The 56202-nt window shown below is 68.0% G+C and carries 54 protein-coding genes and 1 other RNA gene (1 of these 55 only partly in view); 19 read left to right on the forward strand and 36 right to left on the reverse strand.

From position 1 onward, the window contains the following. The 8 genes from AC11WY_RS11865 to AC11WY_RS11900 form a co-directional block, all read right to left on the reverse strand. The coding region (locus tag AC11WY_RS11865) for a S1C family serine protease (protein WP_482925681.1) at window positions 1–1302 on the reverse strand (1302 nt) is incomplete at its 3' end. Window positions 1303–1382: 80 nt separating this feature from the next. Further along, window positions 1383–2387 (reverse strand): inositol 2-dehydrogenase, encoded by a 1005-nt coding sequence (gene iolG / locus AC11WY_RS11870; protein ID WP_482925683.1) that lies wholly within the window; start codon window positions 2385–2387, stop codon window positions 1383–1385. Between the two features lie 55 nt (window positions 2388–2442). Beyond that, window positions 2443–3240, reverse strand: a complete 798-nt coding sequence (locus AC11WY_RS11875; RefSeq protein WP_482925685.1) for an SDR family oxidoreductase — start codon at window positions 3238–3240, stop codon at window positions 2443–2445. Next, window positions 3224–3991 (reverse strand): ATP-binding cassette domain-containing protein, encoded by a 768-nt coding sequence (locus AC11WY_RS11880; RefSeq protein WP_482925687.1) that lies wholly within the window; start codon window positions 3989–3991, stop codon window positions 3224–3226. The genes AC11WY_RS11875 and AC11WY_RS11880 overlap by 17 nt, the downstream gene beginning before the upstream one ends. A gap of 10 nt (window positions 3992–4001) precedes the next feature. After that, window positions 4002–5024, reverse strand: coding sequence for an ABC transporter permease (locus tag AC11WY_RS11885; protein ID WP_482925689.1), 1023 nt, complete (start codon window positions 5022–5024; stop codon window positions 4002–4004). Window positions 5025–5120: 96 nt separating this feature from the next. Then, a complete protein-coding gene (locus tag AC11WY_RS11890; RefSeq protein ID WP_482925691.1) occupies window positions 5121–6065 on the reverse strand; it encodes a sugar ABC transporter substrate-binding protein in 945 nt (314 codons plus the stop codon). Between the two features lie 85 nt (window positions 6066–6150). Then, window positions 6151–6972, reverse strand: coding sequence for a TIM barrel protein (locus AC11WY_RS11895; protein ID WP_482925693.1), 822 nt, complete (start codon window positions 6970–6972; stop codon window positions 6151–6153). A 199-nt stretch (window positions 6973–7171) separates the two neighbouring features. After that, complete coding sequence (locus AC11WY_RS11900) at window positions 7172–8200, reverse strand: LacI family DNA-binding transcriptional regulator (protein ID WP_482925695.1); 1029 nt, start codon at window positions 8198–8200, stop codon at window positions 7172–7174. A gap of 148 nt (window positions 8201–8348) precedes the next feature. On the opposite strand from AC11WY_RS11900, the gene AC11WY_RS11905 reads away from it, so the two are divergent. The 3 genes from AC11WY_RS11905 to AC11WY_RS11915 are packed head-to-tail and all read left to right on the forward strand — an operon-like array spanning window position 8349 to window position 10589. After that, window positions 8349–9428: a fatty acid desaturase family protein gene (locus AC11WY_RS11905; protein WP_482925697.1), complete on the forward strand. Its 1080-nt coding sequence runs from the start codon at window positions 8349–8351 to the stop codon at window positions 9426–9428. Window positions 9429–9474: 46 nt separating this feature from the next. Continuing rightward, complete coding sequence (locus AC11WY_RS11910) at window positions 9475–9789, forward strand: MocE family 2Fe-2S type ferredoxin (protein ID WP_482925699.1); 315 nt, start codon at window positions 9475–9477, stop codon at window positions 9787–9789. Then, window positions 9789–10589 (forward strand): 3-methyl-2-oxobutanoate hydroxymethyltransferase, encoded by an 801-nt coding sequence (locus AC11WY_RS11915; RefSeq protein WP_482925701.1) that lies wholly within the window; start codon window positions 9789–9791, stop codon window positions 10587–10589. The genes AC11WY_RS11910 and AC11WY_RS11915 overlap by 1 nt, the downstream gene beginning before the upstream one ends. Before the next feature lie 73 nt (window positions 10590–10662). Here AC11WY_RS11915 and AC11WY_RS11920 read toward each other — a convergent pair whose 3' ends face one another. Together AC11WY_RS11920 and AC11WY_RS11925 are read right to left on the reverse strand one after the other, a co-directional pair. Continuing rightward, complete coding sequence (locus AC11WY_RS11920) at window positions 10663–13194, reverse strand: ABC transporter permease (protein ID WP_482925703.1); 2532 nt, start codon at window positions 13192–13194, stop codon at window positions 10663–10665. Then, window positions 13191–13886, reverse strand: coding sequence for an ABC transporter ATP-binding protein (locus tag AC11WY_RS11925; protein WP_482925705.1), 696 nt, complete (start codon window positions 13884–13886; stop codon window positions 13191–13193). The genes AC11WY_RS11920 and AC11WY_RS11925 overlap by 4 nt, the downstream gene beginning before the upstream one ends. 70 nt (window positions 13887–13956) lie before the next feature. On the opposite strand from AC11WY_RS11925, the gene AC11WY_RS11930 reads away from it, so the two are divergent. The 5 genes from AC11WY_RS11930 to AC11WY_RS11950 all read left to right on the forward strand — a co-directional run bounded on the left by AC11WY_RS11930 (window position 13957) and on the right by AC11WY_RS11950 (window position 19123). Then, the gene (locus AC11WY_RS11930; protein WP_482925800.1) at window positions 13957–14589 is read left to right on the forward strand and encodes an arylesterase; all 633 of its coding nucleotides are present in this window, start codon (window positions 13957–13959) and stop codon (window positions 14587–14589) included. A gap of 59 nt (window positions 14590–14648) precedes the next feature. Next, the gene (locus AC11WY_RS11935; protein WP_482925707.1) at window positions 14649–16055 is read left to right on the forward strand and encodes an FAD-binding oxidoreductase; all 1407 of its coding nucleotides are present in this window, start codon (window positions 14649–14651) and stop codon (window positions 16053–16055) included. Between the two features lie 27 nt (window positions 16056–16082). Next, window positions 16083–17306: an MFS transporter gene (locus AC11WY_RS11940; RefSeq protein WP_482925709.1), complete on the forward strand. Its 1224-nt coding sequence runs from the start codon at window positions 16083–16085 to the stop codon at window positions 17304–17306. Then, window positions 17306–18331 (forward strand): NADP-dependent oxidoreductase, encoded by a 1026-nt coding sequence (locus AC11WY_RS11945; RefSeq protein WP_482925711.1) that lies wholly within the window; start codon window positions 17306–17308, stop codon window positions 18329–18331. The genes AC11WY_RS11940 and AC11WY_RS11945 overlap by 1 nt, the downstream gene beginning before the upstream one ends. A gap of 72 nt (window positions 18332–18403) precedes the next feature. Continuing rightward, window positions 18404–19123, forward strand: coding sequence for an SDR family oxidoreductase (locus tag AC11WY_RS11950; RefSeq protein WP_482925713.1), 720 nt, complete (start codon window positions 18404–18406; stop codon window positions 19121–19123). Here the strand turns inward: AC11WY_RS11950 and hemC are convergent, their stop codons facing one another. Next, window positions 19124–20071 carry a hydroxymethylbilane synthase gene (gene hemC, locus AC11WY_RS11955; RefSeq protein ID WP_482925715.1) on the reverse strand — a complete coding sequence of 316 codons (948 nt, stop codon included), beginning with the start codon at window positions 20069–20071 and terminating at the stop codon, window positions 19124–19126. A gap of 52 nt (window positions 20072–20123) precedes the next feature. Continuing rightward, the gene (locus tag AC11WY_RS11960; protein ID WP_482925717.1) at window positions 20124–20714 is read right to left on the reverse strand and encodes a LysE family translocator; all 591 of its coding nucleotides are present in this window, start codon (window positions 20712–20714) and stop codon (window positions 20124–20126) included. 43 nt (window positions 20715–20757) lie between these two features. Between AC11WY_RS11960 and AC11WY_RS11965 the strand changes: the two genes are divergently transcribed. Beyond that, complete coding sequence (locus AC11WY_RS11965) at window positions 20758–21240, forward strand: Lrp/AsnC family transcriptional regulator (protein WP_482925719.1); 483 nt, start codon at window positions 20758–20760, stop codon at window positions 21238–21240. A gap of 35 nt (window positions 21241–21275) precedes the next feature. Here the strand turns inward: AC11WY_RS11965 and AC11WY_RS11970 are convergent, their stop codons facing one another. Further along, window positions 21276–21731, reverse strand: a complete 456-nt coding sequence (locus tag AC11WY_RS11970; RefSeq protein WP_482925721.1) for an outer membrane lipoprotein — start codon at window positions 21729–21731, stop codon at window positions 21276–21278. Between the two features lie 360 nt (window positions 21732–22091). Continuing rightward, window positions 22092–22982, reverse strand: a complete 891-nt coding sequence (gene hemF, locus AC11WY_RS11975; protein ID WP_482925723.1) for an oxygen-dependent coproporphyrinogen oxidase — start codon at window positions 22980–22982, stop codon at window positions 22092–22094. Window positions 22983–23098: 116 nt separating this feature from the next. On the opposite strand from hemF, the gene AC11WY_RS11980 reads away from it, so the two are divergent. Continuing rightward, window positions 23099–23578, forward strand: a complete 480-nt coding sequence (locus AC11WY_RS11980; RefSeq protein WP_482925725.1) for a hypothetical protein — start codon at window positions 23099–23101, stop codon at window positions 23576–23578. A gap of 3 nt (window positions 23579–23581) precedes the next feature. Here AC11WY_RS11980 and AC11WY_RS11985 read toward each other — a convergent pair whose 3' ends face one another. After that, on the reverse strand, window positions 23582–24580 hold the full coding sequence (locus AC11WY_RS11985; protein WP_482925727.1) for a class I SAM-dependent methyltransferase: 999 nt from the start codon (window positions 24578–24580) through the stop codon (window positions 23582–23584). An 18-nt stretch (window positions 24581–24598) separates the two neighbouring features. Then, window positions 24599–24919 (reverse strand): ATP-dependent Clp protease adapter ClpS, encoded by a 321-nt coding sequence (gene clpS / locus AC11WY_RS11990; RefSeq protein WP_482925802.1) that lies wholly within the window; start codon window positions 24917–24919, stop codon window positions 24599–24601. Window positions 24920–25065: 146 nt separating this feature from the next. Here clpS and AC11WY_RS11995 point away from each other — a divergent pair, with 146 nt between their 5' ends. From AC11WY_RS11995 to AC11WY_RS12005, 3 genes are all read left to right on the forward strand, one after another. Further along, window positions 25066–25788, forward strand: a complete 723-nt coding sequence (locus AC11WY_RS11995; RefSeq protein WP_482925729.1) for an HAD family hydrolase — start codon at window positions 25066–25068, stop codon at window positions 25786–25788. Window positions 25789–25938: 150 nt separating this feature from the next. Further along, window positions 25939–27615 carry a D-alanyl-D-alanine carboxypeptidase family protein gene (locus AC11WY_RS12000; protein ID WP_482925731.1) on the forward strand — a complete coding sequence of 559 codons (1677 nt, stop codon included), beginning with the start codon at window positions 25939–25941 and terminating at the stop codon, window positions 27613–27615. A gap of 57 nt (window positions 27616–27672) precedes the next feature. Further along, a complete protein-coding gene (locus AC11WY_RS12005) occupies window positions 27673–28362 on the forward strand; it encodes a fumarylacetoacetate hydrolase family protein (protein ID WP_482925733.1) in 690 nt (229 codons plus the stop codon). 8 nt (window positions 28363–28370) lie between these two features. Here the strand turns inward: AC11WY_RS12005 and ccoS are convergent, their stop codons facing one another. The 9 genes from ccoS to ccoN form a co-directional block, all read right to left on the reverse strand. Further along, window positions 28371–28529 carry a cbb3-type cytochrome oxidase assembly protein CcoS gene (gene ccoS / locus AC11WY_RS12010; RefSeq protein WP_482925735.1) on the reverse strand — a complete coding sequence of 53 codons (159 nt, stop codon included), beginning with the start codon at window positions 28527–28529 and terminating at the stop codon, window positions 28371–28373. A gap of 4 nt (window positions 28530–28533) precedes the next feature. After that, entirely contained in the window at window positions 28534–30720 is a 2187-nt protein-coding gene (locus AC11WY_RS12015) for a heavy metal translocating P-type ATPase (RefSeq protein WP_482925737.1), read from the reverse strand. 4 nt (window positions 30721–30724) lie between these two features. Further along, window positions 30725–31183 carry a FixH family protein gene (locus tag AC11WY_RS12020; RefSeq protein ID WP_482925739.1) on the reverse strand — a complete coding sequence of 153 codons (459 nt, stop codon included), beginning with the start codon at window positions 31181–31183 and terminating at the stop codon, window positions 30725–30727. Between the two features lies 1 nt (window position 31184). Continuing rightward, window positions 31185–32618, reverse strand: a complete 1434-nt coding sequence (gene ccoG / locus AC11WY_RS12025; protein ID WP_482925741.1) for a cytochrome c oxidase accessory protein CcoG — start codon at window positions 32616–32618, stop codon at window positions 31185–31187. 266 nt (window positions 32619–32884) lie between these two features. Next, the gene (locus tag AC11WY_RS12030) at window positions 32885–33775 is read right to left on the reverse strand and encodes a LysR family transcriptional regulator (protein ID WP_482925743.1); all 891 of its coding nucleotides are present in this window, start codon (window positions 33773–33775) and stop codon (window positions 32885–32887) included. Between the two features lie 331 nt (window positions 33776–34106). Continuing rightward, the gene (ccoP, locus tag AC11WY_RS12035) at window positions 34107–34979 is read right to left on the reverse strand and encodes a cytochrome-c oxidase, cbb3-type subunit III (protein WP_482925745.1); all 873 of its coding nucleotides are present in this window, start codon (window positions 34977–34979) and stop codon (window positions 34107–34109) included. Between the two features lie 2 nt (window positions 34980–34981). Continuing rightward, window positions 34982–35173, reverse strand: a complete 192-nt coding sequence (locus AC11WY_RS12040) for a CcoQ/FixQ family Cbb3-type cytochrome c oxidase assembly chaperone (protein ID WP_482925747.1) — start codon at window positions 35171–35173, stop codon at window positions 34982–34984. An 11-nt stretch (window positions 35174–35184) separates the two neighbouring features. After that, complete coding sequence (gene ccoO, locus AC11WY_RS12045) at window positions 35185–35910, reverse strand: cytochrome-c oxidase, cbb3-type subunit II (protein WP_482925749.1); 726 nt, start codon at window positions 35908–35910, stop codon at window positions 35185–35187. Between the two features lie 12 nt (window positions 35911–35922). Beyond that, window positions 35923–37521, reverse strand: coding sequence for a cytochrome-c oxidase, cbb3-type subunit I (ccoN, locus tag AC11WY_RS12050; protein ID WP_482925751.1), 1599 nt, complete (start codon window positions 37519–37521; stop codon window positions 35923–35925). A gap of 196 nt (window positions 37522–37717) precedes the next feature. Between ccoN and AC11WY_RS12055 the strand changes: the two genes are divergently transcribed. Then, window positions 37718–38557: a universal stress protein gene (locus AC11WY_RS12055; protein WP_482925753.1), complete on the forward strand. Its 840-nt coding sequence runs from the start codon at window positions 37718–37720 to the stop codon at window positions 38555–38557. A gap of 20 nt (window positions 38558–38577) precedes the next feature. On the opposite strand, the gene fnrL is transcribed toward AC11WY_RS12055, so the two are convergent. Further along, window positions 38578–39324: a transcriptional regulator FnrL gene (gene fnrL, locus AC11WY_RS12060; protein WP_482925755.1), complete on the reverse strand. Its 747-nt coding sequence runs from the start codon at window positions 39322–39324 to the stop codon at window positions 38578–38580. 61 nt (window positions 39325–39385) lie between these two features. On the opposite strand from fnrL, the gene hemN reads away from it, so the two are divergent. Next, window positions 39386–40741 carry an oxygen-independent coproporphyrinogen III oxidase gene (gene hemN, locus AC11WY_RS12065; protein ID WP_482925757.1) on the forward strand — a complete coding sequence of 452 codons (1356 nt, stop codon included), beginning with the start codon at window positions 39386–39388 and terminating at the stop codon, window positions 40739–40741. Between the two features lie 87 nt (window positions 40742–40828). Here hemN and AC11WY_RS12070 read toward each other — a convergent pair whose 3' ends face one another. The 5 genes from AC11WY_RS12070 to AC11WY_RS12090 all read right to left on the reverse strand — a co-directional run bounded on the left by AC11WY_RS12070 (window position 40829) and on the right by AC11WY_RS12090 (window position 47199). Then, window positions 40829–42427 (reverse strand): ABC transporter ATP-binding protein, encoded by a 1599-nt coding sequence (locus tag AC11WY_RS12070; RefSeq protein ID WP_482925759.1) that lies wholly within the window; start codon window positions 42425–42427, stop codon window positions 40829–40831. An 8-nt stretch (window positions 42428–42435) separates the two neighbouring features. Beyond that, a complete protein-coding gene (locus AC11WY_RS12075) occupies window positions 42436–43542 on the reverse strand; it encodes an ABC transporter permease (protein WP_482925761.1) in 1107 nt (368 codons plus the stop codon). 3 nt (window positions 43543–43545) lie between these two features. Continuing rightward, window positions 43546–44637, reverse strand: a complete 1092-nt coding sequence (locus AC11WY_RS12080) for a microcin C ABC transporter permease YejB (RefSeq protein ID WP_482925762.1) — start codon at window positions 44635–44637, stop codon at window positions 43546–43548. Window positions 44638–44647: 10 nt separating this feature from the next. Continuing rightward, window positions 44648–46546, reverse strand: coding sequence for an extracellular solute-binding protein (locus AC11WY_RS12085; protein ID WP_482925763.1), 1899 nt, complete (start codon window positions 46544–46546; stop codon window positions 44648–44650). A 149-nt stretch (window positions 46547–46695) separates the two neighbouring features. Beyond that, complete coding sequence (locus AC11WY_RS12090) at window positions 46696–47199, reverse strand: c-type cytochrome (RefSeq protein WP_482925764.1); 504 nt, start codon at window positions 47197–47199, stop codon at window positions 46696–46698. 120 nt (window positions 47200–47319) lie between these two features. On the opposite strand from AC11WY_RS12090, the gene AC11WY_RS12095 reads away from it, so the two are divergent. Then, a complete protein-coding gene (locus AC11WY_RS12095; RefSeq protein ID WP_482925765.1) occupies window positions 47320–48153 on the forward strand; it encodes a prephenate dehydratase in 834 nt (277 codons plus the stop codon). A 4-nt stretch (window positions 48154–48157) separates the two neighbouring features. Here AC11WY_RS12095 and AC11WY_RS12100 read toward each other — a convergent pair whose 3' ends face one another. After that, entirely contained in the window at window positions 48158–48637 is a 480-nt protein-coding gene (locus AC11WY_RS12100) for an SRPBCC family protein (RefSeq protein WP_482925766.1), read from the reverse strand. A gap of 47 nt (window positions 48638–48684) precedes the next feature. Continuing rightward, window positions 48685–49641: an NAD(+) diphosphatase gene (gene nudC / locus AC11WY_RS12105; RefSeq protein ID WP_482925768.1), complete on the reverse strand. Its 957-nt coding sequence runs from the start codon at window positions 49639–49641 to the stop codon at window positions 48685–48687. A 152-nt stretch (window positions 49642–49793) separates the two neighbouring features. Between nudC and AC11WY_RS12110 the strand changes: the two genes are divergently transcribed. Next, window positions 49794–51704 carry a bifunctional 2',3'-cyclic-nucleotide 2'-phosphodiesterase/3'-nucleotidase gene (locus AC11WY_RS12110; protein ID WP_482925770.1) on the forward strand — a complete coding sequence of 637 codons (1911 nt, stop codon included), beginning with the start codon at window positions 49794–49796 and terminating at the stop codon, window positions 51702–51704. On the opposite strand, the gene AC11WY_RS12115 is transcribed toward AC11WY_RS12110, so the two are convergent. Both AC11WY_RS12115 and AC11WY_RS12120 read right to left on the reverse strand, forming a co-directional pair. After that, window positions 51701–52564, reverse strand: coding sequence for an SDR family NAD(P)-dependent oxidoreductase (locus AC11WY_RS12115; protein ID WP_482925772.1), 864 nt, complete (start codon window positions 52562–52564; stop codon window positions 51701–51703). The two genes, AC11WY_RS12110 and AC11WY_RS12115, sit on opposite strands and share 4 nt — an antisense overlap. 2 nt (window positions 52565–52566) lie before the next feature. After that, entirely contained in the window at window positions 52567–53940 is a 1374-nt protein-coding gene (locus AC11WY_RS12120; protein ID WP_482925774.1) for a M24 family metallopeptidase, read from the reverse strand. Between the two features lie 108 nt (window positions 53941–54048). Here AC11WY_RS12120 and ffs point away from each other — a divergent pair. Then, window positions 54049–54145: signal recognition particle sRNA small type (gene ffs / locus AC11WY_RS12125), an RNA gene on the forward strand. A gap of 57 nt (window positions 54146–54202) precedes the next feature. On the opposite strand, the gene AC11WY_RS12130 is transcribed toward ffs, so the two are convergent. Then, entirely contained in the window at window positions 54203–54685 is a 483-nt protein-coding gene (locus AC11WY_RS12130) for a phosphatase domain-containing protein (protein ID WP_482925776.1), read from the reverse strand. Between the two features lie 94 nt (window positions 54686–54779). On the opposite strand from AC11WY_RS12130, the gene AC11WY_RS12135 reads away from it, so the two are divergent. Continuing rightward, window positions 54780–56202: the 5' portion of a DNA polymerase III subunit gamma/tau gene (locus AC11WY_RS12135; protein ID WP_482925778.1), read on the forward strand. 326 nt of this gene lie beyond the right edge of the window; the window shows 1423 of its 1749 coding nt (coding positions 1–1423); the start codon lies at window positions 54780–54782; its stop codon lies beyond the right edge, outside the window.

Here is a 56202-nt window from a genome sequence, read left to right on the forward strand (position 1 = left end):
CACGTTCGGCCCGGCCCCCACCCCCATCGCGATCAGCGGGTCGAACGAGGGGTTCCAGGGGTCCAGAACGACGTGCCGGGTGATCCCGTCCTCGTCCGCCACCAAAAGCAGAAGCGGCGCCGTCACCGTCATCATGCGGAACGCGGCCACACTCGCGGCGTCGGCAAGCGGATCGCCATTCACCGCCAGCACGCGTTCGCCTTCGGTCAGCCCGGCGAGTTTGGCGACCCGGTCCGCCAGCAACCCGGTGATCCGGCCCTCGTCGTCGAGCGTCAGCCCGAGCTCGGTCGCCGCAAAACGGATCGGGCGCGCGGGCACCTCGGCCAACGGGTGACGGGTTGGCGGGCCGAGATCAAGCGTCACGGTCACGGCGCGGTGGTCGCGCAGCAGGACGGCCACGGCCTTTCCGTGCGGCGCCGCCGACTCCAGCAAGAACGCGATGTCGCCCGGCCGGGCCAGCACGCTGTGATCGATCTCGGTCACGATGTCGCCCGCCCTGAGGCCCGCCGCCGCCGCGATGCCGCCCGCTGTCACGCCGTCGACCAGTTCGCCCTGCCGCGGCACACCCAGAGCCAGCGCAATCTCACCGTCAACCGGGCGCACCCGCATGCCCAGCACCGGCACCGGTTGCAGCGTGCCCGCCATCAGACGCGGCACGATGTGCTGCAGATCCGCCACCGAGATCGCGAAGGAGAGGCCGATGAAATGGCGCGAGCCATCGACGATCTGGCTGTTCATCCCCAGCACGCGCCCCTCGGCATCCACCAGCGGCCCGCCGGAATTGCCGTTATTCACCGAGGCATCGTGCTGCACCAGCCGGATCGGCACCGATGGGTTCAACTGCCGGGGCCGGTCCGACGCCATGCCACGCGTCACGGTGAACTCGACCCCGAGCGGCGCACCCACGGCGTAGACGGTCTGCCCGAGTTCGGCAGGCCCCGGCGCGGGCGAGAGCCCGTGACCTTCGCCGCCCGGAACCTCCAGCACCGCCACATCGCGCGCCGGATCGCGGGCCAGCACGCGGGCGGTGGCCTCATGCCCGTCGGCGAAGGTCACGCTGACCTCGGCCTCGCCATAGACGACATGGGCGCAGGTCAGCGCGATGTGCCCGTCGCCCCAGAGGAAGGCCGAGCCGAGGAAGGTCTCGGTTTCGTCGGTCGAATGCACCACCAGCGTCGCGCCGATGGCGCGGGTCAGGCCGGGGATCGCGTCGGCCCGGGCCGCGTGCACCGCACCCATGCAAAGGGCGGCCGCCACCGCAACCGCCCCGATCGCGCCCCGACTGATCCGTTTGACCCGCATTGCAATTTCCCCGATGCCCCGATCCGAAAGGACACGGGTTCCGGCGAAATGGCAACGGGTGACAGCGTGTTCGGGCCGCTTCAGCCCGTCACTTCTGCGAGCTTGACGGTGCGCCCCTCGGCGACCGACATCAGCGCGGCCTCGGCCAGCGCCAGTGCGGCCAGACCATCCTCGCCCGAGGGGCTGGCCTTGCCCTTGCCCGAGGCGGCGGCGATGAAGGCGGCAATCTCGGCGGCATAGGCGTCGGTGTAGCGCGTCATGAAGAAGTCGTGCAGCGGCGGGCGGGTGTAGCCCTTGCCGGTGGCAACCTCGATCGACACCGCGCGCTGGTTCTCGGCCGACACGGCGCCCTTCGAGCCGTGCACCTCGATGCGCTGGTCGTAGCCATAGGTGGCGCGGCGCGAGTTCGAGATCATCGCCTGCTTGCCGGTCGCCGTCTTCAGCAGCACCTGCACCGAGTCGAAGTCGCCCGCCTTGCCGATGGCGGGATCGACCAGCACGGCGGCCGTCGCCGACACTTCCGTGATTTCCTCGCCCAGCAGGAACCGCGCCATGTCGAAGTCGTGGATCGTCATGTCGCGGAAGATGCCGCCGGAGCGGGCGATGTAGTCGAGCGGCGGGGCGCCGGGGTCGCGCGAGGTGATCGTCACCATCTCGACGTCGCCGATGGTGCCCGCGTCGATCTCGGCGCGGACGGCGGCGAAGTGGGGATCAAAGCGGCGGTTGAAGCCGACCATCAGCGTCGCCTTCGTCTGGCGCACGACCTTCAGGCAGTCTTTCACGCGGGCGAGCGACAGGTCGATCGGCTTTTCGCAGAAGATCGCCTTGCCCGCACGGGCAAAGCGTTCGATCAGGTCGGCGTGGGTGTCGGTCGGGGTGCAGATCACCACCGCGTCGATATCCTTATCGGCCTCGATCGCCTCGATCGTGCGGATCGCGCAGCCGTATTGGTCGGCGATCGCCTTGGCGGCGGCGGGCATGGCGTCGGCCACGGCGGCCAGCGTCGCGCCAGCGGTGCCGGTGATCGCCTTGGCATGGACCTTGCCGATGCGGCCCGCGCCCAGAAGTCCGAACCTGAGAGTCATGTCATCCTCGATGCTTGCGCCGGACGGGGCCGGCCTTTGGTGTTCCGTGTCGCGCCTATTCGGGATAGGCGCCAGCCACATTCTGGTCGAAGTCGATCAGCGCCCCGGTCATTACGCCGGATTGCGGACCGAGCAGATAGGCCGCGAGCCCCGCCACATGGTCGGGCTTCACCAGCATCCCCATCGGCTGGCGCGCCTCGGCGGCCGCCAGCCAGCCGTCCTGCGCGCCATGGTATTTGCGCTGCGTTTCATCCTCGCCGGGCGTATCCATCCAGCCGCAGTTGATGCCGTTCACCCGGATGCGGTGGCCGCGCAGGGCCTGCGCCGCGTTCTTGGTCACATTGGCCAGCGCCGCCTTCGACGCCGAATAGGGCGACAGGAACGACTGCCCGCAATGGATCACCATCGACAGGATGTTGACCGCCGCGGCCGGATGCCCGCCCGCCACCGCCAGTTGCGCGAACCGTTGCAGCGCGAAATAGGGGCCGCGCGCGTTCACCGCCATCACCCGGTCCCAGGCTTCGGGCGTGGTGTCCAGCACCGAGCCGCGATCCGTCGCCGCCGCCGCGTTGACCAGCGCCGTTACCGGCCCCATCCGCGCGGCGGTGCGGTCGATCAGCGCCGCGGCCTCTTCGGCGTTCGCCATGTCGGCGGGCAGGAAGCGCACATCGGCGCCGCTGTCGCGCAACGCTTTCGCCGCCTCCTCGCCCTTTGCCACTGCCCGGCCGGAAATCACCAGCCGCCCGCAGCCCTGCGCGATCAGCGCCTGCGCGATGGCAAGGCCCAGCCCCTGCGAGCCGCCGGTGATGACCGCAACCGTATCGGCGTGCGGCCGGTCAGGCGTAGGCGCCATTCTCGGCCCCTTTCACCCCGGTGATATAGGCCACGATGTCGTTGCCGTCGGTCTCGTCGCGGCGCAGCGACGCCACGATCCGGCCACGGCGGAACACCACGATGCGGTCGACCAGATCGAACACCTGGCGCAGGTTGTGGCTGATCAGGATCAGCGGCACGCCGCGCGCCTTCAGCCCCTTGATGATGTTTTCCACCTGTGCGGTTTCCTGCACGCCCAGCGCCGCCGTCGGTTCATCCATGATGATCAGCTTCGAGGCAAAGCTGGCCGCCCGCGCGATCGCCACGCATTGGCGCTGACCGCCCGACATGTTGCGGATGGTGTTGGACAGGTTCGGAATGCGCACCGCGGTCTTGTCGAGCGCCTCTTGCGTGCGTTCGCGCATCCGGCGCCGGTCGAGGATCGAGAACGGCCCGAGGTTCAGCTTGATTAGCTCGCGCCCGAGGAACAGGTTCGACGGCACGTCGAGGTCGTCGGCCAGCGCGAGGTTCTGGAACACCGTCTCGATGCCCGCCTCGCGCGCGGCGATCGGGTTGGCGAAGCTGACCTCCTTGCCGCCGAACCAGACCTTGCCGCCGGTGCGCTGTTCCACCCCGGTGATCTGGCGCACGAAGGTGGACTTGCCCGCCCCGTTGTCGCCCACCACCGCGATGTGCTCGCCATCGCGCAGGGTGAAGTTCGCGTCTTCCAGCGCGTGCACCCCGCCATAGCGTTTGGTCAGGCCGCGCGTTTCCAGGATGATGTCGCTCATGTCGCCCTCCTTACACGTCACGCGCGCGGCGCCGCTGCCGCCAGACATCGGAGACGACCGCGCCCACGATGATCACGCCCATCATCATGTCCTGATAATAGGCGTCGAGCCGGAGAAACGTGAACCCCGAGGTGATGACCCCCAGGATCAGCATCCCGAAGAACATCCCCACGATCGACCCGCGCCCGCCCGACAGCGAGACGCCGCCGATGACCGCCATGGTGATCGCCTTCAGTTCATACATCACGCCCATGCTGGCCTGCGCCGATTGCCCGCGCGACGACAGCACCACGCCGGCCAGTCCGGCCAGCGTGCCCGCGATCGCATAGACCAGCATCAGATGGCGTTCCACCTTGATGCCGGAAATGCGCGCCGCCTCGGCGTTCGAGCCGATCGCATAGGTGTGGTTGCCGTAAACAGTGAACTTCAGCGCCAGGTGGAACAGCACGGCGACGAACAGGAAGATGTAGACGGGCACCATCCCCGCGCCGAGGGCGATGTAGCCATGGGTCGGAAACGACACCGGCTGCCCCATGGTATACCAGTTCGCCACGCCGCGCGCGCTGACCATCATGCCCAGCGTCGCGATGAAGGGCGGTATTTTCGTGTAGGCGATCAGCGCGCCGTTGATCAGCCCGGCGCCCAGCCCGCAGGCCAGCCCGACCATCAGCGGCAGGATCACCGGCATGTCGGTCAGCGCGGGGTAGACCGCGCGCGCATAGGTCGAGACCTGCGCGAAGCTCATCGCGATCATCGCGGTGGCGCCGACGATCGAGCCAGAGGACAGGTCGATCCCGCCGGTGATGATCACCTGCGTCACGCCGACCGCGATGATCCCGATCACCGAGACCTGAAGGATCATGATCTGGAGCCGCTGATCGTTGATCAGAAAGCTTTGGCCCTGGAATATCCACCCCAGCGCCTCGAAGATCAGCGCGATGCCGACCAGCCCCAGAAAGACGTTGAATTCGGCCGGGCGCGCGCGGCGTTTTGGCCCTGCCGCCTGCGTCGCGGCTGATGTCGTGCTGGTCATTGCCAAAAACTCCTGGTCCGTTGCCCGGCCCGCCGGGCATCGGGGGAGCGGCTTGGCGCCGCTCCCCCTGGTTCCGTCTCCGTCAGGACGCGGAGATCAGTTCTTCGCCATGAACTTGGCCATGTTGTCCGGCGTCACCAGCTGGAACGGGATGTAGACCTTCTGGGCCACATCGCCGCCCTTGGCGAGCGTCAGCGCCGCATCGAGCGCGCCTTTGCCCTGCCCGGCGGCATCCTGGAACACCGTCACCTTCAGATCGCCCGCCTTCATCGAGGCCAGCGCGTCCTGCGTGGCATCGACGCCGCCGATGATCGTCTTCGACGTGTCCACGCCCGCCGCCTTCAGCGCCAGCAGCGCGCCGATCGCCATCTCGTCGTTGTTGGCGACGATCGCGTCATACTTGACGCCCGACGACAGCCAGTTGGTCATCAGGTCCTGCGCCTCGGTGCGCGACCAGTTCGCGGTCTGCTCCTGCACGATCTTGATGAACTTGCAGTCGTCGGTCGCGATCACTTCGTGGATGTCCTTGGTGCGCTGCACGGCGGCCTGGTTCGACAACTCGCCCATCATCACCAGGATGTTCGCGCCCGAGCCTTTGCCCGCGTCCTTCAAGAGCTTGCAGACCTGCTTGGTCTCCAGCGTGCCCGAGTCGGCTTCGTTCGAGGCGACGAAGGCCTGGCCCTTCGGCAGCGTGTCGACGTTCACCGGCTGGCGGTTCACGAACACCAGCGGGATCTTCGCCGCGGCGGCCGCGTCGGTCATCGCCTGGGTCGCCGAGGTGTCGACCGGGTTCACGATGATCGCATCGACCTTCGAGGCGATGAAGTTCTGCACCTGGCTCAGCTGCTTGCCGGTGTCGTTGCCGGCATCCTCGATCTGCACGGTCGTGCCGGGCAGGGTCTTGGCGTAGTCCGACATGCCGTTGCGCAGCACGGTCAGGAAGTTGTCATCGAACTTCGCCATCGACACGCCGACATTGGCGGCCATGGCCGAGGTCGACATCAGCGCGGCAAAGCCGGCAATCATCAGGGTCTTTTTCATCAGTTTCTCCTCCACTGTCGGTGTCCGGCCCACCGTTCTCTCCCGCCGGAGCGCCCATTTTCGGGCGGCTGTTCCGTATCCGCCGTCAGGCTGCCACTTGGACAACCTGGCTGCGGATGAACTCCATCGACCGCGCCAGCGCCGGTGTCGCGTCTTCGAGCGCATGCACCGAGGCCGCGAACGGCTCATAGCTGATCGGGCCGGTGTAGCCCGCGTCCAGCAGCGCGCGGATCTGGGCGATGTTGCCCAATCGGTCATCTTCGTCGACCAGCACCCGGTGACCGTCGCGCATATCCGCCACGGCAACCGAGGGGTCGGTCACGCCCGAGACATGGACAATGCCGGTGTGTTCGGGGAACAGCCTGCCGCCGCCCGCAAGGTGGTGGTGGAACGTGTCGTGCACCAGCCGGTAGGTATCGGCCCCGCCGACCGCCTCGATCGCCTCCACCGCCTCTGCCTTGGACCGCAGCGAGCAGATCTCGAAGCCCAGCGGTTCGACCATCGCCTTCAGACTATGCGCACGCAGCATCGGCAGCAACTCGCCCAGCGCCAGCTTCAGCGCCTTCTGCCGCACGCCGTTTTCGGTGCCCACGTTGTCGTTGCGCGGGATCAGGCTGACCGCCTCGGCGCCGCTGGCCACCGCGATCTTCATCAGCGCCTCGGCTTCGGCCCGCTTGGTCTCGGACCAGTCGTTGAACATCTTCACCTCGGCCAGCGCCAGGATGCGCAGCCCCTTCGCCGCCGCCGCCGCCTTCACGGCCGCCGGATCGGCGCCCTCGTAAAGCGGGCGGCCAAGGTCGTTGCGGAATTCCACCCCGACGCAGCCCAAGGCCGCCGCCAGATCAAGGAACGCCCCGAAGGACAGGCGCGGCGCGGTCATGTGGTTCAGCGCGAAAGGCAGGGTCAACGCAGTCTCCCAAGGGTTCGACACCGTGATCCGGCGCCATGTGGAATTGATATTCTATTTTTGAACGCTTTCAACTGAAAAATTCCAAAATCAATCGGGGCGCTGAATTCCTTGAGAGATTTCCATCAGGCACCCCAAGGCTGGATGCGACTCGCTCGGTCAGGAAGGATATTCGCCCATCCTGCGATTCGCGCGGCACTCAAACTGACTCCTGCACGTGAATATCCGGCGGCAGGAAGTGCTGCGCCGGGGCCGCCCCCGGCCCCTCGGTAGCCGCCCGCACCATCAGCGCCACCAGATCACGGCAGAGCTTTTCCAGCGGCGTGTCCACCACCATTGTCACCACCCCCTCGGCCAACCCAGCCCGCGAATCCGCGGTCAGCGCACTGACCACCAGTGCCACCTGGCGGCCCCGCCCCGATTCGCGCAGCGCCGCGATCGCGCCCTCCATCCCGCCACCGGCGACGTAGATGCCGCGCAGATCGGGATGCCGCGCCAACAGGCCCAGCGTCGCATCGTAGGTCAGTTGCCGGGTTTCCAGGTTCACCAGCGTCTCCAGCACCTGGATCTGCGGCGCGGCCTCGCGCAGATAGGCGCGGAAACCCGTCTCGCGCAGTTCGTGCCCGTGCCAGCGGTAGCCGCCGACGAAGACTGCCACCCTGCCCGGCCCGCGCGCGGCCAGCGCCGTCAGCCAGGCCGCCGTCCGCCCGACCTTGAGGTTGTTCAGCCCCAGATAGCCCGCCCGCACGCCCTGCGCGAAATCCGACAGGAGCGAGAACACCTGCACCCCCTTGCCGCGCAGATCCTCCACCGCCGCCGTGACTTCGGGGTGGTTGACCGCCGTCGCCGCCAGCACGTCGCAGCGCCCGGCCATCGCGCGCAAGAGCCCCGCCATTTCCGACGGCGCCTGACTGACCGAGAATTCCAGGATCAACCGCCCGCGCGCGCCCTCAGCCCGCGCCACCGCCCGGTGCAGTTCTTCCGCGAACGCCTTGTAGAAATCCTGCCCCTGCTTGTGCAGCACGACGCCGAACCGCACCTCGGGCAGCAGCGCCGCATCGCCCGCCAGCCGTCGTGCCGCCGGATGCCCGATCCGGGCCGCCGCCTCCACCACGCGGGCGCGCGTCGCGGGCTTCACCGCTTCGCGCCCGTTCAGCACGCGGTCCACCGTGGCAACCGACACGCCCGCCGCCGCCGCCAGTTCATTCAGTCCCGGCCGTCGCGCCATTGCCTGCTCCTGATGAGAACTCATCAAATCCGCGCTTCACCCTGACGAGATTTGATGGGAATTTCCAGTCCATCAGTTCCAGAAATGGAACGAATCTTCTACGATGCCCCCAAGCGCCGGCGATCCGGCCGGAATGGAGAAGACCGTCATGGCCAAAAGAGACTACAGCCTGCTGGGCGAAGATGCGCGCCGTGCCGTGGAAACCGGCCTGGCGGCGGCCGATTGGTATCACACCGACGTTTCCCGCAAGGACATGAAGGCGCTGATGCAGCGGTCCAACATGCCCGCGATCCGCGACACGATCATCCTTTACGGCTGCATGATCGTCTTCGCGGGCATCGGCATCGCGCTTTGGCCGTCGTGGTGGTCGGCGCCGTTCTGGCTGGCCTACGGCGTGCTTTACGGTTCGGCGTCGGACTCGCGCTGGCACGAATCCTCGCACGGCACCGCCTTCAAGACCGGCTGGATGAACGACGTGGTCTACAACATCGCCAGCTTCATGATCGTGCGCAACCCGGTGACCTGGCGCTGGAGCCATGCGCGCCACCACACCGACACCTACATCGTCGGCCGCGACCCCGAGATCGCGATCATGCGCCCGCCGGAGTTCGCCCGCCTGATCGCCAACTTCTTCGGCCTGGTCGATGCCTGGAACGGCTGGGGCCGGATGCTGCTGAACGCCTCGGGCACCATCCACCCGGAAGAGGCCACCTTCATTCCCGCCTCGGAACAGCCCAAGGTGATCCGCGTGGCCCGCATCTGGGTGGCGATTTACGCCGTGACCATCGCGCTGGCGGTCTGGATGCACTCGATCCTGCCCTTGATGGTGATCGGCCTGCCCCGCCTCTATGGCGCCTGGCACCATGTGATGACCGGCCTGCTGCAGCACGGCGGGCTGGCCGACAACGTCATCGACCACCGGCTGAACAGCCGAACCGTCTACATGAACCCGATCAGCCGGTTCATCTACTGGAACATGAACTACCATGTCGAACACCACATGTTCCCGATGGTGCCCTATCATGCGCTGCCAAAGCTGCACGCGATGATCAAGCACGACCTGCCCGCGCCGAACCGCTCGATCGCCGAGGGAATGCGCGAGATGTGGCCCGCGATCCGCCGTCAGTTGGCGAGCGAGGAGTATTTCCTCAAACGCGAGCTGCCGTCGACCGCCCGGCCCTACCGCGAGGATCTGCACGCCGCCGCCCTCGGCACCGCCGCCGCGTAACCGACCCGAACAGCCCGACCTGCCCCGATCAGAAGGACCGACGACCATGCCCCAATGGGTAGATGCCTGCGCGACCGACGATGTTGAGCCCGAAGACGTCATCCGCTTTGACCACGGCGGCAAGACCTACGCGATCTACCGCAGCCCCGACGACGCATGGTTCTGCACCGACGGGCTGTGCAGCCACGAGCAGATCCACCTCGCCGACGGGCTGGTGATGGACTATGTGATCGAGTGCCCCAAGCACAACGGCCAGTTCGACTATCGCACCGGCGCCGCCAAGCGCGCGCCGGTCTGCATCAACCTCGCGACCTACCCGGCCAGGGCCGAGGGCGGCCGCGTGCTGATCGAGGTGTCGTGATGGCCCGCCGCCCCACCATCGCCGATCTGCTGTCCCGCCGCGACGCACGCCCGCTGCCGATGCTGCGCGTCGAAACGCTCGACGAGGCCCGCGCCGCCGCCCGCGCCGGTGTTGCGATGCTCTCGGTCTCGCCGTCGATGATGCTCGATCCGCGCTTTCGCGACGCCGCGCCGGACGCCTTCGCGATCCCCGGCGAGAACTTCTACGAGATCGGCGGGCCGGGCGATTTCCTGAAATGGGCGCTGCCGCTCTATAAGGCGGGGGCCGATGCGGTCTACTGCTCGGGCAGCCTGGCCACTGTGCGTCTGCTGGCCGAACACGCGATCCCGGTTTGCGGCCATGTCGGGCTGATCCCCTCGAAATGCACCTGGACCGGCGGCTTCAAGGCGGTCGGCAAGACGCTGGAGACGGCGAAGCTGGTCTGGTCGCAGATTCGCGCGCTGGAGGAAGCGGGCGCTTTTGCCGCCGAGATCGAGGTCGTGCCGCATTCCGTCGCGGCCCTGATCGCGGAACGCACGTCGCTGTTCCTGATCTCGATGGGCGCAGGGCCGGGCATGGGGGCGCAGTACCTCTTTGCCGATGACGTGCTGGGGCAGAACACCGGCCACATTCCCCGCCACGCCAAGGTCTACCGCGACTTCGCCGCCGAATATGCGCGGTTGCAGCAAGAACGGGTCGCCGCCTTCGGCGAATTCGTGTCGGACGTGAAAGACGGCAACTATCCGGGGCCGCAGCATGTCGTGGACGGAAATGAAGAAGTCCTGGGCGCGTTCCGCGAGTGGCTGGACGCCGAGGGTTGACGGAACCGCCGGGGGGCTTTTCGCCCCCCGACCCCCCCGAGGATATTTCAGGACCGAAAGGCAGGGCGCGGGGCTATTCCTGCGCCCTCAGGATCTGTGCCGGGCGCGCAGCGAGCGGGCGCAGCGCGAAGATCAGCCCGGCGAGCAGCGTGGCCGCGATGCCCCCCGCCACGATCGAGAGCGCCGAGACCGCCTCGAACCGGTAGGGCACCTGCATCACGAAGCGCATCACCGCCCACCCGGCGAGCCCGCCCGCGACGATCGCCACCAGCCCCGCCGCCGCGCCAAGGATCGCGGCACGCAACGCGAAGCTGGCAAGGATGGTGCCGCGCGTGGCGCCCAGCGTCTTGAGCACCGCCGCCTCGTAAAGCCGGGCGCGCTCGCCTGCCGCCGCCGCGCCGATCAGCACGATGAAGCCGGTCAGCAGGGTCGCCGCCGCCGCCCAGGCGGTGGCCGAGGCGATGGCGGACAGCGCCTGCGACACCTGCGCGATGGCGTCACGGACGCGGATCGCGGTGATGTTGGGGTAGGCATTTGCGAGGTCGCGCAGGATCGCGGCCTCGGCCTCGGGGCGGCAGTAGACGGTGGCAATGTCGGTATGCGGCGCGCCCGCCAGCGCGGCGGGGTCGATCGACAGGATGAAGCCGATGCCCGCGGTCTGGAAGTTCACGTCGCGAAACGAGGTGATTGTGCCGGTGATATCGCGCCCGAGGATGTTCACCGTCAGGGTGTCGCCCAGCTTCAGCCCCATCTCGGCGCCTTCCCTGGCGGCAAAGCTGATCTGCGGCGCGCCATCGTAACCGGCGGGCCACCATTGCCCCGCCGTCACTTTCGCGTTGTCGGGGGGCGCGTCGGACATCGTCACGCCCCGATCGCCCTTCAGCACCCAATGGGCGCCCGCGACCTCTTGCGCCGGCTTGCCGTCGATCTGCGTGATGATGCCGCGCAGCATCGGCGCGGTTTCCACCCGGCTGACCCCCGGATCGGTCTGCAGCCGGGTCATGAAGCCCTGCAACTGATCGGGCTGGATGTCGACGAAGTAGTAGCTGGGCGCGCGCTCCGGCAGGTCGGTCTGGATCGCGGCGCGCAGGTTGCCGTCGATCTGCCCCACGGCCGCCAGCACCGACAACCCGAGACCGAGCGACAGGATGACCGAGGCCGCTTCCTCGCGCGGCCCGCCGATGGCGCCCAGCGCCAGCCGCAGCGCGGTGCGCCCGTGCAGCGCCCGCGACCGGGCCAGCCACCGCGCCAGCCGCCGCACCGCGACGGACGCCAGCACCAGCACCGCCAGCGCCGCCAGCACCCCCGCCGCCGACCACAGCGTGAGCCTTGCCACGCCCGAAAAGAGCGCCGCGCCGCCGATCAGCGCGACCACCAGCAGGGCCAGCGCGATCAGGTAGCGCGCGCGCGGCCAGCCCCGCCCGCCGCTGCCCTCGCGATAAAGTGCGGCCGCACGCACCTGTTCGGTGCGGGCCAGCGGCCAGAGCGTGAAGATCAGCGCGGTCAGGATGCCGTAGATCGCCGCCTCGACCAGCGGCTCGGGGTAGATGCCGAAGGCGACCGGGAAGGGCAGCGAGGCCGCGATCACCGGGGCGAGCAGGGTCACCGCCGCCGCCCCGAGGGCCACGCCCAGCGCGACGCCCAGCAATGTCAGCGCCGCGATCTGCAAAAGGTAGGTCAGGAAGATCGTGCCGCCCTCGGCGCCCAGCGTCTTCAGCGTGGCGATCGTGGCGGTCTTGCGCTCCAGATAGGCCCGCACCGCGGCCGAGACGCCAACGCCGCCCACCGCCAGCCCGGCAAGGCCGACCAGCACCAGAAACGAGCCGATCCGCTGCACGAATTCGGAAATCCCCGGCGCGGCGTTGCGCTTGTCGGTCCAGCGCAGCCCGCTGGCCTTGAACGCCGTTTCGGCCTCGCGCTTCAGGTGCGGCAGGTTTTCGCCGGGTTTCAGCAGCAGCCGGTATTTGGTGTCGAACAGCGTGCCGGGTTTCAGCAGGCCCGATGCGGCAAGGTCCGCCGTCTGGACGATCGTGCGCGGACCAAAGCCGAAGCCCGCGGTGGCACTGTCGGGTTCGCTCACCAGCACCGCCGACAGGTGGAACGCCTGCGTGCCGAGCTTGAAGCCGTCACCCGGTTTCAGCCCCAGCCGTGCGCTGAGCACGCCGTCCATCACCGCGCCGGGCAGCCCGTCCTGCGCGGCCAGCGCCGCCGCCATCGGCATCGGCGGATCCAGCGTCACCGCCCCGGTCAGCGGGTAAAGCCCGTCCACCCCCTTCACGTCGGTCAGCGCGCGCTGCGCCGTGGCGCCATCGCCCACCACGGCCATCGAGCGGAAGGTGACCGCCTCGGACACCGCCGCGGCATGGGCGTGCATGAACGCAAGCTCGGCATCGCCCGCGTGGCGATAGGTGAACTCCAGTTCGGCATCGCCGCCCAGCAGCACCGCGCCCTGATCGCTCAGCCCGCCGCTGATCGCCGCGCGCACAAGGCCCACCGCCGCGATGGCGGCCACGCCCAGCGCGAGGCAGGCGAGGAACACCCGAAACCCCGCAAGGCCACCGCGCAACTCGCGCCGCGCGATGCGGGCCGCCAGCCGCAGGGTCATTCCGCCGCGCGCCGCAGCGCCTCGCCCTCGATCCGGCCATCGGCCAGCCGCACGATCCGGTCGCAGCGTTCGGCCAGTTCCGGCGCATGGGTCACCAGCACCAGCGTCGCCCCATGCGCATCGCGCAGACCGAACAGAAGGTCCATGATCGCAGCACCATTCGCGCTGTCGAGGTTGCCGGTCGGCTCATCGGCCAGCAGGATCGCGGGCCGGGGCGCGGCCGCACGGGCCAGCGCCACGCGCTGCTGCTCGCCCCCCGATAACTGGCCGGGGTAGTGCCCGGTGCGCGCGCCAAGACCCACTGCCGCAAGTTCGGCCGCCGCCCGGTCGAACGCATCCGCCACCCCGGCCAGTTCCAGCGGCAGGGCCACATTCTCCAGCGCGGTCATCGTCGGAATCAGGTGGAAGGACTGGAACACCACCCCCATATTGCGTCTGCGGAACCGGGCCAGCGCGTCTTCGTCCATCGTCGTCAGGTCATGGCCAAGCGCCATCACGCTGCCGCCGGTGGCGCGTTCGAGCCCGCCCATGAGCATGAGGAGTGACGATTTGCCCGATCCCGACGGCCCCACCAGCCCCAGCGTTTCGCCGCGCGCCACGTTCAGCGTGATGCCCTTCAGGATCTCCACCGTCCCGGCATTGCCGCGCAGGCTCAGCCGCGCCTCGTCAAGGGACAGAACGGGGTCGGTCATCGCGCGCCTCCTGCGGGGGATACCCTTGGCATATGGGTCAATCGCCCGCCTGCGCAACCACAGTTTCGTGATGCTGCTGGCGCTTGTCGCCGCACTTCCGGCCGCCGCGGCGCCGCTGCATCTGATCGCGCTTGGCGACAGCCTGACGCAGGGGTTCGGTCTGCTGCCCGAGGATGGGCTGGTGCCGCAGTTGCAGGACTGGTTGCAGGCGCATGGCCATGATGTGACGGTGCTGAACGCGGGCGTTTCCGGCGATACCTCGGCGGGCGGGCGATCGCGCATCGACTGGACGCTGGCGGGCGGCGGCGATGCAATCATCGTGGAACTGGGCGGTAACGATCTGTTGCGCGGCATCGACCCGGCCGCCACGCGCGACAACCTTGATGCGATCCTGAAGGCCGCCAGCGCCAAGGGCCTGCCGATCCTGCTGATCGGGCTCAGCGCGCCGGGCAACTTCGGCGCCGACTATCAGACCGCGTTCGACGCGATCTACCCCGACCTTGCCGCGAAATACCACGCGATGCTGGTTGCGAATTTCTTCGCGCCGCTGACGGCGGGCACCGACCGCGCCGCCGCGATGAAGGCCGACATGCAGGAGGACGGCATCCACCCCAACGCGGCGGGCGTCAGGATCATCGTCGACGCGCTTGGCCCGCAGGTGGTGCAGCTTCTGGCCCGCGTCGGGGCGCCCGCAACCAATTGAACGCCGCTTGAAGCCCGCCGCGCCGCGTGAAAAGCTTGGGCCGACAGGGAGGGCGCAGCATGGACCTGATCGCGGAATTGCGCGCGGCACTGGGTGACGCGCAGGTGCTGACCGGCGCTGATGCCGCGCGAAAGGCGCAGGATCCGACCGGCAAATACCGCTGGCAGCCGCTGGCGCTGGTGCGCCCCGCCGATACCGTCGAGGTGGCGGCCGTGCTGCGGCTGGCGGGCGCGGCGGGGGCGGCGGTCGTGCCGGTTTCCGGCAACACCGGGCTGGCGGGCGGCACCAGGGCCGAAGGGGCGATCATGCTGTCGCTTGAACGGATGAACCGCATCCGCGAGATCCGGCCCGACGCGCGGGTGGCAGTGGTCGAGGCGGGTGTGGTGCTGTCGCGCCTCCATGAGGCGGCGGAGGCGCACGGCCTTTACTTCCCGCTCTGGTTCGGCGCGCGCGGCTCGGCGATGGTGGGGGGCGCGCTCTCGACCAACGCGGGCGGCTCGAACGTGCTGCGCTATGGCAATACCCGCGCGCTTTGCCTTGGGCTGGAGGTCGTGCTGGCCGACGGCCGGGTGATGAACCTGATGGGCGCGCTGCACAAGGACAACTCGGGCCTCGACCTGAAAGACCTGTTCATCGGGGCCGAGGGCACGCTGGGCGTGATCACCGCCGCCGTGCTGAAACTGGTGCCGAAACCCGCGGCCTATGCCACCGCGATGGTGGCCGTGCCCTCGCTGCCCGCCGCACTCGACCTGTTGAACCGGCTGCAATCGGCCACCGGGGGCGCGGTCGAGGCGTTTGAATACATGCCGCGCAGCTACATGGAGCGCTATGCGATCTGCAACCCGAAGGCCCGGCCCCCGTTTGCCGAAACCCACGAGGTCACGATCCTGGTCGAAGTCGGCGCCACCGCCCCGCGCGACGCGGTGCCTGGCCCGGATGGCACCGTGCCGGTGGTCGCCCTGCTGGAAGCGACATTGGAGGCGATGATGGCACAGGGGCTGGTGCTGGACGGGGTTGTCGCCCGCACCGGCGCGCAACGCACCGAGATGTGGGCGCGCCGCGAAGCCGCCGCCGCGATCACCTTCACACGTCAGCCGCTGGTGGACAACGACATCGCCGTGCCGCTGGACAAGGTGGAAACCTTCGTGCGCCGGATGGAACAGCGCCTGCCCGAGGTCGACCCCGGCGCCGAGTCGATCACCGTCGCCCATCTTGGCGACGGCAACCTGCATTACACCGTCTGGCCCACCTCGGGCGACGCCGCGCTGCACGACCGCCTGCGCGAGGCGGTCGAGGATATCGTGGCCGAGCTTGGCGGCAGCTTTTCCGCCGAGCATGGCGTCGGCACCTCGAAGCTGACCACGATGACGCGGCGCAAGGATCCGGTGGCGCTGGACGTGATGCGGGCGATCAAGACTGCGCTGGACCCGCAGGGGTTGCTGAACCCCGGCAAGGTCATGCCCTGACCCCTGACCAGACAAGAGCATACCAAGATGACCCTGATCGCCGGCCTGCGTGCCGTCGCCTTCGACCCGATCCTGCGGCTTGCGACCCTTGCGCTGATCTGCTGGGGCATCGTTTCGGCCTCGGTCGCCCCCTATCAGTCGCTGATCGCGATCCGGCTGCTGCATTTCTCGCCCACCGCCTATGCGGCGGTGCTGGTGGTGGCGGCGCTGGTCTCGGTCTCGTCGGCGGTGGCGGCGGGATTGCTGGCCGACCAGTATGCCAGGCGGCGCCGGGTGGCGGTGGTGCTGGCGATCAGCCTGTTGTCCGGCGTGGCGCTGATGCGGCTCTTGCCCTCGGCGCCCAGTTTCGCGCTGACCCACGGGCTGTTCCTGCCCGCCGCGGCGGGGCTCTTCGGGCAACTTTTCGCGCTGGTCCGCATCGCCACCGCGCACCGCCCGGCGGTGGAGCGCGACCGGATCGCCGCGCTGACCCGCGCCTTCGTCTCGCTGCCCTTCGTCACCGTGCTGCCGATCTGGGCGCTGGCGGTGCGCGCGGGCGTGCCGCTGCTCGATACCTATTCGCTGGGACTGGTCGCCGCGTTGCTGGGCCTCGGGCTGACCGTGACATCCTGGCCCGCCGACGATGCCCTGCCGTCAAACCGCGCCTCGGGCCTCAGCTTCCGGGCCGGGCTGGCGGAACTGGCGCACCCGTCGGTGGTGGTGCGCATCTGCGCGCTGGGGCTGACGGTTTCGGGCGTCAACCTTTACATGACGCTGCTGGGCCCGATGTTCACCGCCAGCGGGCGCAACGACGGGGTGGTGGCACTGTTCGCCGGGCTGGTGGCGGGGCTTGAAATCCCCTCGATGATGGTGGGGGCCAGCCTCGTGGCGCGCGTTCCCAAGACCTGGGTGATCGGCCTGGGTGCGCTGATCCACGCCGGGTTCATGGTCGGTTTCGCGCTGTCGTCGCACATCGGGCCGGTGCTGTGGCTGACGCTGCCGGCCGGCTTTGGCGCGGGGCTTTTGCTGACGATCCCGCTGGGCTATGCTCAGGATCTGCTCGGCCATCGGCCCGGCGCCGGGGGCGCACTGATCGCGGTGCACCAGTTCCTGAACGCGGCCTTCGGCGCGCTGGCCTTCCTGATCGGCATCAAGGCCGGGGGCTACGCGGTGGCCGCGATGGTCGGGGCGGCCTTCTGCCTTACCGGCGCCGGTGGTTTGCTGATTCTTGACCGGGCCGCCACGGCCGCCCCTTCGAAAGGACCGTTGTGATGACTGAAACGCTTCGCCGCCTCGTGCTCGCCTCCCGCCCCGAGGGCAAACCGGGGCTGGAGAACTTTCGACTGGAAACCGCTCCGCTGCCCGACCCGGCCGAGGGGCAGTTCCTTGCCCGCACGCTGTGGCTGTCGCTTGACCCCTACATGCGCGGCCGGATGAGCGCGGCGCCCAGCTACGCCAAACCCGTGGAGATCGGCGCCACGATGGAAGGGGCCTGCGTCGCCGAGGTCACCACCTCGCGCCACCCCGGTTTCGCGCCGGGTGACATCGTGCTGGCACAACTGGGCTGGGCCTCGCACGGGATCTCGGACGGCACGGGGGTGCGCAAGATCGACCCGACCATCGCGCCGGTCTCCACCGCGCTCGGCGTGCTGGGGATGCCCGGCCTGACTGCTTGGGTCGGCCTGAACGACATCGCGGGCGCCAAGGCGGGCGAGACCATCGTCGTTTCCGCCGCCACCGGCGCGGTCGGAAGCCTTGTCGGCCAACTGGCCAAACGCAAGGGGATGCGGGTGATCGGCGTCGCGGGCGGCGCCGACAAATGCGCCTATGCGGTGGAAACGCTGGGCTACGACATCTGCCTGAACCATCGCGGCGCCGACGCGCGCACGCTGCAATCGCAGATCGCCGAAGCGGCACCGAAGGGTGTCGATGTCTATTTCGAAAACGTCGGCGGCACCGTGCTGGAGGCGGTGTTGCCCACCTTCAACACCCACGCGCGCATCGCCCTGTGCGGCATGATCGCCTGGTATTCCGGCGTGGTGGAACGGCCGCTGCCCGCCCCCGTGCTGTGGGGCGCGATCCTGCGGCAGCGGCTGAAGGTGCAGGGCTTCATCATCTCGGACCACTGGAACCGCCTGCCCGCCTTCCTCGCCGAGGTGGCGCCTTTGGTGAAGGACGGCACCATCCGCTACCGCGAAACCGTGGCCGAGGGGCTGGAGGCGGCGCCCGAGGCGTTCCTGCGGCTGCTGGAAGGCGCCAACTTGGGCAAGCAACTGGTGCGTGTCGCGCAAGGGTGATTGCGCGGCACTTGCCAAACCCCGACCGGGCGGAAAGGATGCCGCCAAACCGCGTCAACCGCAGGACAGATCATGCCCGGACCCAGCGATCACATCTTCATCGTCGGGGGCACCTCGGGCCTCGGGCTTGCGCTCGCCACGGCGGCGCAGGCGCTTGGGGCCCGCGTCACCATCGCCGGGCGCGGCGCCGACCGGGTGGCCGGGATCGCGGCGCAGATCGGGCCGGGCGTGCGCGGCGTGGCGATCGACCTTGAGGACTCGGCCTCGATCGTTGCGGCACTGACGGGCGACACGCCGATCACCCATCTGGTGCTGACGCCGGTCTATCCCGGCAACCAGTCGATCCGCGCCTTCGACGCGGCCGAGGCGGCGCGGGCGGCGCAGGTCAAGATCGTGGCCTTCGCCGAAATCGTGAACGCCGCCCTGCCCCGGCTGAGGCCCGAGTCCTCGATCACCCTGTTCGGCGGGCTGGCCAAGGGGCGGCCCTATCCCGGCTCGACGATGGTCAGCGTGGTGAACGGCGGCATGATCGGGCTGGCCAACACGCTGGTGGTGGAACTGGCGCCGATCCGGGTCAACGGCATCTCGCCCGGCGTGGTGGGCGACTCGCCGCGCTGGGTCAAGCGCGCGGCCGAAGGCGCGGCGGCGGCGGTGGAGGCGATGCGGCAACGCACGCCCACCAAGCGGCTGGCGACGGTGGAAGATATCGTCCACGGCGTGTTCTTCCTGATGGACAACCGCGCCGCCAACGGCATCGACCTGCAACTGGATGGCGGCATCCAACTGGTCTGATCAGCCCTTCCAGTCGAAGAAGCCCTTGGGCGCGCGCGCCAGCAGCCGCGCCGCCAGATCGCGTCCCAGCGCCGCGCCATCGGCCACAGGGGCGCGACCTTCGTCGGTCAGGCTTTCCGAGCCATCGGGGCGCAGAATCTCGCCGCGCAGCCAGAGTGTGCCGCCCTCCAGCACCGCTAGCCCGGCGATCGGCGTTTCGCACGACCCGTCCAGCCCCGCCAGCATCGCCCGTTCCGCCGCCAGCCGCTGCCCGGTGGGGCCGTCGGCGATGGCCGCCAGCATCCCGGCGGCGCGACCGTCCGCCGTGCGCCGTTCGATCCCGATCGCGCCCTGCGCCACGGCGGGCAACATCTCCTCGGGCGCAATCGGCGACCGCGCCGCCTGCGCCATCCCCAGCCGGTTCAGCCCCGCCATTGCCAGGAAAGTGGCCACCGCCACGCCTTCGTCCAGCTTGCGCATCCGGGTCTGCACGTTGCCGCGAAACTCCACCACCTGCAAATCCGGCCGCCGCAGCTTCAGTTGCGCCCGCCGCCGCAGGCTGGACGTGCCCACCACGGCGCCCTGCGGCAGATCGACCAGCCGCGCGACAGTGGGCGAGACGAAGGCATCGCGCACATCCTCGCGCGGCAGGTAGCAATCGAGCAGCAGCCCATCCGGCTGCACCGTCGGCATGTCCTTCATCGAGTGCACCGCGATGTCGATGGAACCGTCGAGCAGCGCCTCCTCGATCTCGCGGGTAAAGAGGCCCTTGCCGCCGATCTCGCGCAGCGCCTTGTCCTGCACCATGTCGCCGGTGACCTTGATCACCACGATCTCGAACGCCGCCTCGGGCAGGCCATGCGCGGCGCTCAGCCGGTCGCGCGTCTCGTGCGCCTGCGCCAGAGCCAGCGGCGAGCCGCGGGTGCCGATGCGGAAGGGCTGGGCGGGGGAGGGGAGCGGATGCGTCATGAGGCCTAGGCTTAGCCAAAGCGACCGGGCACGACAATGCCCGTGACCGCCCTTAATGCGTCAGCAGCGGCCACAGCGTCGCGACCAGCAGCCCGGCCATCACCCAGTTGAACACTTGCAGGTGGCGCGGGTCGGTCAGCACGCGGCGCATCTGCTGGCCCAGCACGACCCAGGCGCCGCAGGACGGCAGGTTGACCGCGCCGAAGATCACCGCCACCAGCAGCACCGCCGCAATCCCCGGCCCGGCAAGGTAGGCCGTCATCGCCGTCATCCCCATCGCCCAGGCCTTGGGGTTCACCCACTGGAAGGCGCAGGCCTGCAGGAAGGTCATGGGCTTGCCCTCTTCCACCATGCCGGGCGGCGGCGAGTGCGCGATCTTCCAGGCCAGCCACAGCATGTAGACCAGGCTCGCCGCCTTCAGCACCAGCCGCAGGGGCGGCCACAGATCGAACAGCCGCGCCAGACCCAGCCCGATCAGCGCGATCATGAAAACGAAGCCGAACGTCACCCCCAGCAGGTGCGGCACCGTGCGGCGAAAGCCGAAATTGGCGCCCGAGGTCATCAGCATCAGGTTGTTCGGCCCCGGCGTGATCGAGGTGACGAAGCCGAAGCCGACAAGGGCGGTAAGGATGTCATATGTCATGCGCGCAATATTATGCGAACCTGTGCGCAATGGGGTTGCCAAGATGCGCGCCCTTGCGGCATCTCTGCAATCCATGACCGATATCGACCCCATCAACGCCCGCATATTGCGCGAGCTTTCCAGAAACGGCCGCCTCGCCAATCTGGAACTGGCCGAACGGGTGGGCCTGTCGCCCTCCGCCTGCTTGCGCCGGGTGCAGGAACTGGAGCGGCGCGGAGTGATCAAGGGCTACCGCGCCGTCATCGACCCGGCGGCCACCGGCGGCGGCTTCACCGCCTACGTCGCCGTCGGGCTAAGCGAGCACACCAAGCCCGCGCAACTGGCGTTCGAGCGCGCGATGGCGCTCAGCCCGCTGGTGCGTGAGTGTCACAACGTCACCGGGGCCATCGAGTACCTGCTGCGCGTCGAGGTGCCCGACATCGCCGCCTACAAGCTCTTTCACGCCGAAACGCTGGGCACCCTGCCGCAGGTGACCTCGATCACCTCTTATGTGGTGATGGATTCGCCCAAGGACGAACGGGCATAGAGGCCGGGGCCCGATGCGGCCCCGGCCTTGAGCAGTCAGGGGACGATATGCATCCCGTTGGAATCCTGGATCACGCGCACTTGCTGACCGACGTAGAGGTTCTGGCCGTCCTGAATGATCTGGACAACTCCGCCCTGCCGCAACCGCACCGTCCACTGCCGCGAGACGCGCACGTTCTGGCCGTTGTCGGCCAGCGCGCTGCCCGCCATTGCGCCGCCGATGGCGCCAATGCCGGTCATCGCGGTCTTGCCGCCGCCCTTGCCGAACTGGTTGCCGACGATCGCACCCGCCAGACCGCCGACGATGGCGGCACCGGTCTTGTTGTCGGAGTTGTTGGTTGCGATCTGCACCGGGCGCGACTCGATGATCGTGCCATACATCACATCCTGGTTCGCCATCGGAGCCTGAACGTAGGTCGGCCCCTGTGTGGTATCTTCGCACCCTGCGACCATCAGGACACAGAACGGCAGCACGAGGGTCAGTTTATTCATCTTCAACAGTCCTCCAAATCAGGCATCGACGCCGTTGTCGGCACAATGCCGGGGCGCCTGCCCAAACGCAAACCCGGCGGGGTCTCACCGGCGGTGTTCCGCCGGCAGGGAACGATGCGCACCCCGGTGGAATTCTGCCCCACATTCCCCGGTTGGCCAACAAGAAAGGGTGTTGCCGTCCGCCATCATCGTGACGGGGCTGCCGTCCTTGAACCGGATCATCCACGGGTGCGAGAAGCGGATGCCTTGCCCGTCCGCCAGCTTGCTGCCCGGCCCCGCGCCGCCCGCCTTCGCCCGCCTGGGCGACATCGGGGTCGGCACGGGCCGGGGCGGCAATGGCGGGGGTCAGCGCGCCGAGGGTCACGGCCACTTGGCCACCGGCGGCAGGCTCATCAGCACGGCGTTGGCGTCGTGCCCGGTCTCCAGCCCGAACCTGGTGCCGCGGTCGTAGACGAGGTTGTATTCGGCATAAAGCCCGCGGTGCACCAGTTGCGCCTCCTTGTCCGCCTCAGACCAGGGCATGTCGCGGCGCGTCTCGGTCACGCCCAGAAACGCCGGCAGAAACGCCCGGCCTACATCCTGCGTGAAGGCAAAATCGGCCTCCCAGTCGCCGGTGTTCAGGTCGTCATAGAAGATGCCGCCCACCCCGCGCGCCCTTCCCCGGTGCGGGATGAAGAAATACTCGTCGGCCCAGGCCCTGAAGCGGGGGTAGTAGTCCGGCGAATGGCGGTCGCAATGGTCCTTCAGCACCTGATGGAACGCGGCCGTATCCTCTGGATAGTCGATGCAGGGGTTCAGATCCGACCCGCCACCGAACCACCAGGCGCCGGGGGTCCAGAACATCCGCGTGTTCATGTGCACCGCCGGCGTCTGCGGGTTCTGCATATGCGCCACAAGGCTGATGCCCGCCGCCCAGAAGTGGGGATCGGCCGCCATCCCCGGCACCCCGCGCGCCACCATCGCCTTTTGCGCCCGTGGCGCCAGTTCGCCGTAGACGGTGGAGACATTGACCCCGACCTTCTCGAACACGCGCCCGCCCCGCATCACGCTCATCAACCCGCCGCCCGCGTCCGAGCCGTCCTCCGATGCGCGGCGGGTTTGGCTCACCTCGAACCGACCGGCGGGAAAATCGGCAAAGGGGCCGGTGGCCTGGCGGTCTTCCAGCGCCTCGAACGCCGCCACGATCTGGTCGCGCAAGCTGCTGAACCAGGCCGCGGCGCGCGCTTTGCGTTCGTCGAATTCGTCGGTCATTGCCGTGCCTTCCGTCCTGTCCGCCCGCGATCGGCGCCACTTTCGCGCCAAACCCGAACAGGGCGCAAGGTCGGATTTCGCTTGGCGACGCGCCCGGTTGCGGCCAGAATGGCGCCATGTCGCTGCGCACCCCCTTTGCCGTTCTTGCCCTCGGGTTGACCGTCGCCGCCTGTTCGACGCCGCGGGAACGCTGCGTCACCGACGCGACGCACGACCTGAGCGTGGTCACGACCCTGGTCAACCGGTTGCAGGCCGATCTGGCGCGCGGCTACGGGATTCAGGAAACCCAGACCGTCACGCCGATGTGGCGGCCCTGCGGCTTCCCCGGCGGCGGCTTCGGGCCGGGTGACGGCCACCATCGCCCGCATGGCGATCATGGCGGCGACAATGATGGCCATCATGATGGAGGCCACCCGCCGCGCCCCTCGGTGCCCGACATGTGCATGGCCGATGTGGTGCAGACGGTGCAGACCCCGGTGGCGATCGACCTGGTGGCGACCCAGCGCCAGCTTGACGCGCTGCGCCGCAAGCAGGCTGAGCTCAGCCGCGCCGCCGCGCCCCGGATCGCCCAGTGTCAGGCGCAATACCCCGAGTAATGCTTACGGCTTGACCTTGTTCGGCCGCGTCGCGCGGGTCAGCCGGAACCGGCTGTCGCCGCCGATCTCCTCGACGTCGCGGAACGCGGCGCGCAATGCGGGCTCATACGACAGGTGCCGGTTCGCCACCATCCAGAGTGTGCCGTTGGGGTTCAGCATCCCCGCCGCCGCCTTGATGAAGGCGACGCCCAACAGGGGTTCGGCCGTGCGCCCGGCATGGAACGGCGGGTTCATCACCACCGCGCCGACCGGGCCGGGCAGCCGGAACCGGGTTGCATCAGCCCAGTGGAACTGCGCGCGCGGGTCGGTGATGTTGCGCCGGGCGCAGTCGAGCGCGGCGGCCTCGGCCTCGACCAGATGCAGTTCTTCGACCTCGGGGTGGGCCAGCACGGCGCGGCTGAGAAACCCCCAGCCCGCGCCAAGGTCCATCACCTTGCGCGGCAGCTTTTCCGGCAGCGCGGCGGCCAGCAGCGCCGAACCGGGGTCGATGCCATCGGCCGAGAACACCCCCGGCAGGGTGCGGAACCCCTCGGGCAGGTCGACCGGCACCGCGGTCCAATCGGCAAAGGCCTGCGCACCGGGCGAGGCAAAGACGACCAGTTTGCCATGCGCCTTGGCGACGGCTTCGCCCGGATCGACGCGGCCGCGCAATTCACGCAGCGCGGAATCCACGCCGTCGGTCTTCTGTCCATCGACGATCAGCGGCGCGCCCTTCGGCAGATGTGCCGCGGCTTGCGCCACCAGCGCCCGACCCTCGGCCCGCGCGCGCGGCAGGCAGACCAGCGCCGCGGCATACTCGCCGTCAGGCGCGGTCGCCACGCTGTAGCCCGCCGCCGCGAAGGCGTCGTAATCCGGGCGAAAGCCGGTGATCACCCGCACCCGGTCACGGCCCAGCGGCGAAAGGTCATCGCCCGCCTGCGGGCGGAACACGGCAATGGGCCCGGCGTCGGGCAGACGCAGCATCCCGGCGTCGATCGCATGAAGAATTCGGGTGGCTCGCATGGGCTGGGCCGGACGGCCCTATTCCTTTTCCATCGTGCATTGCAGCGGATGCTGATGGCGGCGGGCGAAATCCATCACCTGCGCCACCTTGGTTTCCGCCACCTCGAACGAGAACACGCCCACGACGGCCAGCCCCTTCTTGTGCACTGTCAGCATGATCTCGAACGCCTGCGCATGGGTCAGGCCAAAGAACCGCTCCAGCACATGCACGACGAACTCCATCGGGGTGTAGTCATCGTTCAGCAGCATCACCTTGTAAAGCGGCGGGCGCTGGGTGCGTGTTTTGGTCTTCGTCAGGACCGAGGCATCGCCGTCACGGCCGTCCTTCTTGTCGGACATCATGAAGGGTGACAGGGTCAACGCGAAGGCTCCTTGGAGTCGGGTTTTGGGATTGCCCCATCATATAACGCCTTCGGGTCATGAGAAAAGGGCCGGTTGCTGCGATTTGCGCCAGTCGGCGAACGGAACGGACGGAACCCACCGGAATGCGCGCATCGCTGACCACCTTCGGCTTCGACGCCGACGACACGCTTTGGCAGAACGAGCGGTTCTTCCGCCTCACGCAGGAGCGATTCACCGGCCTTTTGGCGGACTACGCCGAGGCCGACCACCTGCACGACCGCCTGCTGGCCGCCGAGCGGCGCAATCTCGGGCACTACGGGTTCGGCATCAAGGGCTTCGTGCTGTCGATGATCGAAACGGCCATCGAGGTGACCGGGGCGCAGGTGCCCGCCAGCGTCATCGCCGAACTGATCGCCGCCGGGCAGGACATGCTGGCCCACCCGATCGAACTGCTGCCCGCCGCCCGCGAAACGGTCGAGGCGTTGGCCGGGCGCTACAAGGTGGTGCTGATCACCAAGGGCGACCTGCTGGATCAGGAGCGCAAGCTGGCGCAATCGGGGCTGGGCGATCTCTTCGCCGGGGTCGAGATCGTCAGCCACAAGACCGCCGCCGTCTATGCCGAAATCTTCGCCCGCCACGGGCAGGGTGCCGCGCGGGGCATGATGGTGGGCAACTCGCTGCGCTCGGACGTGATCCCGATGCTTCAGGCCGGGGGCTGGGGCGTTCATGTGCCGCATCCGCTGACCTGGGCGCTGGAGCATGACGAGACCCCGGCGACGGCGGCGCGGTTCCGTCACCTGGACACCCTTGCGGCACTGCCCGGCTTGCTTGATTGCCTCGCCGAGGAAACAAAGGACGCCGGTTGAGCAAGTGCCGCGCGGCAACAGATTAAAGTCGGCTTGAAAGTCATTGAATTGAAGGGTTTTCCCACGCGATCCCTTCTGTTATCGTCGGATTCAGCAGAACAAGCCCCGAATAACGGGGGCAACCGAGGCAGGAACAAGGAAACCCGCAACGTGGATACACGTCTGGGGCAGTGCATGCGCGGAGCGTTCGTCTCTGCATGTTTGGCGGTTCTCTGGCTGCTTGCGCCGATCGCGGCCCTCGGCGCGCCCTATGCGGCGCTGCTGATGGATGCGCGAACCGGGCAGATCATCTATTCCGAGAACGCCGACACGCGCCTGCATCCGGCCTCGTTGACGAAAATGATGACCCTTTACATCACATTCGACGCAATTCGCCGGGGCGAGGTCACGCTCGACACACCGATCACGGTCTCGGCCAATGCCGCCAATCAGGCCCCTTCACGCCTCGGGCTGCGGGCGGGCCAGGTGATCCCGCTGCGCTACCTGATCCGTGGCGCCGCGGTGAAATCGGCCAATGACGCCGCCGCCGCCATCGGCGATGCGCTCGGCGGGAACGAGGCGGGCTTTGCCGCGCGCATGAATGCCACCGCCAAGGCGCTTGGCATGACCAACTCGACCTTTCACAACGCCAACGGCCTGACGCGCCCCGGCCACCTGTCCAGCGCGCACGACATGGCGATCCTCGGGCGGCATCTGTTCTACGACTTCCCCGAGTACTACAATATCTTCTCGCGCCGCGAAACGGATGCGGGGCTGGCGACGGTCTACAGCACCAACCGCAAGTTCCTGGATGCCTATGACGGCGCCGATGGCATCAAGACCGGCTACACCGGGCCCTCGGGCTTCAACCTTGTCGCCTCGGCACAGCGCGGCAACAAGCGGCTGATCGGCGTGATTTTCGGCGAAACCTCGACCGCCGCGCGCAACCAGAAGATGGCGGAACTGCTCGACATGGGCTTCGCCAAGATCGCCGAAGACGTGCCGGTGCGCAAACCGGCGCTGCCCGACCTCGGCGGCATCGCCCCCGGCATCTTAGCACCGGCGCCGGATCCTGCGGCCGACCTCGTCGCGCAAGTCGACGGCAATCCGAACGGCCGCCCGAGCACGGGCAAGACCTTGCGCCTGAACACCGCCGTGGCCAGCAGCCCGCTGCCGCGCCCCCGACCCGACGCCGGGGCGCAGGACGCGACCGATGCCGAGGGCGATGGCCCCGAGGTCGCCGCCGCCGACACGCCCGGCGGGCCTGATGTGGCCGCCACCACGACCGAACCGCGCGCCGACAGCCTGCCGCCGCCCGCTGTCGTGGCTTCCGCCGACCCCGAGACGCCGCCGGTCGTGACCGCGGCCGATGCCCAGAGCGCAAGCAGCGACGATCCCGTGGCCGACAATGACGGCGAAGCCGTCGATCCGCCGCCGCCGGGCCCAACCCGGATGGCCAACATCCAGACCACCTCGGCCGCCGTCGAGGCCACGGCGGCCGAGGCCCCACCGCCAAAACCGCGCTCCGACATCGTCTTCGCCTCGGTCGCGCCGACCGGCCCGACCGACGCGGAACCGGAACCGGAAGTGATCAACCGCCTGTCCACCTCGGGCGCGCATGACTGGGCGATCACGCTGGGCCGCTTCAACAGCCGCGACGCCGCCGAAAAGGTTCTGCTGCGCACCGCGCTTTCGGAACCGACCACGCTTGATCAGACGCTGCGCAAGGTCATCGACCGCAAGAACGGGTTCGATGCGAACTTCGTCGGGCTGTCGCAGGGTCAGGCCGATCTTGCCTGCCGCCGCATCCAGGCGCGCGGGCAGCAGTGTTTCACGATGGCGCCCTGAGCCCCCCGCTTGCTCCCCCTGTCACAACCGGGCAGGAAGGCGCAAACGGAGGCCAAGATGACCGATTACGCGATCCCCGCCCCGCCGCAGCCGAGCGTCGGCATTCTCGGGACTGACGCCCGCTTTCCGGTGCGCCGCATCTTCTGTGTCGGGCGCAACTATGCCGAACACGCGCGGGAAATGGGCAACGACCCCGACCGCGAGCCGCCGTTCTTCTTCACCAAGCCCGCCGATGCGCTGGTGGACGATGGCGCCATGCTTGCCTACCCTCCGGCCACGCAAGACCTGCACTTCGAGGCCGAACTGGTCGTGGCGATCGGCAGCGGCGGCACCGACATCGCCGAAGGCGCCGCGCTGGCCCATGTCTGGGGCTATGCCCCCGGCAACGACCTGACCCGTCGCGACCTTCAGGCTGCGGCGAAATCGCTGCGCCGACCGTGGGACATGGCGAAGGGGTTCGACCGATCTGCGGTCTGCGGGGCGCTGGTGCCGGTGGCTGTCGCCGGGCACCCTGCAAGCGCGCGGCTGACCTGCACCGTCAACGGGGTGCTGCGCCAGTCGGGAGACATCGCCGAGATGATCTGGCCGGTGCCCGCGATCATCGCGTTTCTGTCGGCACTGGTCGAATTGCGGCCCGGTGACCTGATCTACACCGGCACCCCGGCGGGCGTCGGGGCGCTGCATCCCGGCGACATGTGCACTGTCGCGATCGAGGGTCTGGGCCAGATCACCACGTGGATCGGCTGACCGTCTGCCTACTTCTTCGGATGGTCGTCGTAGTCGGGTTTCAGAATCCGGCTCGCGTTGCCCTGCGGGTCGTCATACTGCCCGCTGTCCAGCGTCCAGATGAACGCCATCAGGCCGATGCCGCCGAGAACCAGCGAAATGGGGATCAGGTAGGCCAGCACGGACATCGGGTCACCTTAGTCTGAGGGCGTTGAGGGAAACGACGATCGACGAGCTGGACATCGCCAGCGCAGCAATCAGTGGCGTGCAGACGCCGACCATCGCCAGCGGCACGGCCAGAATGTTGTAGGCCGCCGAGATCGCGAAATTCTCGAGGATGCGGTGGGTTGCCTTCTTGGCGATGCGCGCCGCCTCGCCGATCGGCGCCAGGTCGCTGCCCAGCAGCACCATGTCCGACGCGACCCGCGCCGCATCCAGCGCCGAGGCCGGCGAGATCGAGACATGCGCGGCGGCCAGCGCGGCGGTGTCGTTCAGCCCGTCGCCGACCATCAGCACGCGGTGCCCGTCCCTGCTCAGTTCAGCGATGCGCGCGGCCTTCTCGGCGGGCAGTGCCCCCGCCGTCCAGTCGGCAATGCCAAGACGCGCGGCCAGATCGGCAACCGCCCCCGCGCTATCGCCCGAGATCAGGTGCACCGTCTTGCCCTGCGCCTTCAGCGCGGCAATCGCCGCCTCGGCACCGGGGCGCAGGTGGTCGGCGAAGGCGAAGGCACGCGGGACGCCGTCGCCCGCATCGAGATAGCTCGCCGTCCGGTCGATCGCATCGGCGCCGACCCAGGCCGCGCGGCCAAGCCGGACCCGGCGACCCTGCCAGATCCCCTCGACCCCGTAGCCCGGCACCTCGAACAGATCGCTGACAGCGGCCGCCGCAATCCCCGCCGCGGCCGCGCCTGCCGCCAGCGCGCGGGCCAGCGGGTGCGACGACGCCGCCGCCAGCCCTGCCGCCAGCGCCACATCGCCGACCGGATGGGACGCAATGTCGATCATCTCGGGCGTGCCCATCGTCAGGGTGCCGGTCTTGTCGAACACCACGGTATCGACCTCGGCCAACCGCTCAAGCGCGGTACCGTCCTTGATCAGCAGCCCTTGCCGGAACAACCGCCCCGAGGCCGCCGTAACCACGGCAGGCACGGCCAGACCCAGCGCGCAGGGGCAGGTGATGATCAGAACCGCCACGCCGATGCTCAGCGCCAGATGGACATCGCCCCGGCTGTGCCAGAGCCAGAACAGGAACGTCGCGAAGGCCAGAATATGCACCCCCGGCGCGTAGATGCGCGCGGCCCGGTCGGCCAGCGAGGTGTAGCGGTTCTTGGCGCTTTCCGCCATCGCGACCAGATCGGCCATGCGGTGCAGCGACGAATCACGCCCCGCCGCCGTCACCCGCACCAGAAGCGGCCCGGTCAGGTTTACCTCGCCCGCGCTGACCACAGCCTCCGGCCCGGCCCAGACCGGCAGGCTTTCCCCGGTCAGCAGCGAGCGGTCCAGTTCGCTGGTGCCGTCAACCACCACGCCATCGACCGGCATCCGCCCGCCGGGGCGCACGCGCACCAGATCGCCGGGGCGCAGATCGGCGATGGCCACCGTTGTCTCGACGCCGTCCACGACCCGGATCGCGCGCGGAACCTCCAGCGCGGCCAGTTCCTCGGCGGCGGACCGCGCCACCGCGCGGGTGCGGTAGTCGAGATAGCGCCCGGCCAGCAGGAAGAAGGTCAGCGACACCGCCGCGTCGAAATAGGTATGCCCGCCACCCTCGGCGGTTTCGTAAAACGACATGGCCGTCGCCAGCAGGATCGCCAGCGAGATCGGCACGTCCATTCCCAGCCGCCCGGCGCGCAGCGCGGCCACGGCGTTGCGAAAGAAGGGCTGACCCGAGAAGATCACCGTCGGCAGCGCGATCGCGGCGGAAATCCACTGGAACATCGTGCGGGTGGCATCCTCGGCGCCCGACCAGACCGCGACCGACAGCAGCATGATGTTCATCATCGCAAACCCGGCGACGCCCAGCCGCATCAGCAGGTCGCGCCCGATCCGGTCGTTCTGCGTGGCGCTGAGCGTCCCCGCGTCAAGCTCGTGCGCCTCATACCCCAGCCGCCCGAGCGCGGCGATCAGCGTCTCGGCCGTCATATCGGGATCGGCCGCCACCGCCACCCGTTTCAGCGTCAGGTTCACCCGCGCGTCATGCACGCCCGGCAGCTTTGCCAGCCCCTGCTCCACCGTCGTCATGCACAGCGCGCAATGCGCGGTGGGCAGCGACAGCATCAGGCGCGCCTCTTTCGGGGCTGCGCGCGCCGCCAGCGCCTCGGCGGAGGGGGCGACAGCGCAGGCCGGGCAGGCGGAGGGGGAGGCGTGGATCGCCGACATCGTCTTACTCCGTCACGACCAGCGACAGGCGCTGGTGGAATTCGGTCCCGTCCGTCGCGAGCGCGTTGATCTTCACCATCCACCGACCGGGAGTCAGCGTCACCGGAGCCGTGAACACCGGCCCGTTCTGCGCGAAGGCCGGGCGCTGGTCGTCGGCGGCTTCGGTCGGTCGGCCGACCAGAACGTCGATGCCGCCGACTTGGGGCACGGCGCCGTCCTTGCCCTTGAAGGTCACCGTCAGGGTCTTGTCGACGTAGCCAAGCCCGATCGACCAGCCAAGCGCCCGCTGCGCCCGCATGATCGTGTCGAAGGCCTGACTTTCGTCATAGCCGTTTCCGGTTTCCTCTTCGAGGCCGGGGAAGGTGTGCACGGCCTGATAGGCCATGCCCACATTCACCGCGATGACGACACCGAAGAACGCCACCGCGATCATCAGAACCTTGCGGCCAGTCAGCGGAGCCATGTCATTTGCCTTTCCCGAAGAAGATCGTGTCCTGTTCGGCACGGTCCGTGTTGGTGGTATCCTCAACCCAGAAGCGCAGCGGCGTGCGCTCGGAGGTGGCCGCGGGGCTGGTCGGCGCCGCGGTCACATAGACCCGTTGCAGCTTGGTCTCATCCGCGGGCACGGTCACGGTATCACCACCGACGCCTTCGAGCGATATCTTCAACTCGGCCGGGGAGGTCAGCGACAGCTTGAAGGGCCGCGCGTCGTGCTGCTGATTGTGCAGCCGGATGTCGTAGGTGTTGCGGACGGTCCCATCCGACAGGGTGACGTTGACCGGGTTGCGCACTGGGGCCACCGTCATGCTGATCGGCTGGCGCATGAAGAGCGCGACCACCAGCCCGGCGCCAACGGCGCCCCAAAGCACGGTGTAAAGCAGCGTGCGCGGCCGGAAGACGTGCTTCCAGACGTTTTTCGGATGCGCGCCGCCGCGCTCCAGCGGCTCGTCGGTCAGCGCCATGTAGCCGATCAGGCCGCGCGGCTTGCCGATCTTGTCCATGATGTCGTCGCAGGCGTCGATGCACAGCCCGCAGGTGATGCAGGCCAACTGCTGGCCGTCGCGGATGTCGATGCCCATCGGGCAGACGTTCACGCAGGCCATGCAGTCGATGCAATCGCCCAACTGGTCAGCGCCATCCGCCTTGCGGTGCTTGCCGCGCGGCTCGCCGCGCCAGTCGCGGTAGCCGATGGTCAGGGTGTCCTCGTCCATCATCGCGGCCTGGATGCGCGGCCAGGGGCAGGCGTAGATGCAGATCTGCTCGCGCGCGAAACCGCCGAAAAAGAAGGTCGTCGCGGTCAGGATGGCGATGGTCATGTAGGCGACTGGACTCGCGGTCAGCGTGAACAGCCCGCGCAGCAGCGTCGGCGCGTCGGTGAAATAGAACACCCAGGCGCCGCCAGTAGCGACCGCGATCAAGAGCCACAGCACCCATTTGGTGATCCGCAGCCGCGCCTTCTGCAGGCTCCAGTTCTGCCGATAAAGCCGCAGGCGGTTGTTGCGGTCGCCCTCGACCCAGCGCTCGACCAGGATGAACAGGTCGGTCCAGACCGTCTGCGGGCAGGCATAGCCGCACCAGACCCGGCCCAGCGCCGAGGTGAACAGAAAGAGCCCCAGCCCGGCCATCACCAGAAGCCCCGCGACGAAGTAGAACTCGTGCGGCCATATCTCGATCCAGAACATGAAGAAGCGCCGGTTTGCGAGGTCAAGCAGCACGGCCTGATCCGGCAGGCTGGGGCCCCGATCCCAGCGGATCCACGGCGTGATGTAGTAGATGCCGAGCATGATCGCCATCAGCCACCACTTCATGGTGCGGAAGCTGCCCTTCACGCGGCGCGGAAAGATCGGCTCGCGCGCGGCGTAAAGGGTTTGTTGCGGGGGGGTATCGGAAGAAGACACGGACAATCTCCGGTGGGGCCTGATCAGCTTACCTATCCCAGCCTGCCACGCAGGGTTCCTTGACATGGGTCAATAAGATGGGTGGGCGATGTATCAAAGACCGTTTCCGGCACACCAAACCGCGACGCAAAACGTCGCAGCCCCGAAATGACAGGCACCGGCCCCCGAGGAAACGCGCGAACAGGACGGGAAACCGATGCCAACCCCATCTTGCGAGGGGGTGACGTCATCTTTGCCGGTCCGGGCGGGGCGCGCCTTGATTTGGGTCAATTTTCGTGCGCCGCCTGCGGTCTTGCCTGCCCCATCACCCAGGCCGCGAAAGCCCGCACCGAGGGGCGCAACACCCCCGGCCGGGTCACCAGAAAATAGCCCCGGCGATCATCATCCTGAAACAGCAGCCGCAGCCGCCCCGCAGCGATGTCTGCCGCGATGAAGGCACGCGCGACAACCGCCACCCCCTGCCCGTCACGCACGGCGTCCAGCATCAGGTTGCCCGGCAGCGAGGTCAGGCCGCGCCGCGCGTTGTGCGCCATGCCGTGGCGTTGCAGGAACCGCGTCGCCTCGGTGGTGCCCAGTTCCTGCAGCCAGGGGAAATCGACCAGATCGGCCACGGCGGTGATCGGCCCGCGGCCCACCAGCGCCGGGGCGGCAACCACCACGACCGGCGTCGCCAGCACCAGTTTCGCCACCGTTCCCGGCCAATCGCCGTTGCCATAGCGCAGCGCGATGTCGATCCCGCCGGGGCCGAGCGGGCGCAAATCCGGCGAGGCGTCGATCATCAGGCTGACGCCGGGATGGCGGGCGCGGAAATCGGCCAGCCGCGGCATCAACCAACTGGCTGCGAAGGCCGGCGTTGCGGTGATCTGCACCGGCTGATCGGCGTCGGCGCGCGTGATCTGCGCCACCGCGCCCGCGATCGCACCGAAGCCTTCGGTCACGGCTCCGGCCAGCCGCCGCCCCTCTGCGGTCAGCACCAGCGACCGGCCCGACCGGTCGAACAGCGCCAGCCCCAGATGGGCCTCCAGCGCGCGCAGCTGCTGACTGACCGCGGCATGGCTGACGTTCAGGCGCGCCCCGGCGGCAGCCAGCGATCCGCTTTCGGCAAAAGCGGAAAGGGCGCGCAGAGCGGCCAAAGGGGGCAGGGCCCGCCGATCCATCATGTAAGCCAGGCTTTCATGTCAGCAGAATTTCCGAGTCGTATCGGGCGCCAATGCGGCCAATATGCAAGGCATCATCAAATACCTTGGGCCGCCCATGTTCAATCTGTCCTTACGCTCGATCCTGAACCTGTCCCGCATCCATCGCCTTGGGCCGGAGGAGTGCCCGCCCTGCTGTTGCGACCCCAGGCGGGGGCAGGACCGCCGCGCGGCCGACCGTTACTTCTGGCGCGGCCGCCACTGGCAGCCGCCGGAAACGGGGCCGTTCTGAACGGAAACGGCCCGGGCTCTTTCGAACCCGGGCCGTTCCCCGCACAGGATGGCGTGTGCCTTATTGGCCGCCGCCAAGGCCGTGGACATAAAGCGCAACCGAGCGGATGTCGGCTTCGCTCAGCTTGCCAGTCCACGACGGCATGACGCCGGAGCGACCACTGGTGACGGTCTCGGTGATCGTCGCCTGATCGCCGCCATAAAGCCAGATCGCGTCGGTCAGGTTGGGCGCGCCCATGTCCTTGTTGCCCTTCGCGTCATCGCCGTGGCAGGAGGTGCAGTTGTCGGTGAAGACCTTGGTGCCGGCCGCCGCCGCTGTGGCGTCGAAGGTCTGGCCCGAGATTTTCAGCACGTATTGCACCACGTTGGTGATCTCTTCCGGCTTCAGCGTCGCGCTCCAGGCCGGCATGTCCGGCGCGGCACGGGTGTCGGGGTCGGTCGGGCTGCGCACGCCATGCAGGATCGTGGTGTAGATCGCGTCGATCGTGCCGCCGTGCAGCCAGTCGTCGTCCAGAAGGTTCGGGTAGCCCTTGTTGCCCGCCGCACCGGCGCCGTGGCACTGGATGCAGTAGGTCTTGAACACCGCCCCCCCCGACGAGGTGGCGAATTGCAACAGCGCCGGGTCATCCTTCACCTTGGTCAGGTCGGCGGCGACCAGCTTGGTCTGCAGTGGCGCGTTCTGCGCCTCCCAGGCCGTCATCTCGGCCGCCTCGGCGCCCCGGGTCGAGTAGCCCAGAACGCCGGGTGTCGCCCCGTGGATCAGCGGCCAGGCGGGGTAGAGCACGGTATAGACCACCGCGAACAGGATGCAGGCATAGAAGGTGTAAAGCCACCACTTCGGCAGCGGGTTGTTCAGTTCCTCGATGCCGTCCCAGACATGCCCGGTCGTCTCGACCTGGTTCTTGCCGTGCGACTGGGGTTTATTGTCACTCATCTTCACGCCTCCTTGTGCACGGGTTTGTCTGAGGCGGGCCGGTCTTCATTGCGGAAGATCGACCGCGCCGCGTCGTCCTGTTGGCGGCTCTTGCCGGGCCAGAACGCCCAGGCAACGGCCACGACGAAGACGACGGTCAGGAACACGAGCGCCCAGCTTTGCGCGAATTCCTGCATTTGATTGAAGGTTTCCATCGCGCGCCCCCTTACCGGCTCTTGTCCGGAATGAAGGTCGTGAAGTCGACCATCGTGCCAAGCACCTGCAGATAGGCGATCAGCGCATCCATTTCAGAGACGCCCGGCTTGCCGTCAAAGTTGCGCACGTTGGCCTTGGGATAGCGTTTCAGAAAGCCGGTCGAATCGGCGTCGGGATTGTCCTGCGCGGCAAAGTCGGCACGGGCGGCGGCCAGCTCGTCGTCGGTGTAGGGCACACCCACTTCGCGGTTGGTCTTCATCAGGTCTTCGATGTACTTCCCGTCGATCATGGTGTTCGACAGGAACCCGTATTTGGGCATGATCGATTCAGGCACCACCGATTGCGGGTTGGTCAGGTGATCGACATGCCAGTGGTCAGAGTAGCGGCCACCGACGCGGGCCAGATCAGGCCCTTGCCGTTCGGACCCCCACTGGAACGGGTGGTCGTACATCGACTCGGCCGCCAGGCTGTAGTGGCCATAGCGTTCGACCTCGTCCCGCATCGGCCGGATCTGCTGGCTGTGGCACAGATAGCAGCCCTCGCGGATGTAGATCATCCGGCCCGTCAGCTCCAACGGAGTGTAAGGCCGCATGCCCTGCACCTTTTCGATCGTGTTCTGCAGGTAGAACAGCGGCACGATCTCGACCAGGCCACCGATGGCGACGACCAGGAACGACAGGACCAGAAGCAGCGTGGCGTTGGTTTCGATCTTCTTGTGTTTGTCCAGGAAAGCCATGTCTGTCTCCGATCACTCAGCCGGAACGGCCATGGCGGCAGGTGCCTTTTCAGGCATCGTCGTCACGGTTTTCCAGAGGTTGAAGGCCATGATGAGCGCCCCCGCAAGGTAGAGGCTGCCACCGGTCGCACGGGTCACCAGCATCGGGAAGCGGGCGGCCACGGTATCGGCGAACGAGTTCACCAGATAGCCCTGCGCATCGACTTCGCGCCACATCAGGCCTTCCATGATGCCCGACACCCACATCGACGAGGCGTAGAGCACGATCCCGATCGTGGCGAGCCAGAAGTGCCAGCTGACCAGACGCAGGCTGTAAAGCCGGTCCTTGTTCCACAGCCGCGGCGTCAGGAAGTACATCGCACCGAAGGTGATCATGCCGTTCCAGCCCAGCGCGCCGGAGTGGACGTGACCAATGGTCCAGTCGGTGTAGTGGCTCAGCGAGTTCACCGCCTTGATCGACATCATCGGGCCTTCGAAGGTCGACATGCCGTAGAAGCCGATCGCCACCACCATCATCCGCATGATCGGGTCGGTGCGCAGCTTGTCCCAGGCGCCCGAGAGCGTCATCAGGCCGTTGATCATCCCGCCCCACGACGGCATCCAGAGCATGATCGAGAACACCATCCCCAGCGTGCTCGCCCAGTCGGGCAGCGCGGTGTAGTGCAGGTGGTGCGGACCGGCCCAGATATAGAGGAAGATCAGCGCCCAGAAGTGGATGATCGACAGCTTGTAGCTGTAGATCGGGCGTTCGGCCTGCTTCGGCACGAAGTAGTACATCATGCCGAGGAAGCCCGCCGTCAGGAAGAAGCCCACGGCGTTGTGGCCATACCACCACTGCACCATCGCATCCTGCACGCCGCTGAACACCTGCACCGACTTCGAGCCGAAGATCGACACCGGGATCGACAGGTTGTTGAACACGTGCAGCATCGCGATGGTCACGATGAACGACAGGTAGAACCAGTTTGCCACGTAGATATGCGGCTCTTTGCGCTTGATGATCGTGCCGAGGAACACGGCCAGGTAGACCAGCCAGACGATCGTCAGCCAGATGTCCATGTACCACTCGGGTTCGGCGTATTCCTTGCCCTGGGTGATGCCCAGAACGTAGCCCGAGGCGGCCAGCACGATGAACAGGTTGTAGCCCCAGAACACGAACCACGCCGCGTTACCGCCCCACAACCGCGCGGCGCTGGTGCGCTGCACGACGTAGAACGACGTTGCCAGCAGCGCGTTGCCGCCGAAGGCGAAGATCACCCCCGAGGTATGGACCGGGCGCAGGCGGCCGAAGTTCATGTAACCCTCGGCCCACTGGAAGTTCAGCGAGGGAAACGCCAGTTGCGAGGCGATGAACACCCCGGCCAGCATCCCAACGACGCCCCAGAACATCGTCGCGATCACGCCGGCGCGAACCACCCCGTCGAGATACTCGTCGGTCGGCACCGCCTTCGGTTCGTCGATCCGGCGCAGTTGCCAGACAAACATCCCGGCCGCGACCACCGTGATGAGGATCGCATGCAATTCATATCCGAAATCGCGCGCGTAATTGGCTGCGATCGCGCCGCAAAGCGCGATCGCGCCAAGCACGACCAGTTTAGCGTAGTCCCACATTGTGCGTCCCTTCGTCCTGTCCCGGTCTGCCTCGCGGCAGCCGGGGGCTTTTTGACTCGTCCGGTTGTGGCGGGGGCGCGCTGAGGGCGCCTTGATCCATGTCAAATGTCTGTGAAGCGAAGGTTGATCAAGGTCAATGCGTTGGGCGTTTCGGCCCGCTATGGTCAACTTGTCGCATTATTCCAGGAGACGTCCGATGGCCTACAAATCCCTCATGACCGTCCTTACCAACCCGGACGCCATCGAACCGGTGCTGTCTGCCGCGGTCGATCTGGCGCGCCGGGAGGATGCGCATCTTGAAGTGCTCTGCCTCGGGATCGACCGGACCCAGGCGGGGTACTACTACGCTGGCGCCGCGATCGTTCTGCAGCAGGAAATGATCGACCGCGCCGACGAAGAGGCCCGCGGGCTGGATGCCAAGGTGCAGGAACGGCTGGGCCGCGAGGATATCCGCTGGTCGAGCGAGGCCGCCGTGGCCCAGCTTGGCGCGCTGAACGGGCTGGTGGCGATCCGCGCCCGCTTCAATGATCTGGTGATCCTGCCCAAACCCTTCGGCAAGGGCCGCGGGCAGGAAGACGAGGCGATCGTCGAGTCGGCGCTGTTCGAGGGCCAGACCCCGGTGCTGGTGCTGCCCGACACGGGGGTCGGTGCAAAGCTTGGCGGGCGTATCGTCGTGGCCTGGAACCAGAGCAGCGAGGCGCTGGCCGCCGTGCGGCTGGCAATGCCGCTGCTCGCCAGGGCCGAGATCGTGGATATCGCGGTGATCGACCCGCCGAAGCACGGGCCGGAACGGTCGGATCCCGGCGGCCCGCTCAGCCAGATGCTGGCGCGCCACGGCGTTCGGGCCGAGGTTTCGGTGCTGGCCAAGACGATGCCGAAGGTATCCGACGTGCTGCTGCGTCACGTTCGTGACATGAATGCCGACATGATCGTGATGGGGGCCTATGGTCATTCCCGCTTCCGCGAGGCGATCCTGGGTGGCGCCACGCGCGGAATGCTGGAACTGGCCGACGTGCCCGTGTTCATGGCGCACTAAGGCGGATCAGGCGGCGGGCTTCAGAACAGGAACCCGCCGTCCGAATCGTCGCCCGCTTCCTCCAGCAGGCGGTCGATGTTCGGCACCGTCACATGCCGCTTGCCTTCAAGCTCGATCACCCCGTCGCGCTTCAGCGCCGAGATCTGGCGGCTGACGGTTTCCAGCGTCAGGCCGAGGTAGTCTGCCATCGCCTCGCGCGTCAGGGGCAGATCGAAGGTCAGCGGCCCTTTTCTGCCGCGGACATGCAGCGCGGCGTCGCGCCGCCCGATGATCGCCACAAGGCTCGCGATCTTCTCGCGCGCGGTCTTGCGGCCCAGCAGCAGCATCCACTCGCGTGCCGCGTCCAGTTCATCCAGCGTCATCTGCAACAGGCGCTGGCTGATGTGCGGGGTGCGCATCATCATGTCCTCGAACGGCTTCCTGCGAAAGCAGCACATCACCAGATCGGTCGTCGCGGTCACGTCATAGGGCGCGCGATCGCGCCCCGGACGGCCGACGAAATCGGACGGCAGCAGAAGGCCTACCATCTGGCGGCGCCCGTCCTCCATCGTCTGGGTCAGGGTCGCGATCCCGGTCACGACCGAGGCCACGAATTCCATCAGGTCGCCCGACCAGATCACCGTCTGCCCGGCCTCGAAGCTGCGATAGTACTTGATCTGCTCCAGTTCGTGCAGTTCGGCCTCGTCGCAGCGGGCGCAAACGGCCCGATGGCGGATCGGGCAATTGCCGCAGTCGTGGCTATTGAACGCGGAATGCGTGAGGTCCATCGACAGCTCCCATTTGATCTGCATCAAAGCGGCGACTGGGCCACCACCTAAACGTAACCTAATGAACAGTGACTCGCAACTTGCACGGTTCGGGCTCTTCGACGCACGCGTGCCAAGATACACCAGCTACCCGACCGCGCCGCATTTCAGTGCGTCGCTGACACAGGGAATGTTTTCCGACTGGATCGCCGCGGTCCCGGCGCAGGGCGAGATTTCGCTTTATCTGCATGTCCCGTTCTGCCGCCGCCTGTGCTGGTTCTGCGCCTGCCGGACCCAGGGCACGTCAAGCGACGCCCCGGTCCGGGCCTATGCCCAGACGCTGAAAGCCGAAATCGCGCTGCTGAAGGCGCGGCTGGCGCCCGGCGTGACGCTGTCGCGCCTGCACTGGGGCGGCGGCACCCCGACGCTGATGCCCGCCGACCTGATCGCCGAGCTTGCCGGGACCATCTTTGACGCGGTGCCGATGGGGCGGCAGGCCGAATTCTCGGTCGAGATCGATCCCAACGAGATCGACGCCGCCCGCCTTGACGCGCTGGCGGCGGCAGGGATGAATCGCGCCTCGATCGGGGTGCAGGATTTCGATCTGGAGATTCAGAAGACCATCGGCCGCGACCAGACCTATGAGGTGACACGCGACGCCATCCTGGCGATCCGCGAGAAGGGGGTGAAAAGCCTCAACGCCGACATCCTTTACGGGCTGCCGCACCAGACCCCCGGACGCATCGCGGATTCGGTGCAGAAACTGCTGTCGCTCTCGCCCGACCGGGTTGCGCTTTACGGCTATGCGCATGTGCCCTGGATGGCGCGGCGGCAGGTGATGATCCCGTCGGATGTCCTGCCGACGCCGATCGAACGGCTTGAGCTGTTCGAGACGGCACGCAAGCTGTTCGTGTGGGACGGTTACCGCGAGATCGGCATCGACCATTTCGCCCGGCCCGAGGATGGGCTGGCGGTCGCGCAGGCCAACGGCACCCTGCGGCGCAACTTCCAAGGCTATACCGACGATACCTCACCGGTGCTGATCGGGCTTGGCGCCTCGTCGATCTCGCGGTTTCCGCAGGGCTTTGCGCAGAACGTCTCGGCCACCTCGGACTACACCAAGGCGATCCGCGAGGGCCGGTTCTCGACCCACCGCGGCCACATCTTCACCGACGACGACCGGTTGCGCGGCCGCATCATCGAGGCGCTGATGTGCGACTTCGCGGTATCGAGCGCCGAACTGATCCGCGACTACGGGGCCACGCAAGCGATGCTGGATGTGATGTACGGCAAGGCGCTTGCCGCCTTCCCCGGCATGCTCGGCGCGACGTCCACCGGCCTCGTGATCCCTGATCGCGCGCGCCCGCTGACCCGGATGATCGCCCGCGCCTTCGATGCCTACGATCAGACCAAGGCCCAGCATTCGGCCGCGATCTAAGGCGAATTGCGTTTTGTCGGACACGAGGACATCGCAATTCGCCCAAGTCCTGGGGCGAATTCCGAGTCAGGATCAACGCAATTCGCCTTAACCGCCCGGTTTCAGGTTCAGTGCCGCCGCCAGCAGTTCGCGCGTGTAATCCGACTGCGGCGCGGCAAAGATCGCCTCGGACTCGCCCGCCTCGACGACATCGCCCTGCTTCATCACGATCATCCGGTGCGCCAGCGCGCGCACCACGCGCAGGTCGTGGCTGATGAAGATGTAGGCCAGCCCCCATTTGCGTTGCAGATCGCGCAGCAGGTCCACGATCTGCACCTGCACCGTCATGTCGAGCGCACTGGTCGGTTCATCCAGCACCACCAGTTTCGGCCGCAGGATCATCGCCCGCGCGATGGCGATGCGCTGCCGCTGCCCGCCGGAAAACTCGTGCGGGTAGCGTTGCATCATCGCGGGGTCCAGCCCCACCTCGGCCATGATCTGCGCCACCTCGGTGCGGGCGTCGCGCCCACCGGTGCCGTGCACGGTGAAGCCTTCGGCGATGATCTGTTCCACCGTCATGCGCGGCGACAGGCTGCCGAACGGATCCTGGAACACGATCTGCATCTCGCGCCGCACCGGGCGCATCTGGCGGAACGACAGCCCCTGCAACTCGCGCCCCAGAAAGCGGATCGAGCCTTCCGACGAAATCAGCCGCAGGATCGCCAGCGCCAGCGTCGTCTTGCCTGACCCGCTTTCACCGACGATCCCCAGCGTCTCGCCCGCCCGCACCGACAAGCTCGCGGCATTCACCGCCTTCACATGCCCCACGGTCTTGCGCAGAAAGCCGCGCTGAATCGGGAACCACACCCGCAGCGCCTCGGTCCGGGCCACCTCGGGCGCGTCGGGGGCCACCGGATCGGGGCGGCCCCGCGGCTCGGCGGCCAGCAGCCCGCGGGTATAGGGGTGCTGCGGGTTGGCAAAGATCGCGGCGGTGGGCCCCTGCTCGACAATCTCGCCACCCTGCATCACGCAGACCCGGTCGGCGATGCGGCGCACGATGCCAAGGTCGTGGGTGATGAACAGCAGGCTCATCCCCTCCTGTCGCTTCAGGTCGGCCAGCAGGTCGAGAATCTGCGCCTGGATCGTCACGTCCAGCGCGGTTGTCGGCTCGTCGGCGATCAGCAGTTGCGGCCCGTTCGCCAGCGCCATCGCGATCATCACCCGCTGGCGCTGGCCGCCCGAAAGCTGATGCGGATAGGCGTCCAGCCGAGCTTCGGCATCGTGGATGCCGACCTTCAGCAGCAGCTCGATCACCCGCGCCCGCGCCCTGGCACCGGTCAGCCCCTGATGCAGCGTCAGGCTTTCGGTGATCTGCCGCTCCAGCGTGTGCAGGGGATTGAGGCTGGTCATCGGCTCCTGAAAGATGAAGCTGATCTTATTGCCGCGCACCTTCTGCAAGGCGGCGGGCGAGGCCCCCACCATCTCCTCGCCCATGAACCGGACGGACCCCGCAACCTCTGCCGCCTCTGGCAGCAGCGCCACGGTGGCAAGCGCCGTAACCGACTTGCCCGACCCGCTTTCGCCCACCAGCGCGACCGTTTCGCCCTGCCCCACGGCGAAGCTGACCCCCTTCACCGCCTCCACCCGCCGCCCGTCCTGCCGGAAGGCGATGTGGAGGTCGCGGATGTCGAGGATCGGAGCGGTCATCGGCCCGTTCATCGAAAGGTCTTTCGCGGGTCGAAGGCATCGCGGACGCCCTCGAAGACAAAGACCAGCAGCGACAGCATGATCGCGAAGGCGAAGAACGCGGTGAAGGCCAGCCACGGTGCCTGCAGGTTCTGCTTGGCCTCCAGCGTCAGCTCGCCCAGCGAGGGCAGCGAGGCGGGCAGGCCATAGCCCAGAAAATCCAGCGTCGCGAGGCCGGAGATTGCGCCGGTGACGATGAAGGGCAGGAAGGTCAGCGTGGCCACCATCGCGTTCGGCAGCACATGGCGGAACATGATGACGCCGTTCGACACCCCCAGCGCCCGCGCCGCGCGCACATACTCGAAGTTGCGCGCCCGCAGGAATTCGGCGCGCACCACATGCACCAGCGAGGTCCAGCCGAACAGCACCATCAGGCCGACCAGCAAGCCAAAGCTCATCTGGAACACCGCGCCCATGATGATGATGACGTAAAGGCTGGGGGTCGATCCCCAGATCTCGATCAGGCGCTGGAACACCAGATCCACCCAGCCGCCGAAATAGCCCTGCACCGCCCCCGCCGTGATGCCGATCAGCGAACTGATCGCGCTGACCACCAGCGCGAAGCCGACCGACAGCCGGAACCCGTAGATCACCCGCGCCAGCACATCGCGCGCGGTGTCATCGGTGCCCAGCCAATGCTTCGCGTCAGGGGCGGAAGGCGCCGTGCCCTGAATATCGTTCACCGTGTCATAGGAATAGGGGATAAGCGGCCAGAGGATGAAGCCGGTCTGCACCGGCTTGCCGTCGATTGCCCCGGTTTCCGCCGCCGCCCGCGTCTGATCGGGCGCATCAAAGCAGCCATCATTCCCCGCCGCGATGATCAGGCACTGCACCACCGGGTCGCGGTAGACGGCTTCGGTGGCGAAGTCGCCGCCGAATTCCTTTTCGGAATGGAACTGCGCCACCGGGCTGACCCACGCGCCCTTGTAGCGCAGCAGCAGCGGGTGGTCGTTGGCGATGAACTCGGCGAACAGCGACAGGCCGAACAGCAGCGAAAAGATCACCAGCGACCAATGCGCCCGCCGGTTCGCGCGAAAGTTCCGCCAGCGGCGGCGGTTCAGTTCCGACGGCGCCATGACTCAGGTTTCCCGCGTTTCGAAATCGATGCGGGGATCAACCCAGACATAGAGCAGGTCCGACGCCAACCCCATGACAAGGCCGATCACGCTGAACACGAAGAGCGTGCCGAAGATCACCGGATAATCCCGCGCCACCGCCGCCTCGTAGCCCAGTCGCCCGATGCCATCGAGCGAGAAGATCGTCTCGATGATCAAGCTGCCACCGAAGAACACGCTGATGAAGACCGAGGGAAAACTGGCGATCACGATGAGCATCGCGTTGCGGAAGACGTGGCCGTACAGCACCCGCCGTTCCGTCAGCCCCTTGGCGCGGGCGGTCATCACGTATTGCTTCTTGATCTCGTCCAGAAAGCTGTTCTTGGTCAGCAGCGTCAGCGTCGCGAAACCGGATATGGTCGAGGCGATCACCGGCAGGGTGATGTGCCAGAAGTAATCCAGCACCTTGCCGACCAGACTGAGCTGGCCCCAGTCGTCCGAGGTCAACCCGCGCAAGGGAAAGATGCGCCAGTACGACCCCCCCGCGAACAGCACCAAGAGCAGGATCGCGAACAGGAAGCCGGGGATCGCATAACCCACGATGATCGCGCCCGAGGTCCAGGTGTCGAAGGCCGATCCGTCCTTCACCGCCTTGCGGATGCCCATCGGGATCGAGACCAGATAGGCGATCAGCGTGGTCCAAAGCCCGATGGTGATCGACACCGGCAGCTTTTCCCGCACCAGTTCCACCACCGAGATCGAGCGGAAGTAGCTTTGCCCGAAGTCGAAGTGCAGGTAGTTCCACATCATGTCGGCAAACCGCTGCAACGGCGGCTTGTCGAAGCCGAACTGCTTGTTCAGGCTGGCGATGAACTCGGGCGGCAGGCCGCGCGCGCCAAGGTATTTGTCGTTCATCCCCATCGGGTTGGCCGCCGCACTGCCGGCGTCGCCGCCGCCCGCGATGTTCTGGAACACGTCGCCCTGGCCCTGCAGCCGGGCGATGATCTGTTCCACCGGGCCACCCGGCACGAACTGCGTCAGCGTGAAGTTGATCACCATGATCCCGACCAGCGTCGGGATCATCAGCAAGATCCGCCGCAGGATGTAGGCGCCCACCGGCCCGGCCCTACCGCAGCGCGCCCGACGCCTTCAGCGCCGCGGCCTTCTGCGCGTCGTACCACCAGAAATCCAGCTCGCCCAACGCATAGGGCGGCAGAGTGTCGGGGTGGTCGTACATGTCGTAATAGGCCACCGTGTGCTTGTTCTTGAACCATTGCGGCACCCAGAACCGCTCGGCCCGCAGCACCCGGTCCAGCGCATGCACGGCGGTGGTCAGGTCGTCCTGCGACCTGGCGGCCAGCACGTCCTCGATCAGCGCATCCACCGCCGGGCTTTTCAGCCCCATCTTGTTGAAGGTGGAAATGTCGGCCGTGGCCGAGCCGAAATACTGCTTCAGCCCCGAATCCGGCACGTAATCCATCGGGAACTGCGCGGTGACCACGTCGAAATCATAATTGCGAGTGCGGTCGGTTTCCTGCGCGTTGTCGACATGGGTCAGATAGGCATCCACCCCCAGCGCCTGCAGGTTCTCGACGTAGGGGTTGATCACGCGGTCGAAATCCTGACTGTCGTTGAGGAATTCCACCTTCAGTGTCTCGCCCTTGGCATTGCGCCGTTTGCCGTCGGTGCCCACCACCCAGCCCGCCGCGTCCAGCAGGTCCGACGCCTTGCGCAGGTTGGCGCGGTCCAGTTGGCGCTCGCCCGAGGCTGGCGCCATCACCGCGTCATCGGTCAGCACGCCAGGCGGCACCTGATCGGCCAAGGGCCGCAACAGCGCCAGTTCCGCGTCGGTGGGCTTGCCGGTGGCCGCCAGCAAGCTGTTTTCCCAGAACGAGTCGATGCGGGCGTAGATGCCGTAAAAGAGCTTGGCGTTCGACCAGTCGAAGTTGAACATCAGCCCGATCGCCTGCCGCACCCGCGGATCCTGGAACTGCGGGCGGCGCAGGTTGAAGATGAAGCTCTGGCCGCTGGCGATGGTGCCGTCGGGCAGTTCCACCTTCTTGATCGCGCCGCTCTGCACGGCCGGGAAATTGTACCCGGTCGCCCACTTGATCGACGACGCCTCGTTGCGAAAGGTGTAGGTGCCGCCCTTGAAGCCTTCGAAGGCGGCGTTGTAGTCGGCGTAATACTCGATCCGGATGGTGTCGAAGTTGTTGCGCCCGATGTTGATCGGCAGATCCTTGCCCCAGTAATCCGGGTTGCGGCGGTAGACGACGGTCTGCCCCACGTTCATGTGGTCGAGCACATAGGGCCCCGACCCCAGCAGCGGCTCCAGGCTCGACGCCTCGAAATCGCGGTGGTTCGCCTCGTAGAACGCCTTCGAGAAGATCGGCAACTGCCCCACCGCGGCGGGCAGGTCGCGCGTCGGGTAGCCGGGCTTGAAGGTGAACCTGATCTTGTCGGGGGCCAGCACCTCGGCGCTTTGGACCTCTTGCCCCAGCACGGCGCGAAAATCGGGCAGGCCCTTGGTCAGCAGGATGTTGTAGGAAAACGCCACGTCATCGGCGGTCAGCGGCGAGCCGTCGGAAAACTTCGCCTCGGGCCGCAGGGTGAAGATCACCCAGGACCGGTCGGGCGGATACTGGATCGTCTTGCAGACAAGGCAGTACTGCGCGCTTGGCTCGTCCGACACGCCGGTCAACAGGCTTTCAAAGAAGATCGACGCCAGCGCCGCGGCGCGGCCCTTGTCGGAATAGGGGTTCATGCTGTCGAACCCGCCTGCCGCCCATTCCGAAATCTCGCCGCCCTTCGGCGCGTCCGGGTTCACATAGTCGAGGTGCTGGAACCCGGCGGGATACTTGAGGTTGCCGAAGGGCGAAATGCCCCAGGACGAGATGACGTCACTGTCATCGGCCCGCAGCGGCCCGGCCAGCCCGGCGCAAAAGAGCGGCACCACCATCACGCCGCGAAGCCATCCGGCCGCCCGGTGCGCCGAGGTCGCTGAGCGGGGGGCGGGGCGCTGCATCGTGTTCTCCTCCGGGGCCGGTCATCGGGTCTGGTCAGGCTAAAGCGGCGGGCCCGCCGGTTTCAAGGTGAGTTTGCGTGAAGCCGGTGCCGCGCGCAAACGAAAGGCCGCCCCGACCGGGCGGCCCTCGATCCGCGCGGCGCGTCAGATCACTTCAGCGAGGCGAGGTAGGCGATCACGTCGGCACGATCCTCGACCTTGTCGAGACCGGCAAAGCCCATCTTGGTGCCCGCCGCGAAGGCCTTCGGGTTGGTCAGCCAGGCATCCAGCCGGTCCGGCGTCCAGTCGCCGCCAAGGGCCTTGACCGCGTCCGAGTAGCCGAACCCGTCGACCGAGGCCACCGCGCGACCGACGACCCCGTTCAGGTGCGGCCCGGTCGCGTTGGTGCCGTCGACCTTGTGGCAGGCCTTGCACTTGTTGAAGACGCTGGCGCCCTTGGTGGCGTCGGCCGCCGCATAAACCGTCTTGAAATCGGCCGCCGGCGCGGCCGCGGGCTGTGCCGCAGCATCGGCCGTCGCCACGCTGTAGGCCTGCTTTCCACCGGCGTCCTGCGCGGAATACAGCGCCCCACCCGCCCAATTTCCCAGAAGGAAGACCAGAAGAGCGCCGCAGAAGCCGCCCACTATCTTCGTGAAGGTCATCGTGTCGAACATGTCTCTTCCCGTCTGATGCGAAGTCTGCGCGTTATCTACCTGCTTCCCCTCGCCGGTTTCAAGGTATACTTAGCGCGACCATTCGCCCTGCCCTGGGCTTTGTTGAATGAGGCAAAGGACATGGTCGGTCGCATCGCGTTTCAGGGAGAGCCCGGAGCCTATTCGCATCAGGCGTGCCGCGAGGCGCGCCCCGCGATGGAGCCGCTGCCCTGCCCGACGTTCGAGGACGCCATCGAGGCTGTCCGCACCGGCGCGGCCGAACTTGGCATGATCGCCGTCGAGAACTCGACCTATGGCCGCGTCGCCGACGTTCACCATCTGCTGCCCGACTCCGGCCTGCACATCGTTGACGAGGCCTTCGTGCGCGTCCACGTCAACCTGCTGGCGCTGCCCGGCACCAGGATCGCGGATCTGCGCCGGGTGCGCGCGATGTCGATCCTGCTGGGTCAGGCGCGCGGCTTCATCCACGACCACGGGCTGGCGACGCTGAACTGGTCTGACAACGCCGCCGGTGCGCGCGATGTCGCGGCGCTTGGCGATCCCGCCGAGGGGGCGCTGGCCTCGGAACTGGCGGGCGAGATCTACGGGCTCGAGGTGCTGGCGCGCCACATCGAGGACCAGAAGAACAACACGACACGCTTCCTGATCATGGCGCGCGAGCCCGATTACACCCGGCGCGGCACGGCGGGCATGATGACCAGCTTCATCTTCCGCGTCCGCAACATCCCTGCCGCGCTTTACAAGGCGATGGGCGGCTTTGCGACCAATGGGGTGAACATGACCAAGCTGGAAAGCTACATGGTCGGCGGTTCCTTCTTCGCCACCCAGTTCTACGCCGAGATCGAGGGCCACCCCGAGGACGCCAACGTCAAGCTGGCGCTGGAGGAACTGGGCTACTTCACCTCGTCGCTGACGCTGCTGGGCGTCTACCCGGCCGATCCGCGCCGCAAGTGACGGCTCAGCGCGGCGCCGCCGCACTCTGGCGATAGCGTTCGGCGATGTCGGCCGCGTGCAGCGCGACGCGGCGGTGCATCCGGTCGGTGACGCGCGCCTTGGCCAGCCGCAGCGACTGCACGAACACCCGCGCCGTCAGCGACAGCGGCTTCAGCTTCACCTTCACCGTCATCCGGGTCTGGCGCCGCGACAGTTCCACCAGATCGACGATCAGTTCGCCCGCCAGGTTGTTCGCCTCGATCCCGAACCGCATGTGGCCGGGTGCGTCGTAATCCTCCAGCGTCAGCACCATCCGGCGCGGCTTGCCGCGGAACGGGAAGGTGGCACGCCACTGCATCCCGGTGCCGGGGGTCACCATGCCTTCGGTGCGCGCCACCTCGGCGCCCCGGCGCAAGGCCGTCTTCTCGAACCCGGCGAAATCGCTCAGGTCGGTGAACACGAAGGCGATCGGCGCCTCGATATCTTCTCGGGTCGTGATGTCCATTGCGCTTGCGGCTGCCCTCCGCTGACCTACGGTCTTGTTTTTCGGTCTCAATCCAACCGGTCGGCCAGCCAGTTTGCAATCAGGAAATGCGCGATGGCGCCACGCCGCGACGGTTTGATGCGCGGGTGCAACCCTGCCATGACGCCCACCATCTCCTCGCGTGTCAGCCACAGCGCATCCTCGATCTCGGCGGGGTCGATGGTGATCGCCTCGCTCTCCGCCTCGCCGTGACAGCCGAGCATCAGCGAGGCGGGAAACGGCCAGGGCTGGCTGGCCAGATAGCGCACCGCGCCCACCCTCACGCCCGCCTCTTCGACGACCTCGCGGCGCACCGCGGCCTCGATCGTCTCGCCGGGCTCCACAAAGCCCGCCAGCAGCGAATACATCCCCTCGGGCCAGCCCGGCGAGCGGCCCATCAGCACCGAATTGCCCCGCGTGATCAGCATGATCACCACCGGGTCGGTGCGCGGGAAATGATGCGCACCGCAGGCCGGGCAGTCGCGCTGCCAGCCCGCCATCGCCCAGAGGCTGCGCGCCCCGCATTTCGCGCAAAACCCGTGATGCGCGTGCCAGCCGAACAGCGCGCGCGCCATCGCCGCCAGTTCCGCCTCGCGCGGGCTCAGGCCCGCCATCACCGCGCGCAACTCGGTAAAACGCATGCCGTCGAGGTCCGGGTGGACCTGTTCGGTCGAGTCGAAGAATTGGCCCAGCGCGGCGGCATCGACCTCTGGCGGCTCCCAGCCGGAAATGTCGGCGGCAAACCGCGGTGCGCCCTCGTCGAAGCCAAGGAACACCATCCCCTCGGCCTGATCCGCCAGCGCCGGATGATCCGGCGCGACCAGACCCAGCCCGTCACCGGCCAAGAGCGGCTTGCCGCGCCACCAGACGCAGACGCGCGCCGCCGGATCGACCCGCAGCGATGCCAGCCGCGCCGCATCCCCCCTCAGCGCCGCCGCGCGGTCCAGGCCCGATCCGCCGAACGTCACCGTTTCCGCAATCCGCATCGTCCCGCCCCTCTGCCTGCGCCGCGCCTTTCCTGCCACGTCGGGCGGACAAGCGCAAACTCGCCGACCGCCCGATCTGGACCTTGGCGGTGCAGACGCTACAACCCTTGGGAGCAGGCCCGGAACGGGCGCCAGTCCACGCAGGAGACGACGTGACCGCACCGCACCCCTTCCTGGCCCACGCTGACCAGGGCCAGGTGCATCTGCGCCTGATTGCCACCACCGATCTGCACGCCCACCTTTTTCCCTACGACTACTTCGCCGACCGCCCGATGGACACCGCGGGCCTTGCCCGCGCCGCCACCCTGATCGCCACGGCGCGGGCCGAGGTGGCGAACGCGCTGGTGCTCGACAACGGCGATTTCCTGCAGGGCAACCCGCTGGGCGACTACATGGCCTACGAACGTGGTCTGAACCCCGGCGAGGTGCATCCGGTGCTGGCCGCGATGGCGGCGGCGGGGATCGAGGCCGCCACCCTCGGCAACCACGAATTCAACTACGGGCTCGACTTTCTGGGCCGCGCGCTGGCAACCGCGCCCTTTCCGATCGTCTCGGCCAATGTCGTGACCACCCCCGGCGCGACCCCGTCCGGCGACCGCACGCTGGTGCCGCCCTTCGTGCTACTCGACCGCACCGTCACCGATGCCGGGGGCCGTGCCCGCCCGCTGCGGATCGGCGTGATCGGCTTCACCCCGCCGCAGATCCTGCAATGGGACCACCACATCCTGTCCGGCCACATCACCGCGCGCGACATCGTCGCCACCGCCGCCCTGAGGGTGCCGGACCTGCGCGCGGCGGGTGCCGACCTTGTGGTGGCGCTGGCGCATTCCGGCCTCGGCGGCGCCGACCCGGTCGACGGGATGGAAAACGCCGCGACCGCGCTGGCCCGCGTTCCCGGCATCGACGCCATCATCGCCGGGCACACCCACCGTGTCTTTCCGTCGGAGGAGTTCGACGGCCAGCCCGGTCTCGACACCCTGCGCGGCACGGCCGGGGACACGCCCGCCGTGATGGCCGGGTTCTGGGGCTCGCACATCGGGGTCATCGACCTGCTGCTGTCGCACAAGGGCGGCCGCTGGCAGGTGACCGCCTCGGCCAGCGAGGCCCGCCCGATCGCCCGCCGCAACACCGCGGGCGACCTTGTCGCCACCGTCGCCAGCGCCGCCGCCGTGCTCGACGCCGCCCGCATCGCGCACGCGGAAACGCTGGCCTACATCCGCCGCCCGATCGGCCGCCTCACCGCGCCGCTGACCAGCTACTTTGCCCTCGCCCTCGATGACCCTTCCGTCCAGATCGTTGCCGAGGCCCAGCGCGCCTATGTCGCCGACATGCTGGAGGGCACGCCGCATGAGGGGCTGCCGGTGCTTTCCGCCGCCGGCCCGTTCAAATCCGGCGGGCGCGGCGGGCCGGAGTATTATACCGACATCCCGGCGGGCGATCTCGCGCTGAAGAACGCGGCCGACCTTTACATCTACCCCAACACGGTCCGCGCCGTCCGCGTCACCGGGGCCGAGTTGCGCGGCTGGCTCGAACGCTCGGTCGGGCTTTACAACCGCATCCTGCCGGGCGTGCCCGACCAGATGCTGATCGACCCGGCGTTCCCGAACTACAACTACGACGTCATCGCGGGCGTCACCTACCGCATCGACCTGCGCCAGCCCCGGCGCCACGACCTGCCCGGCCGCCTCGTCGCCCCGGACGCGCACCGCATCGTCGAGTTGCGCCACCAGGGGCGCCCGGTCGCGGATGATGACGCCTTCATCGTTGCCACCAACAACTACCGCGCCGGGGGCGGCGGCGATTTCCCCGGCGCGCGGGTCGAGACGACCGTCTTCACCAGCCCCGACACCAACCGCGACATCCTGATCCGCCATATCCACGCGCTTGGCACCCTCACGCCGCCAACCCCGGCGACATGGAGCTTCGTGCCGATGCCCGGCACCTCGGTGCTGTTCGACACCGGCCCCGGCGCGCGCGCGCACCTTGCCGAAGTGGCCGCGCGGGGCATCACCGAGGTCGGCCCCGCCCCAGGTGGTTTTCTGCGGCTGCGGCTGACGCTCTAGCCGCCGCCGCCCAGCATCGCCGCGATCACCTCGGCGGTCAGCCGGGTGCCATCGGGGTCGGCCTCGGTCTTCAGCCGGGTGAACGCTTCGGCCCAGGCCGAGGTGCGCAGGCGAAGCGGCGGCCGGTCCTGACCGATCACCCCCAGCACCACCGCCGCGCAGTCTTCCGGCGTCTGATACACCCCGGCGGCGCCGCGCGCGGTGCCGCCGGCCAGATAGCGTTCCAGCAGCGGCTTGTAATCATCCTCCAGGATCCCGCCCGACTCGAGGATCTGCCGCCGCGCCGTGTTGGCGAACTCGGACCGGATGCCGCCCGGTTCCACCAGCGTGAAGCCGATGCCGAAGGCCGGGCCGACATAGGTGGCCAGACTTTCGATGAACCCCTCCACCGCGAATTTCGAGGCGCAGTAGACCTCGTTGAAGGGCTGGCCCACCAGCCCGCCGACCGACGAGATGGCGATCACCTGCCCGCCCCCCGCCAGGCGCATGTGCGGCAGCACGGCCCGGACCGAACGCAAGACGCCCATGAAGTTCACATCCATGATCCGCGCGATCTCGGCCTCGGTCGTCTGTTCGACCGACCGCACGAACCCCTGCCCGGCGTTGGCCACCAGCACGTCGATGCGCCCCGCCCCGGCAACCACCGCCGCCACCGCCGCCGCCACCGAGGCGGCGTCGGTCACCTCGAGCGGCAGCACGCGCAGCGTCCCGCCGACCGCCGCCGCCATCGCATCCAGCGTGCCGCGCTTGCCGGGGTCGCGCATCGTGGCCCAGACGTCGTGCCCGGCCTGCGCCGCCTGCACCGCCAGCGCCGCGCCAAGGCCGGTGGAGGCCCCGGTGATCAGAATCGTCTTGCCCATCGTCATGCCCCCGCGCACAGCGCGATCACCTCGCGCGGCGACAGCAGGAACGGCGCCACGATCCCGCAGGTATCGGCCAGCGGCAGCAGGGTATCGGGCACGGCAAGCCCGATCACCTCGCGCATGAATCGCCGCCGCGCCAGGCAGCGCCCGTGCACCGCCGGATGCGCCGCCTTCAGCGCGGCCTCCAGCGCGGCATCGACGATGACATAGCCGTCCTCCATCCGGGTCGAGCCATAGACCGGATGCGCCGGGATCACGTCGCATTGCATCGCCATTCCCGCCCGCAGCGGCAGCGCCGAGCCCGCGAAGATCGGCGAGGATATCCATTCGTCGCTGCCGATCAGATGGCCGGGGTTGAGCGTGATCCCGTGCCCCGGCAACCGATCCGCGATCAGCGACCAGACCTCGCCGCCCGCAACCCCCGGCCGCATCAGCGCGAACCACTCCGACAGCGCCGCGACATAGGGCCCGGCAAAGGCCGCCACATAGTCCCGCGCGGCCTGCGGCAGGTCGCCCGCCCCAGTCGCCAGCCACCCGGCCCGGCAGATGTTCGCACCCCAATGGCAGACGTTGAACGAAATCTGCGACCCCCGCCGCAGCACCTCGCCGGTCGGCCCGCTCAGCCCCTGGTCGGCCCGCGCCCCGGTGGCAAAGGTCGTGTGGCAGCCCAGCGGCAACCCGCCGATCCGCGCCGCCTCGACCGCCGCGAAGTCGCTCATGCCCTCGCGGAACGCGAACACCATCCGTTTGAACGCCGCCGCCGCCATGTGGTTGGCGAACTCCAGCCGCGCGATCTCAATAATGCTGACGGTGCTGCGCAACCCGTGGCCGGGATGCATGAACAGGTCGGTCGCGTTCTCCACCCGGCCCGCCCGCGCCCGCAGAAGGTCGGCGATCAACGCCGGGATCTCCAGCGCCGTCGCCGGGTCATCGACCTCGCCCGCCTCCCAGTATTTCCAGCCCACGGTGCCGACGCGGGCCCCCCCCGGCACCGCGTCGCGCAAGATCGCATCCAGCCGTTCGCCGTCGCGTGGCTGCGACAGCAGGCTCAGGCTCGCGCAGTGGCGCACCCGCACCAGCCCCGCCGCCACCAGCGGCGAGACGCCCGTGTAAGGCAGGCACTCGTTGCCCGCGACCAGCACCGGCGCCCCCTCCGGCGCCACCACCAGCAGCGCCTCCTCGAACCGCGGATCGAACCCGGTCGCCCAGAGCATGTTGGCCGAATGCTCGCGGTCGCCGTAGATCACCAGCCGGTCGAGCCCGCGCGCCGCCATCGCGCCCCGGATCGCCGCCAGCCGCGCCGTCATTTCGGCCAGCCCCGCCGCCTTCGGCACCGCAGGGGCGCCAAACTCCGGCCATTCGATCGTGATCATCCGTTGCACCCTGCCGCCCTCCCTGGTTCGGGGCACCATAATCCGCCCCCGCCCCCGCTGTCATCGCGCCGCTTGCATCGCCCGCGCCGCCCGCCTATATCCACCCCCGAGAGGTTGGCGCGGGCAGGCGCCTCGCCAACCCGGTCAGGTCCGGAAGGAAGCAGCCGTAACGAGCCCCGCTTGGGTCGTTGTCCAGCCTCTCACCCTTTCCCAATTCTTCTTGGTGGAAATACTCCGGGGTCCGGGGCGGCGCCCCGGCCGTTCACACCCCCTCGACCGCCCAGCCGTATTGCTCCTCGGTCTCCACCGCGCAGGGCCGGACCGCGCGCAACCGCGCCAGCGCCGCCGCCGCAGGTTCGCCCGATGTCACCAGGAGCCGCAGCGCCACCATGCCGGACCGGCCGCAGCCACCCTTGCAATGCACGAGCACCCGCCCGCCACGACCCAGCCAGCCCAGCGCCTCGTCCGCCAGCATCGGCCAGATCGCATCCTCCGCCTCGGTCGGCACGCCATAGTCGGTAATCGGGAAATGCCGCCAGGCCACGCCGTTTCTGCCCAGATCGGTGCCGAACCCGTCTGCCACCCCGTGCATTTCGCCCCTTGAGGCGAGACTCAGCACCATGTCCGGCGCCCAGGCGTGGATCGCGCCCAGATCGCCGTGATAGTCGCCGTAGTGCCCCGGCAGCGGGCAAATCCCCAGCCAGCCTGCCAGCACCGGCACCTCGGCAATCGTGAACCCGCTCATCCCTCGCTCCTCCGCTGCCCGACCCTAGGGGCTGGGTGGACGCCGGGCAAGCCGCGCCCTACTCTGCACGCTGATCCGAATCCAGGAAGGCCCGATGACCGAGACGCCCGACACCGGCTACCAGGTGCTTGCCCGGAAATACCGGCCCCAGACCTTTGCCGACCTGATCGGGCAAGAGGCGATGGTGCGCACCCTGAAGAACGCCTTCGCGGCCGACCGCATCGCCCATGCCTTCATCATGACCGGCGTGCGCGGGGTGGGCAAGACCACCACCGCCCGGATCATCGCCAAGGGCCTGAACTGCATCGGACCCGACGGCAAGGGCGGCCCCACCACCGAGCCTTGCGGGGTCTGCGAGCCCTGCCGCGCCATCGCCGAGGGCCGCCATGTCGACGTGATGGAAATGGACGCCGCCTCGCGCACCGGGGTGGGCGACATCCGCGAGATCATCGACTCGGTCCACTACCGGGCGACCTCGGCGCGCTACAAGATCTACATCATCGACGAGGTTCACATGCTCTCCACCAGCGCTTTCAACGCGCTGTTGAAGACGCTGGAGGAACCGCCCGCCCATGTGAAGTTCATCTTCGCCACCACCGAGATTCGCAAGGTGCCGGTCACCGTCCTGTCGCGCTGCCAGCGGTTTGACCTGCGCCGGATCGAGCCCGAGGTGATGATCGCCCACCTGCAACGGATCGCGGGCCTTGAACACGCGCTTATCGCCGATGACGCGCTCGCCCTCATCACCCGCGCCGCCGAAGGCTCGGTGCGCGACGCGATGAGCCTGATGGATCAGGCGATCAGCCACGGCGCGGGGCAAACCTCGGCCGATCAGGTGCGCGCCATGCTGGGGCTGGCCGACCGCGGCCGCGGCCTTGATCTGTTCGAACTGATCCTGAGGGGCAACGCGGCGAGCGCGCTGGCGGAACTGTCATCGCAATATGCCGATGGCGCCGACCCGATGGCGGTCCTGCGCGATCTGGCCGAGATCACGCATTGGGTCAGCGTCATCAAGATCACACCCGAGGCGGCGGACGACCCCACCGTGCCGCCGGATGAACGCGCCCGTGGCCTGGACATGGGCGCCCGGCTTTCGATGCGGGTGCTGACCCGGATGTGGCAGATGCTGCTGAAGGCGCTGGAAGAGGTCGCGCAGGCCCCGAACGCCATGATGGCGGCCGAGATGGCGGTGATCCGGCTGACCCATGTCGCCGACCTGCCGACGCCCGAGGAACTGGTGCGCCGCCTGCAATCGCAACCCCAGCCGCAACCGCCATCGGGTGCGCCCATCGGTGGCGGCCCCGGACCGGGCGGCCTTGCGGGCGGCCCGTCCCGCCTGTCCGCCCCGCGCGGCCCCGCCGCCTCTGGCGCGGCGACGGCACTGGCCGAGGCGCCCGACTCACTCCTCTCGCGCTTCCCCGGTTTCGAGCAGATCGTCGCCCTGATCCGCGCCAACCGTGACGTGAAGCTGCTGATCGAGGTGGAAACCACCCTGCGCCTGGTCCACTACGCCCCCG

The organism is Solirhodobacter sp. (assembly GCF_964715405.1).

Bases quoted from the DNA above. Each gene is read 5' to 3' on its own strand.
- iolG (WP_482925683.1), bottom strand. From the start codon at position 2,387: ATGACTCTCAGGTTCGGACTTCTGGGCGCGGGCCGCATCGGCAAGGTC.
- AC11WY_RS11875 (WP_482925685.1), bottom strand. From the start codon at position 3,240: ATGGCGCCTACGCCTGACCGGCCGCACGCCGATACGGTTGCGGTCATC.
- AC11WY_RS11880 (WP_482925687.1), bottom strand. From the start codon at position 3,991: ATGAGCGACATCATCCTGGAAACGCGCGGCCTGACCAAACGCTATGGC.
- AC11WY_RS11885 (WP_482925689.1), bottom strand. From the start codon at position 5,024: ATGACCAGCACGACATCAGCCGCGACGCAGGCGGCAGGGCCAAAACGC.
- AC11WY_RS11890 (WP_482925691.1), bottom strand. From the start codon at position 6,065: ATGAAAAAGACCCTGATGATTGCCGGCTTTGCCGCGCTGATGTCGACC.
- AC11WY_RS11900 (WP_482925695.1), bottom strand. From the start codon at position 8,200: ATGGCGCGACGGCCGGGACTGAATGAACTGGCGGCGGCGGCGGGCGTG.
- AC11WY_RS11905 (WP_482925697.1), top strand. From the start codon at position 8,349: ATGGCCAAAAGAGACTACAGCCTGCTGGGCGAAGATGCGCGCCGTGCC.
- AC11WY_RS11910 (WP_482925699.1), top strand. From the start codon at position 9,475: ATGCCCCAATGGGTAGATGCCTGCGCGACCGACGATGTTGAGCCCGAA.
- AC11WY_RS11915 (WP_482925701.1), top strand. From the start codon at position 9,789: ATGGCCCGCCGCCCCACCATCGCCGATCTGCTGTCCCGCCGCGACGCA.
- AC11WY_RS11920 (WP_482925703.1), bottom strand. From the start codon at position 13,194: ATGACCCTGCGGCTGGCGGCCCGCATCGCGCGGCGCGAGTTGCGCGGT.
- AC11WY_RS11925 (WP_482925705.1), bottom strand. From the start codon at position 13,886: ATGACCGACCCCGTTCTGTCCCTTGACGAGGCGCGGCTGAGCCTGCGC.
- AC11WY_RS11930 (WP_482925800.1), top strand. From the start codon at position 13,957: ATGCTGCTGGCGCTTGTCGCCGCACTTCCGGCCGCCGCGGCGCCGCTG.
- AC11WY_RS11935 (WP_482925707.1), top strand. From the start codon at position 14,649: ATGGACCTGATCGCGGAATTGCGCGCGGCACTGGGTGACGCGCAGGTG.
- AC11WY_RS11940 (WP_482925709.1), top strand. From the start codon at position 16,083: ATGACCCTGATCGCCGGCCTGCGTGCCGTCGCCTTCGACCCGATCCTG.
- AC11WY_RS11945 (WP_482925711.1), top strand. From the start codon at position 17,306: ATGACTGAAACGCTTCGCCGCCTCGTGCTCGCCTCCCGCCCCGAGGGC.
- AC11WY_RS11950 (WP_482925713.1), top strand. From the start codon at position 18,404: ATGCCCGGACCCAGCGATCACATCTTCATCGTCGGGGGCACCTCGGGC.
- hemC (WP_482925715.1), bottom strand. From the start codon at position 20,071: ATGACGCATCCGCTCCCCTCCCCCGCCCAGCCCTTCCGCATCGGCACC.
- AC11WY_RS11960 (WP_482925717.1), bottom strand. From the start codon at position 20,714: ATGACATATGACATCCTTACCGCCCTTGTCGGCTTCGGCTTCGTCACC.
- AC11WY_RS11965 (WP_482925719.1), top strand. From the start codon at position 20,758: ATGCGCGCCCTTGCGGCATCTCTGCAATCCATGACCGATATCGACCCC.
- AC11WY_RS11970 (WP_482925721.1), bottom strand. From the start codon at position 21,731: ATGAATAAACTGACCCTCGTGCTGCCGTTCTGTGTCCTGATGGTCGCA.
- hemF (WP_482925723.1), bottom strand. From the start codon at position 22,982: ATGACCGACGAATTCGACGAACGCAAAGCGCGCGCCGCGGCCTGGTTC.
- AC11WY_RS11980 (WP_482925725.1), top strand. From the start codon at position 23,099: ATGTCGCTGCGCACCCCCTTTGCCGTTCTTGCCCTCGGGTTGACCGTC.
- AC11WY_RS11985 (WP_482925727.1), bottom strand. From the start codon at position 24,580: ATGCGAGCCACCCGAATTCTTCATGCGATCGACGCCGGGATGCTGCGT.
- clpS (WP_482925802.1), bottom strand. From the start codon at position 24,919: ATGTCCGACAAGAAGGACGGCCGTGACGGCGATGCCTCGGTCCTGACG.
- AC11WY_RS11995 (WP_482925729.1), top strand. From the start codon at position 25,066: ATGCGCGCATCGCTGACCACCTTCGGCTTCGACGCCGACGACACGCTT.
- AC11WY_RS12005 (WP_482925733.1), top strand. From the start codon at position 27,673: ATGACCGATTACGCGATCCCCGCCCCGCCGCAGCCGAGCGTCGGCATT.
- ccoS (WP_482925735.1), bottom strand. From the start codon at position 28,529: ATGTCCGTGCTGGCCTACCTGATCCCCATTTCGCTGGTTCTCGGCGGC.
- AC11WY_RS12015 (WP_482925737.1), bottom strand. From the start codon at position 30,720: ATGTCGGCGATCCACGCCTCCCCCTCCGCCTGCCCGGCCTGCGCTGTC.
- AC11WY_RS12020 (WP_482925739.1), bottom strand. From the start codon at position 31,183: ATGGCTCCGCTGACTGGCCGCAAGGTTCTGATGATCGCGGTGGCGTTC.
- AC11WY_RS12030 (WP_482925743.1), bottom strand. From the start codon at position 33,775: ATGGATCGGCGGGCCCTGCCCCCTTTGGCCGCTCTGCGCGCCCTTTCC.
- ccoP (WP_482925745.1), bottom strand. From the start codon at position 34,979: ATGAGTGACAATAAACCCCAGTCGCACGGCAAGAACCAGGTCGAGACG.
- AC11WY_RS12040 (WP_482925747.1), bottom strand. From the start codon at position 35,173: ATGGAAACCTTCAATCAAATGCAGGAATTCGCGCAAAGCTGGGCGCTC.
- ccoO (WP_482925749.1), bottom strand. From the start codon at position 35,910: ATGGCTTTCCTGGACAAACACAAGAAGATCGAAACCAACGCCACGCTG.
- ccoN (WP_482925751.1), bottom strand. From the start codon at position 37,521: ATGTGGGACTACGCTAAACTGGTCGTGCTTGGCGCGATCGCGCTTTGC.
- AC11WY_RS12055 (WP_482925753.1), top strand. From the start codon at position 37,718: ATGGCCTACAAATCCCTCATGACCGTCCTTACCAACCCGGACGCCATC.
- fnrL (WP_482925755.1), bottom strand. From the start codon at position 39,324: ATGGACCTCACGCATTCCGCGTTCAATAGCCACGACTGCGGCAATTGC.
- hemN (WP_482925757.1), top strand. From the start codon at position 39,386: ATGAACAGTGACTCGCAACTTGCACGGTTCGGGCTCTTCGACGCACGC.
- AC11WY_RS12070 (WP_482925759.1), bottom strand. From the start codon at position 42,427: ATGACCGCTCCGATCCTCGACATCCGCGACCTCCACATCGCCTTCCGG.
- AC11WY_RS12075 (WP_482925761.1), bottom strand. From the start codon at position 43,542: ATGGCGCCGTCGGAACTGAACCGCCGCCGCTGGCGGAACTTTCGCGCG.
- AC11WY_RS12085 (WP_482925763.1), bottom strand. From the start codon at position 46,546: ATGCAGCGCCCCGCCCCCCGCTCAGCGACCTCGGCGCACCGGGCGGCC.
- AC11WY_RS12090 (WP_482925764.1), bottom strand. From the start codon at position 47,199: ATGTTCGACACGATGACCTTCACGAAGATAGTGGGCGGCTTCTGCGGC.
- AC11WY_RS12095 (WP_482925765.1), top strand. From the start codon at position 47,320: ATGGTCGGTCGCATCGCGTTTCAGGGAGAGCCCGGAGCCTATTCGCAT.
- AC11WY_RS12100 (WP_482925766.1), bottom strand. From the start codon at position 48,637: ATGGACATCACGACCCGAGAAGATATCGAGGCGCCGATCGCCTTCGTG.
- nudC (WP_482925768.1), bottom strand. From the start codon at position 49,641: ATGCGGATTGCGGAAACGGTGACGTTCGGCGGATCGGGCCTGGACCGC.
- AC11WY_RS12115 (WP_482925772.1), bottom strand. From the start codon at position 52,564: ATGGGCAAGACGATTCTGATCACCGGGGCCTCCACCGGCCTTGGCGCG.
- AC11WY_RS12120 (WP_482925774.1), bottom strand. From the start codon at position 53,940: ATGATCACGATCGAATGGCCGGAGTTTGGCGCCCCTGCGGTGCCGAAG.
- AC11WY_RS12130 (WP_482925776.1), bottom strand. From the start codon at position 54,685: ATGAGCGGGTTCACGATTGCCGAGGTGCCGGTGCTGGCAGGCTGGCTG.